Origin of the sequence: Streptomyces sp. NPDC053427 (assembly GCF_044544985.1) — a bacterium.
Taxonomy (GTDB): Bacteria; Actinomycetota; Actinomycetes; order Streptomycetales; family Streptomycetaceae; genus Streptomyces.
Genome location: NZ_JBITYA010000014.1, coordinates 1 through 57,671, shown reverse-complemented (window position 1 = coordinate 57,671; position 57,671 = coordinate 1). Strand labels below are relative to the sequence as shown.

General features: G+C 72.0%; 38 protein-coding genes, 1 tRNA gene and 1 other RNA gene (1 of these 40 running past the window's edge). 19 read left to right on the top strand and 21 right to left on the bottom strand.

Annotated elements, in window-relative coordinates; all coding sequences use genetic code 11:
* A protein-coding gene (locus tag ACIGWZ_RS33035) for an amidohydrolase family protein (protein ID WP_400070546.1) crosses the window boundary here: on the bottom strand, nucleotides 1-314 show its 5' end (the start). Its footprint begins 925 nt before the window's first position; the window shows 314 of its 1,239 coding nt (coding positions 1-314); its start codon is at nucleotides 312-314; its stop codon lies off the left edge, out of view.
* Between the two features lie 178 nt (nucleotides 315-492).
* On the opposite strand from ACIGWZ_RS33035, the gene ACIGWZ_RS33030 reads away from it, so the two are divergent.
* Nucleotides 493-942, top strand: a complete 450-nt coding sequence (locus tag ACIGWZ_RS33030; protein ID WP_400070544.1) for a DoxX family membrane protein — start codon at nucleotides 493-495, stop codon at nucleotides 940-942.
* 182 nt (nucleotides 943-1,124) lie between these two features.
* Nucleotides 1,125-1,637, top strand: coding sequence for a hypothetical protein (locus ACIGWZ_RS33025; RefSeq protein ID WP_400070542.1), 513 nt, complete (start codon nucleotides 1,125-1,127; stop codon nucleotides 1,635-1,637).
* A gap of 71 nt (nucleotides 1,638-1,708) precedes the next feature.
* Here ACIGWZ_RS33025 and ACIGWZ_RS33020 read toward each other — a convergent pair whose 3' ends face one another.
* Nucleotides 1,709-3,781: an APC family permease gene (locus tag ACIGWZ_RS33020; protein WP_400070540.1), complete on the bottom strand. Its 2,073-nt coding sequence runs from the start codon at nucleotides 3,779-3,781 to the stop codon at nucleotides 1,709-1,711.
* A 264-nt stretch (nucleotides 3,782-4,045) separates the two neighbouring features.
* On the opposite strand from ACIGWZ_RS33020, the gene ACIGWZ_RS33015 reads away from it, so the two are divergent.
* Both ACIGWZ_RS33015 and kdpB read left to right on the top strand, forming a co-directional pair.
* On the top strand, nucleotides 4,046-4,483 hold the full coding sequence (locus ACIGWZ_RS33015; protein WP_400070901.1) for a CBS domain-containing protein: 438 nt from the start codon (nucleotides 4,046-4,048) through the stop codon (nucleotides 4,481-4,483).
* A gap of 498 nt (nucleotides 4,484-4,981) precedes the next feature.
* Nucleotides 4,982-7,240, top strand: a complete 2,259-nt coding sequence (gene kdpB, locus ACIGWZ_RS33010) for a potassium-transporting ATPase subunit KdpB (RefSeq protein WP_400070538.1) — start codon at nucleotides 4,982-4,984, stop codon at nucleotides 7,238-7,240.
* A gap of 106 nt (nucleotides 7,241-7,346) precedes the next feature.
* On the opposite strand, the gene ACIGWZ_RS33005 is transcribed toward kdpB, so the two are convergent.
* Complete coding sequence (locus ACIGWZ_RS33005) at nucleotides 7,347-8,423, bottom strand: hypothetical protein (protein ID WP_400070536.1); 1,077 nt, start codon at nucleotides 8,421-8,423, stop codon at nucleotides 7,347-7,349.
* A gap of 291 nt (nucleotides 8,424-8,714) precedes the next feature.
* Nucleotides 8,715-9,548: a class I SAM-dependent methyltransferase gene (locus ACIGWZ_RS33000; RefSeq protein WP_400070534.1), complete on the bottom strand. Its 834-nt coding sequence runs from the start codon at nucleotides 9,546-9,548 to the stop codon at nucleotides 8,715-8,717.
* A gap of 68 nt (nucleotides 9,549-9,616) precedes the next feature.
* Here ACIGWZ_RS33000 and ACIGWZ_RS32995 point away from each other — a divergent pair, with 68 nt between their 5' ends.
* Nucleotides 9,617-11,596, top strand: a complete 1,980-nt coding sequence (locus tag ACIGWZ_RS32995) for a S9 family peptidase (protein WP_400070532.1) — start codon at nucleotides 9,617-9,619, stop codon at nucleotides 11,594-11,596.
* 735 nt (nucleotides 11,597-12,331) lie between these two features.
* On the opposite strand, the gene ACIGWZ_RS32990 is transcribed toward ACIGWZ_RS32995, so the two are convergent.
* Nucleotides 12,332-13,327 carry an SURF1 family protein gene (locus tag ACIGWZ_RS32990; RefSeq protein ID WP_400070530.1) on the bottom strand — a complete coding sequence of 332 codons (996 nt, stop codon included), beginning with the start codon at nucleotides 13,325-13,327 and terminating at the stop codon, nucleotides 12,332-12,334.
* A gap of 126 nt (nucleotides 13,328-13,453) precedes the next feature.
* On the bottom strand, nucleotides 13,454-14,314 hold the full coding sequence (locus tag ACIGWZ_RS32985; protein WP_400070529.1) for a hypothetical protein: 861 nt from the start codon (nucleotides 14,312-14,314) through the stop codon (nucleotides 13,454-13,456).
* On the opposite strand from ACIGWZ_RS32985, the gene ACIGWZ_RS32980 reads away from it, so the two are divergent.
* Nucleotides 14,306-14,782, top strand: coding sequence for a hypothetical protein (locus ACIGWZ_RS32980; protein WP_400070527.1), 477 nt, complete (start codon nucleotides 14,306-14,308; stop codon nucleotides 14,780-14,782). The genes ACIGWZ_RS32985 and ACIGWZ_RS32980 overlap by 9 nt on opposite strands.
* 236 nt (nucleotides 14,783-15,018) lie before the next feature.
* On the opposite strand, the gene ACIGWZ_RS32975 is transcribed toward ACIGWZ_RS32980, so the two are convergent.
* The 8 genes from ACIGWZ_RS32975 to ffs form a co-directional block, all read right to left on the bottom strand.
* Nucleotides 15,019-15,594 (bottom strand): SigE family RNA polymerase sigma factor, encoded by a 576-nt coding sequence (locus ACIGWZ_RS32975; RefSeq protein ID WP_400070899.1) that lies wholly within the window; start codon nucleotides 15,592-15,594, stop codon nucleotides 15,019-15,021.
* A 636-nt stretch (nucleotides 15,595-16,230) separates the two neighbouring features.
* Nucleotides 16,231-17,346, bottom strand: coding sequence for an aspartate-semialdehyde dehydrogenase (locus ACIGWZ_RS32970; RefSeq protein ID WP_400070526.1), 1,116 nt, complete (start codon nucleotides 17,344-17,346; stop codon nucleotides 16,231-16,233).
* 13 nt (nucleotides 17,347-17,359) lie between these two features.
* The gene (locus tag ACIGWZ_RS32965; RefSeq protein WP_400070524.1) at nucleotides 17,360-18,631 is read right to left on the bottom strand and encodes an aspartate kinase; all 1,272 of its coding nucleotides are present in this window, start codon (nucleotides 18,629-18,631) and stop codon (nucleotides 17,360-17,362) included.
* 295 nt (nucleotides 18,632-18,926) lie between these two features.
* Nucleotides 18,927-19,589 (bottom strand): DUF5063 domain-containing protein, encoded by a 663-nt coding sequence (locus ACIGWZ_RS32960; protein WP_400070522.1) that lies wholly within the window; start codon nucleotides 19,587-19,589, stop codon nucleotides 18,927-18,929.
* Complete coding sequence (gene recR, locus ACIGWZ_RS32955; protein WP_400070521.1) at nucleotides 19,582-20,181, bottom strand: recombination mediator RecR; 600 nt, start codon at nucleotides 20,179-20,181, stop codon at nucleotides 19,582-19,584. Before recR ends, ACIGWZ_RS32960 begins: the two co-directional genes overlap by 8 nt.
* A gap of 51 nt (nucleotides 20,182-20,232) precedes the next feature.
* The gene (locus tag ACIGWZ_RS32950) at nucleotides 20,233-20,586 is read right to left on the bottom strand and encodes a YbaB/EbfC family nucleoid-associated protein (protein WP_400070520.1); all 354 of its coding nucleotides are present in this window, start codon (nucleotides 20,584-20,586) and stop codon (nucleotides 20,233-20,235) included.
* A 267-nt stretch (nucleotides 20,587-20,853) separates the two neighbouring features.
* Nucleotides 20,854-23,301 carry a DNA polymerase III subunit gamma and tau gene (locus ACIGWZ_RS32945; RefSeq protein ID WP_400070519.1) on the bottom strand — a complete coding sequence of 816 codons (2,448 nt, stop codon included), beginning with the start codon at nucleotides 23,299-23,301 and terminating at the stop codon, nucleotides 20,854-20,856.
* Nucleotides 23,302-23,345: 44 nt separating this feature from the next.
* Nucleotides 23,346-23,444, bottom strand: an RNA gene (ffs, locus tag ACIGWZ_RS32940) — signal recognition particle sRNA small type.
* 132 nt (nucleotides 23,445-23,576) lie between these two features.
* On the opposite strand from ffs, the gene ACIGWZ_RS32935 reads away from it, so the two are divergent.
* The 12 genes from ACIGWZ_RS32935 (at nucleotide 23,577) to ACIGWZ_RS32880 (ending at nucleotide 43,991) form a co-directional block, all read left to right on the top strand.
* A tRNA-Ser gene (locus ACIGWZ_RS32935) sits at nucleotides 23,577-23,664 on the top strand.
* A 128-nt stretch (nucleotides 23,665-23,792) separates the two neighbouring features.
* Nucleotides 23,793-24,722, top strand: a complete 930-nt coding sequence (locus ACIGWZ_RS32930) for a phosphorothioated DNA-binding restriction endonuclease (protein ID WP_400070518.1) — start codon at nucleotides 23,793-23,795, stop codon at nucleotides 24,720-24,722.
* Nucleotides 24,723-25,263: 541 nt separating this feature from the next.
* Nucleotides 25,264-25,992, top strand: coding sequence for a Crp/Fnr family transcriptional regulator (locus tag ACIGWZ_RS32925; protein WP_400070516.1), 729 nt, complete (start codon nucleotides 25,264-25,266; stop codon nucleotides 25,990-25,992).
* Between the two features lie 98 nt (nucleotides 25,993-26,090).
* The gene (locus tag ACIGWZ_RS32920; protein WP_400070514.1) at nucleotides 26,091-26,927 is read left to right on the top strand and encodes a hypothetical protein; all 837 of its coding nucleotides are present in this window, start codon (nucleotides 26,091-26,093) and stop codon (nucleotides 26,925-26,927) included.
* Nucleotides 26,928-26,932: 5 nt separating this feature from the next.
* Nucleotides 26,933-29,449 (top strand): hypothetical protein, encoded by a 2,517-nt coding sequence (locus ACIGWZ_RS32915; RefSeq protein WP_400070512.1) that lies wholly within the window; start codon nucleotides 26,933-26,935, stop codon nucleotides 29,447-29,449.
* Entirely contained in the window at nucleotides 29,442-30,488 is a 1,047-nt protein-coding gene (locus ACIGWZ_RS32910; RefSeq protein WP_400070510.1) for a hypothetical protein, read from the top strand. The genes ACIGWZ_RS32915 and ACIGWZ_RS32910 overlap by 8 nt, the downstream gene beginning before the upstream one ends.
* Entirely contained in the window at nucleotides 30,488-31,039 is a 552-nt protein-coding gene (locus tag ACIGWZ_RS32905; protein WP_400070508.1) for a Pycsar system effector family protein, read from the top strand. Before ACIGWZ_RS32910 ends, ACIGWZ_RS32905 begins: the two co-directional genes overlap by 1 nt.
* A gap of 77 nt (nucleotides 31,040-31,116) precedes the next feature.
* Nucleotides 31,117-33,441, top strand: coding sequence for a VWA domain-containing protein (locus ACIGWZ_RS32900; protein WP_400070506.1), 2,325 nt, complete (start codon nucleotides 31,117-31,119; stop codon nucleotides 33,439-33,441).
* Nucleotides 33,442-33,569: 128 nt separating this feature from the next.
* Entirely contained in the window at nucleotides 33,570-37,196 is a 3,627-nt protein-coding gene (locus ACIGWZ_RS32895) for a tubulin-like doman-containing protein (protein ID WP_400070504.1), read from the top strand.
* Nucleotides 37,193-39,742 carry a hypothetical protein gene (locus ACIGWZ_RS32890; protein WP_400070502.1) on the top strand — a complete coding sequence of 850 codons (2,550 nt, stop codon included), beginning with the start codon at nucleotides 37,193-37,195 and terminating at the stop codon, nucleotides 39,740-39,742. Before ACIGWZ_RS32895 ends, ACIGWZ_RS32890 begins: the two co-directional genes overlap by 4 nt.
* Nucleotides 39,739-41,787: a hypothetical protein gene (locus ACIGWZ_RS32885; RefSeq protein ID WP_400070500.1), complete on the top strand. Its 2,049-nt coding sequence runs from the start codon at nucleotides 39,739-39,741 to the stop codon at nucleotides 41,785-41,787. Before ACIGWZ_RS32890 ends, ACIGWZ_RS32885 begins: the two co-directional genes overlap by 4 nt.
* Nucleotides 41,784-43,991: a hypothetical protein gene (locus ACIGWZ_RS32880; RefSeq protein ID WP_400070498.1), complete on the top strand. Its 2,208-nt coding sequence runs from the start codon at nucleotides 41,784-41,786 to the stop codon at nucleotides 43,989-43,991. The genes ACIGWZ_RS32885 and ACIGWZ_RS32880 overlap by 4 nt, the downstream gene beginning before the upstream one ends.
* A 409-nt stretch (nucleotides 43,992-44,400) precedes the next feature.
* Here ACIGWZ_RS32880 and ACIGWZ_RS32875 read toward each other — a convergent pair whose 3' ends face one another.
* From ACIGWZ_RS32875 to ACIGWZ_RS32845, 7 genes are all read right to left on the bottom strand, one after another.
* Nucleotides 44,401-45,144: a DUF998 domain-containing protein gene (locus ACIGWZ_RS32875; RefSeq protein ID WP_400070496.1), complete on the bottom strand. Its 744-nt coding sequence runs from the start codon at nucleotides 45,142-45,144 to the stop codon at nucleotides 44,401-44,403.
* A gap of 199 nt (nucleotides 45,145-45,343) precedes the next feature.
* Nucleotides 45,344-47,134 carry an ABC transporter ATP-binding protein gene (locus tag ACIGWZ_RS32870; protein ID WP_400070494.1) on the bottom strand — a complete coding sequence of 597 codons (1,791 nt, stop codon included), beginning with the start codon at nucleotides 47,132-47,134 and terminating at the stop codon, nucleotides 45,344-45,346.
* Nucleotides 47,135-48,471: 1,337 nt separating this feature from the next.
* On the bottom strand, nucleotides 48,472-49,437 hold the full coding sequence (locus tag ACIGWZ_RS32865; protein ID WP_400070492.1) for a hypothetical protein: 966 nt from the start codon (nucleotides 49,435-49,437) through the stop codon (nucleotides 48,472-48,474).
* Between the two features lie 143 nt (nucleotides 49,438-49,580).
* Complete coding sequence (locus ACIGWZ_RS32860; protein ID WP_400070490.1) at nucleotides 49,581-51,041, bottom strand: amino acid permease; 1,461 nt, start codon at nucleotides 51,039-51,041, stop codon at nucleotides 49,581-49,583.
* Between the two features lie 474 nt (nucleotides 51,042-51,515).
* Nucleotides 51,516-54,011 carry a SpoIIE family protein phosphatase gene (locus ACIGWZ_RS32855; RefSeq protein WP_400070488.1) on the bottom strand — a complete coding sequence of 832 codons (2,496 nt, stop codon included), beginning with the start codon at nucleotides 54,009-54,011 and terminating at the stop codon, nucleotides 51,516-51,518.
* Between the two features lie 147 nt (nucleotides 54,012-54,158).
* Nucleotides 54,159-55,796, bottom strand: coding sequence for a PucR family transcriptional regulator (locus tag ACIGWZ_RS32850; RefSeq protein WP_400070486.1), 1,638 nt, complete (start codon nucleotides 55,794-55,796; stop codon nucleotides 54,159-54,161).
* 100 nt (nucleotides 55,797-55,896) lie between these two features.
* Nucleotides 55,897-56,598, bottom strand: a complete 702-nt coding sequence (locus ACIGWZ_RS32845; RefSeq protein ID WP_400070484.1) for a hypothetical protein — start codon at nucleotides 56,596-56,598, stop codon at nucleotides 55,897-55,899.
* Between the two features lie 331 nt (nucleotides 56,599-56,929).
* Here ACIGWZ_RS32845 and ACIGWZ_RS32840 point away from each other — a divergent pair, with 331 nt between their 5' ends.
* Nucleotides 56,930-57,580: a hypothetical protein gene (locus ACIGWZ_RS32840; protein WP_400070482.1), complete on the top strand. Its 651-nt coding sequence runs from the start codon at nucleotides 56,930-56,932 to the stop codon at nucleotides 57,578-57,580.
* Nucleotides 57,581-57,671: the final 91 nt, after the last annotated feature.

Genomic DNA, 57,671 nt, shown 5'->3' with positions numbered 1-57,671 from the left:
ATCTGCTCCCGCGTGATGCCGTCCAGCGTCATCTCGTCACGGGAGAAGCCGACGGCCGCGATGATGCGCTTGTACGGGAAGAGCAGGCCCTCGTACTCCCACCAGTCGGTGGCCTGGCCGGCGGGATCCGTGGTGAACCGGTACTTCCCGCCGATGTACTGCAGCTCCCCGATGCCGGCCGTCAAGGGCTTCGGCCCGCGGTCCCGGTACTTCCTGGGAAGCCAGGTCTCGAAGAGGTGCGCGGGCTCGATCACATGATCGTCCACGCTGATGATCCTGGGAAGTTCGCCCGTAACGCTTTCGCTGCTGACCATGCCGTACCCCCAACTGCCTGCCGCTTCGACCCATCCATTTCTGACGGTCCATCAGTTTCAGACTATGGCGCAACCCCTGCGACCACAAGGCGATGCCGGGTACGGCACCCCTTGCGGTATCGGATGACGTCCGCTGAACTGACAGACCGTCAGGTAGATGGAGGTCGAAAGGGGCACCATGCAAACGATCTGGCTCAGTGGGGCCGAGTGGCTCGCCGTACTCCGCATCGGCCTCGGCCTGTGGTGGCTGGAGAGCTGGCGCCACAAGGACAAGAAGACCTGGTTCACCGGCGGGGGCATCCGCTGGGCAGCGGGCATAGCCGAGAAGCACCGCTGGACCTTCGTACGCTCGGGCTTCGACACCGTGGTCAAGCCCCGGCCCCGCATGATGGCGTACCTCGTCGCCTACGCGGAACTCGCACTCGGCCTCGGACTGGTCGTCGGCTTCCTGACACCGATCGCCCTCGCATGCGGCCTCGTACTCAACCTGATCTACCTCGTGCTGATGATTCACGACTGGGGCGAACAGGGGCAGAACCTCATGATGGCCCTGATCTCCGCCACCGGGCTGTTCGGCATGTGCTGGCAGGTGTGGTCACTGGACGCATCGATCGGGCTCTTCCTCTAGAGACATCGATCAGCGGCATCCATGACTTCCCGCACCGCACTGGCCTGTTGGCGCTCGCCATGTCACTCTGCGCACGCCCCAGGTACGCCACGCCCCTCCGCCCCCGGTCCCGCTCGGCCGCCGGGGATCGACAGGGGCACGCATTCCCCAGAGCACTGTCGTCCGCCGACGAGGAGATGGTGATGAGCGAGTCCAGCACCAGGGAGCAACAGGGCACTTCGACGGTCCAAGGCACCCCAGCGGCCGGCCCGGAAGCGGAATTCAGAAAGACGCACGCGGCACGCGCCCGGAGCGCTCTCGCCCGTGCCGAGGCCACCTGCCGCCACCTCGGCATCGAACGGCACGAGGCCACGCTCGTTCCCAAAAGCCCTGCGGGAAAGGCCGCCAACGCCATACGGCTGTCGGAGCGGACGCTCGCCTCCCTCGACGAGAGTGCTCCCGATCCCGCGGCGGACGCCCGCTGCGCAAGAAACGCTGCCGCCGCCGCGACCATCGCAGCCCAGGTGGCGCAGGCCCACGATGCCACCGAGCTCGCCGACGCCGCCCACCAGGCCGCTCTCGCGGCGTCGGTCGCGGCCCTGGAGGCCGCGAGCGCAAAGGCCTTGGGCAGGGACGCGCACCTGAACGCCGAGGCGAGCAACGCCGAGGCAGCCGCATGCGCCGCCGCCACGGCAGCGGGCTGGCTGGAGCCGTAGCGGCCCCTGCGGTCGGGCTTGGCGGTGCGGTCTGCGGTCTGCGGTCACGTGGGACAGCGGGGCGCGCCCGGTCAGTCCCCGGCCGCGCCTCCGCTCCCCGGGGCCGGCCCCGGGCGGCCGCGCTTCCTGGACCAGGGCGGCAGGGCCGGCTCGCCGCGTCGGACGGAGCCCGGGGCGCGGACGCTGGGGCGTGGGGGACGGCGTTCGGAGCTGCTGAGGTGCCAGGGGACGCTGGTGACCATGACGCCGGGGGCGAAGAGGAGCCGGCTTTTGAGCCAGAGGGCGGACTGGTTGTGGAGGAGGTTCTCCCACCAGTGGCCGACGACGTATTCGGGGATGAAGACGCTGATCACATCGCGGGGACTGGTGCGGCCGATGGAGCGCACGTACTCCACGACGGGGCGGGTGATCTCGCGGTAAGGGGAGGCAAGAGTTTTCAGCGGGGTGTCGAAACCCGTTGCATCCCATTGCGCGGTGAGGCTCTCGAGCTCGTCGCGGTCGACGGCGACGGTCAGCGCTTCCAGGAAGTCGGGCCGGGTGGCGCGGGCGTAGGCAAGGGCCCGTAGCGTCGGTTTGTGGAGCGTGGAGACCAGGACGACGGCGTGGACGCGGGAGGGCATGACGATCTCGGCCCGCGGGTCCACGACGGCGAGTTCGGCCGCGGTGTGGTCGTAGTGGCGCCGGATGCCGCGCATCATCACCCACAGCACGACGGCCGCCATCACCGCCAGATAGGCGCCCTGGGTGAACTTCGTGAGCAGCACGACGACCAGGACCAGGCCGGTCACCACGGCACCCACGGCGTTGATGGCGCGGACGGTGTGGTGGTGGCGTCGCCGGGCCGCGACCGGCTCGGTGCGCAGGGCGCGGTTCCAGTGCCGGACCATGCCGGTCTGGGAGAGCGTGAAGGAGGTGAAGACACCCAGGATGTAGAGGTGGATGAGGTTGGTGACGGAGGCGTGGAAGGCCCACAGGAGGGCTCCGGCCACCACGGCCAGCGCGACGATGCCGTTGGAGAAGGCCAGCCGGTCCCCGCGGGTGTGCAGTTGGCGCGGCAGATAGCGGTGCTGGGCCAGGATCGAGGCCAGCAGCGGAAAGCCGTTGAAGGCGGTGTTGGCGGCCAGCACCAGGACCAGGGCGGTGGCGGCCTGGATGTAGAAGAAGCCGACGCTGTGGGTGCCGCCAAAGATCGACGCGGCGAGCTGGGCGATGACGGTGCGCTGCGGGGTGGTCCGGCAGTCGCCGCCGAAGCCGGTGAGCCGGCAGGTGTCGTCGGCGATGTGGACGTTGGCGATCAGGGCGAGGGCGGTGATGCCGGAGAACATCACGATCGCGATCAGGCCCATGGCTCCCATCGTGGTCGCCGCGTTCTTCGACTTGGGCTTGCGGAACGCCGGGACGCCGTTGGAGATCGCCTCCACACCGGTCAGCGCCGTACAGCCGCTGGAGAACGCCCGCAGGCCGAGCATGACCAGCGCGAGACCGGCCAGGTGGGCGTCGCCGGGAGCGGGCTCGATGCCGTACGCGGCGGATTCGGCGACCGGGGCGTCGCCGACGAGCCAGCGGAACAGGCCGGTGGCGCACATGATGAGCACCCCGGCGATGAAGAGGTAGGTGGGGGCGGCGAATGCGCGGCCCGATTCGCGCACGCCGCGCAGGTTCACGGTCGCGAGCAGGGCGACGAAGACGACCGCCATCACCGTCCGGTACTCGTTGAGGGAGGGGACGGCGGAGATGATGTTGTCCACCCCGGAGGCGACCGACACGGCGACCGTCATCACGTAGTCGACCAGGAGGGACGCGGCCACCACCAGGCCCGCGGACGGCCCCAGGTTGGTGGAGACCACCTCGTAGGAGCCGCCGCCCGACGGATATGCGTAGACGACCTGACGGTAGGACAGCACCACCACCGCGAGCAGGCAGACCACGGCGACCGCGGCCCAGGTGGCGAAGTGCAGATAGGCCAGTCCGCCCAGGGTGAGGACCAGCAGGATTTCCTGGGTGGCGTAGGCGACCGATGACAGCGGGTCGGAGGCGAAGATCGGCAATGCCAGGCGTTTGGGCAGCAGCGTCTCCCGCAGGCCTTCGCTGGGCAGCGCCCGGCCGATCAGCAATCGCTTGACTGCGTCCACGATTTTCGCCACGCGGGCGAGCGTACGGGCACGTCAGCGCGGAGCGGGGCTTTGGCGTGACCGCCAGAAGGGCTAGGCGGACGGGGGCGGGAAGCCCGCCGTCGGGTCGCGAAAGAGTCTGGAATCGGGGACGGATCGGCTCCTACCCGGGCGGGGCACGGCACGGGCCGAGCGAGGGCCCCCGGCCGTAGCGGCCATACCTCAGGAAGCGACGCAGAGCCAATCGTGGTGTCATCGAAAGCGGGGGAAATCAACGCTCCGAAGGCGGGAGAAATCATGGCTATGACGCTACGAGCCCGAGACATCATGTCCGCCGGTGTGCAGTGTGTAGGCGCGCACCAGTCGCTGCTCGACGCGGCGAAAATGATGCGCGACATGAATGTCGGCTGCCTGCCCATATGCGGTGACAACAACAGGCTCATGGGCTTGATCACCGACCGTGACATCGTCATTCAGTGCTGCGCCGAAGGCATAGATCCGGCGACGGTGCAGGCCGGTTCCCTGGACGGGGCGCTGCACTGGATCGACGCCGACGCGGGCGCCAACGAGGTCCTGGAGACCATGGAGACGCATCAGATCAAGCGCCTTCCGGTGATCGACGTCAAGGGCGGCCACCAGCTGATCGGAATGATCACGGAGGCCAATCTCGCAAAGAATCTCAGCGACGAACAGATCGCCGAATTCGCCAGCCGGGTCTACGCGGGCGCGGGCTAGCCGTCGCGTCACGGAGGTCTGCGCCTCCGCACGGCCGCGGCCGGGAGCCGGCGCTCTCATCGGAAAGCCGTCAGTCGTCTGCCCCGGCCCGGCCCACCGGGCGGCCCACGGGTTTACCCACCGGCATGAATCCCATGAATTCTTCCCTTGACGCCTTTCTGACGCGGATTCAGGTTCTCTTGACGGATAGTTGACGTCACCTCAGATTTCCTTCGGCACTGCGGCGGCCCGCCCGTAAGAGAGCCGCAAAATCCTTACGGCGCAAGGCATTCGGGCATCATCCGCGGCCTAGATTTCCTTACGGCCGCCCGATATCCGCGGACGTCGGCGCACCAGCACGCGCCATTCCGTACCGCACCCCCTGGAGCACCCGCCCGGGCCGGCACCGGCAGGAGTCGGCGGCCACCGGCCCCCGTCCCCTATCGGCCGTCCGGCCGCCCGTGCGCGCATGCTGCCTGCGTACGTGCGCGTGGCCGGACGCGCAGAAGGTCTCCGCGCATGCTTCCCGCCGCCCCGCCGCAGACTCCGCCGGCTCCTCAGAATGTTTCGGTGCCCGGCGCCGCAAGCACAGCGAGCGCGCCGAGAGACCGCTCACGGCGACGGCGACGCGAGAGCGCGGGTTTCTTCGACCCCAAACAGCTGCTCAAATCCCTCCCCGACGCGCTGCGCAAGCTTCACCCCCGGGCGCTGGCCAAGAACCCCGTGCTCTTCGTCGTCGCGTCCGGATCCCTGCTCACCACGCTCTCCGCGGCATTCCACCCTTCCGTCTTCACCTGGATGATCAGTCTCTGGCTCTGGCTGACGGTGATCTTCGCCAACCTTGCGGAGGCGGTCGCCGAAGGCCGCGGCAAGGCCCAGGCCGCCTCCCTGCGCAAGGCCCGCACCGACACCGTCGCGCGCCGTCTGCGCAACTGGCGGGTCGGTATGCATCTCCAGCACGCGGACACCGAGGTCATCGCGGCGAGCGACGTGCGGCAGTTCGACTTCCTGCTCATCGAAGCGGGCGAACTCATTCCGGCCGATGGCGAGGCGGTCGACGGTATCGCCGCGGTCGACGAATCCGCCGTCACCGGCGAGTCCGCACCCGTTATCCGCGAGGCCGGCGGCGACCGCAGCGGCGTCACCGGCGGCACGACCGTGCTGTCCGACCGCCTCGTCGTACGGGTCACCGCGCGCCCCGGGCACTCCTTCCTCGACCGCATGATCACCCTGGTCGAGGGCGCCAGCAGGCAGAAGACCCCGAACGAGATCGCCCTCAACATCCTCCTCGCCGCGCTCACCATCGCCTTCATCCTGATCGTCGTCACCCTCCAGCCCATGGCCGGATACGCGGGCGCCACACCGTCCACCACCGTCCTCGTCGCCCTCCTCGTCACCTTGATCCCGACCACCATCGGCGCACTGCTCTCGGCGATCGGCATCGCCGGGATGGACCGGCTCGTCCAGCGCAATGTGGTGGCGATGTCGGGGCGCGCCGTCGAGGCGGCCGGCGACGTCAACACCCTGCTGCTGGACAAGACCGGCACCATCACTCTCGGTAACCGAGAGGCGACCGCTTTTGTTCCCCTGCCCGGCGTCGACGAATTCCAGCTCGCGGAAATCGCCCAGCTGTCCTCCCTGGCGGACGAGACCCCGGAGGGCCGGTCCGTCGTCGCACTCGCCGAGCGCCGCTACGCCCTCCCTGCCCCCGACAAGCACGAGCAGGAAGGGAGGGAAGAGCAGGAAAGGGAGGAAGGGAATGACGAGGAAGGCAAGGAGAGCGAGGGGGGCGACAACGGAACGGGGCGCGCCGTATACGTCGAGTTCAGCGCACAGAGCCGGATGAGCGGCGTCGATCTGCGCTGGGCCGACGGCAGCGACGGCGCGATCCGCAAGGGCGCGGCCGCCCAGGTGATCGAGTGGGTGGAGCGCTACGGGGGCCAAGTGCCGCCCGAGGCACGCTGGTTCAGCGATGCGATCGCGGCCTCCGGCGGCACCCCGCTCCTGGTGGCGGTGCATGATGCCCACGGGCGGCGCGTCCTTGGCGTCATCCACCTCAAGGACGTCATGAAGGAAGGCATCCGCCAACGCTTCGCCGAGCTGCGCCGGATGGGCATCAAGACCGTCATGATCACGGGTGACAACCCGCTGACGGCCAAGGCCATCGCCGAGGAGGCGGGGGTGGACGACTTCCTCGCGGAGGCCACGCCCGAGGACAAGATGGCGCTCATCAAGCGGGAGCAGGCCGGCGGCAAGCTGGTGGCGATGACCGGCGACGGTACGAACGACGCTCCGGCGCTGGCCCAGGCGGATGTCGGCGTGGCCATGAACACCGGTACCTCGGCCGCCAAGGAGGCCGGGAACATGGTGGACCTGGACTCCAACCCGACCAAGCTCATCGAGATCGTCGAGATCGGCAAGCAACTGCTGATCACCCGTGGTGCGCTGACGACCTTCTCCATCACCAACGACGTCGCGAAGTACTTCGCGATCATCCCCGCCATGTTCACCGGCGCATATCCCGGCCTGGCGGCGTTGAACGTCATGGGCCTGCACAGCCCGACCTCGGCGATCGCCTCCGCGATCATCTTCAACGCGCTGGTCATCGTCGCCCTGATCCCCCTCGCACTGCGCGGCGTGCGCTACACCCCGTCCTCGGCGGACGATCTGCTGCGGCGCAACCTCGCCCTTTACGGACTCGGAGGACTGGTCGCACCGTTCGCCGGCATCAAGATCATCGATCTGCTGATCTCGGGGGTACCGGGGCTGGGTGGATGAGAGGAACAGGAGGAGCGGGGACCAGGGGCCAGGAGGCGCGGGGGGACCGCAGGCATCAAGGGTGAGAGGGGTCGGCCTGCTCGCCGCTCCCCTACTTGCTGCTCCCCTACTTGCCGCCGCCCGGGGCCGCGCGCCAGGTGACCGACGGGTGGCCTTCCCCCTGGAAGACAAGGGCGACCGGCGGATCCCCCTTCGCCATCATGTGGATGGAGCACACCGTCACCGTGGCGCCCGGCTTGACCATCTTGTCGGGGACGGCATCGGGGCACTGGGGGACACCGGGGCCGCCGATGTCGATCAGGAGCAGCTTCTTGGCCTCCTGCCCGCCGGCGCTCCGCAGCAGCACCTTGTCATTCAGGCTCGGCAGCAGGTCGTACTTGCCGGTGTTCCGGTACTGCATCGTCACGTAGTACGGGACCAGCTTCTTCTGGTCCGCGTTCAGGTCGAACCGGCTCAGGTCGGCGCTGGACCCGGTGCGCACGCTCTTCGGCGTGATGCGCAGCGTGACCGGACGGCTGCTGCTGTCCCCCGTCCCGCCATCGGCGGGCTTGCCCTCGGGCAGCACACCGCCGGAAGCTCCGCCCTTGGGGCCGTCGACCTTCCACAGGAGCGTGTCGCTCCCGTCGTCCTTGTACGAGACCGTCGCCGGCTGCGCGCCCTTCGGCATCATGAAGATCTCGCACTCCGTCGCGCTGTCGCCGGGGGCGAGAGTGGTCTTGCCGGGCTCGCGGCACTCGCGTGGCATTCCGGAGCTGGTGGCCAGGGGGTTGCCCGAGAACAGCGAGACCTGCTGGGCCGCCTGGCCGTCCGCCCCGTTGACGGAGATGTTCCGTGCCGGGCTCGGGCGGTTCACCGTGCCCTTGCCGGTGTTGGTGTAGGAGAAGGTGAAGTAGTACGGCACCTTCCCCTTGAGGTCGTCGTCCAGCCGAACGCCCTTGAGGTCGGAGTCCGAGCCGCGGGCCAGCCGCGTGGGCGCGATCCGCAGCGGGTACGACGTGTCCTCGGAGTCGGTCCAGGTGGCTTTCTGTGGCGTGGTCTGCATCGGCAGCGGCTTGGCCGGGTGGACAGCGTCGGGCGCCTTCGGCGTCGCCTTGCCCGACATCGACGCGCCGCCGCATCCCACGGCCAGCAGCATGAACACACCGACACCCGCGGCGCCGGCCATACCTCTGCGTACCCGCACGACATTCCCCCGTTGTTCTGTGACGCTGCCCATGATCCGGCCGTCCGGCCGCACGACAGCAGTGGCGGCCGACAGGTTATCCGTCGGCGTGTCGACGGATTGCGGCAGGCCCGAACCTGAGCCTGAATCGGAACCTGAATCGGACCGGACCCTGAATCGGATCGGACCTGAATCGGACCGGACCCGAATCGAACGGAGCACGCGCCTCTCCGTACGGGGCACCGGGAGCCCGGAGATTGCTCCCCGCAAGGGACTCTCCTGGGGCTTACCGCGGAGGACTTTCGCAGGGACCTACCGCGGGCGGGTCGCCTTCAGCGAATACATGAGGGGAATGCGAGGGCGGTCGTCAGGAAACCGGTAGTAGCCGTCGTCGGTACGGCGCAGTGCCCTGAACCGCTCGAACATGGTCATGTCGTGTTCGTGCAGGAAGTCGATCCGCAGGCCGGCACCGGCCAGCGCGGTGATCACCTCGCCGATCGGGTGCTGCCACTCGACGCTGCGATTGTTGACCGTCGGCGCGCTGAAGTCCGTATACGTCCCTGAGCTTTCCTCCACCCACGCGTCGCGGCTGAAGTAGTCGTAGGTGATCCGCGATCCCGTTTCCTCGTCCAGGGAGTCGCACAGCGGGTGGAATTCGGCGAGGTAGAGGAAGCCGCCGGGGGCGACGAGGGAGGCGGCGGTGTCGGCCCAGCGGGTCAGGTCCGGGAGCCAGTTCAGGGCGCCGATGCCGGTGTAGACGATGTCGTACGACGAGTCGGGGACGGCTTCGGCGGCGTCGTAGACGTCGGCGGCGACGAAGGACGCACGCTCGGGGCCGTAGCCGAGTTCGCCGGCCATCTCGCGGGCGGTCTCGATGGCGGGTTCGGAGAAGTCCAGGCCGACGACGTGGGCCGCGCCGCGATGGGCCCAGGACAGGGTGTCCTGACCGAAATGGCACTGGAGATGGAGCAGAGTACGGCCGGTGACATCGCCCACCTCCGCGATCTCGAAGTCGCGGATCACGTCCCGGACCCTGCGGAACCGGTCCTGGTCGTAATAATCGCTCGCGGTGTGGATGGCCACGCGTTCGTCCCACTTCGCGCGGTTGGCCTCGCGCCAGTCATCGGGGCCGGTATGGGTGTGCATGCGGCGAAGTTATCCACAGGCTGACGGCCTCGCCAACGCATTTCCGGCGCCGGGCGCAGAATGGGCCCATGACGAACGAGACCACCGGCTCCGCCCAGGCCCCCGACCCGAACCGTCCGCCCCATCCCGCCCCTGGGACCCCTTCGACCAGCGCCGGCAGCTCCACCGCCTCGGCCGGCTCCACGGGCGCTGCGGGTGCCACGGGCTCGCCCCTCTCCACAGACCTCCCCGACTGGGAGAAGCGCTTCCGTGCACCCCGGGTCGGGCTGCCGGACTGGGCCGAGCACGCCCCGGACCGCTCCCTTTTCGTCTCGAACGCCACCGGCACCTTCGAGTTGTACGCATGGGACCGGGCGACGGGCGCCCAGCGGCAGGCGACGGACCGGCCGAACGGCACGACGGACGGGACGCTGTCGCCGGACGGCGAGTGGATCTGGTGGTTCTCGGACACCGACGGGGACGAGTTCGGCGTCTGGATGCGCCAGCCGTTCGCGGGGGGCCCGGATGAGCCGGCCACTCCGGGGCTGGACGCCTCGTATCCCGCGGGGCTGTCGATCGGCCGGGACGGCACCGCGGTCGTGGGGTGCTCCACCGACGAGGAGGGCTCGACGGTCCACGTCGTGCGGCCCGGAGAGCCACCGGTGGAGATCTACCGCCACCGCGAGTCGGCGGGCGTCGGCGATCTCTCGCACGACGGCTCGCTGATCGCGATCGAGCACACCGAACACGGCGATGCGATGCACTCCGCGATCCGTGTCGTACGGGCGGACGGCTCGACGGTCGCGGAGCTGGACGACACCAACCGCGGGACCGAGGAACTGGGCCTGTCGGTGATGGGCTTCGCCCCGGTGGACCGTGACGCCCGACTGCTGGTGGGCCATCAGCGGCGGGGCCGTTGGGAGCCGATGATCTGGGATCCGGTGACCGGGGTGGAGACGGCTCTGGAGATAGACCTGCCCGGCGATGTGGGTGCGGACTGGTACCCGGACGGGTCGGCGCTGCTGGTGGAGCACGAGTTCCAGGCGCGCAGCGAGCTGTGGCGCTACGACCTCGGCACGGTGGGCGGCGGTGACGGTACGGCCGACGGTGACGCAGCCGGCGCCCGGCATGTGCTGACGCGGGTGGAGACCCCGGCGGGTTCGGTCTCGGGCGCGACGGCCCGACCGGACGGGACGGTGGAGTTCCTGTGGTCCTCTGCGGCCCAGCCGTCGGAGGTGCGGTCGACGAGCGGGAAGGTCGTGCTCGACCCGCCCGGGCTGAAGGCGCCCGGGTCCGTGCCGGTGACCGACGCCTGGGTGGAGGGCCCCGGCGGCCGTATCCACGCACTGGTGCAGCAGCCCGCCGGTGAGGGTCCCTTCCCGACGATCTTCGACATTCACGGCGGCCCGACGTGGCACGACAGCGACTCGTTCGCCTCGTCACCGGCGGCCTGGGTGGACCACGGCTTCGCGGTCGTCCGCGTCAACTACCGGGGTTCGACCGGCTACGGCCGCGCTTGGACGGATGCGCTCAAGCATCGCGTCGGGCTGATCGAGCTGGAGGACATCGACGCGGTACGCAAGTGGGCGGTCTCCTCGGGGCTCGCCGACCCGAAGCGGCTGATACTGGCCGGCGGCTCGTGGGGCGGCTATCTGACGCTGCTCGGCCTCGGAACGCAGCCGGAGGTGTGGGCTGTGGGGCTGGCGGCGGTCCCGGTCGCCGACTACGTCACGGCGTACAACGACGAAATGGAAGCTCTCAAGGCGATGGACCGGACGCTGCTGGGCGGTACGCCCGAGGAGGTCCCGGAGCGCTTCGCGGCGTCGTCACCGCTGACGTATGTGGACAAGGTCCGGGCGCCGGTCTACATCTCCGCGGGCGTCAACGATCCGCGCTGCCCGATCCGTCAGGTGGAGAACTACGTCGAGCGACTGGAACAGCGCGAACATCCCCACGAGGTCTATCGCTATGACGCCGGGCACGGGTCCCTCGTGGTGGAGGAGCGCATCAAGCAGGTCCGTCTGGAGCTCGAATTCGCGCAGCGGTATGTGACGGGGGAGGGCGAGTGAGGGCAGGGCCGCCGGTGCCGACCGGGCGGGGGTGGCCGCGGGGACGGCTCACGTCGACCGGTCGGGGGTGACTGCGGGGCGGGTCACGTCGACCGGACGGGGTGGCCGCAGGACAGGTCACGTCAACCGGACGGGGGTGGCCGCGGGGCGGGGCACGTCGACGGGGGGTGACCGCGGGGACGGGTCACGCCGACCGGACGGGGTGACTGCTGGACGGGTCACGTCGACGGAGCGGTGGCGCGGAGGGCGGGCGGCTCGTGTTCGGGGAGCCGTGCCTGCGGTGCGATTCGGGTTCAGCCCGATGGTGGCCGCCGGGCACGACGCGCCTGTCCCTGGGCCTGCGTCGGCCCGGCGTCACGCCTCCGCTGACGGGCCTGTGTCCGTCCAGCAGGCTCAGGACGCCCTGGGCCTCCGCGCGAACGGGGCGGTCAGCCCGTGCATCGGTGCGAGTGGGGCGTCGGCCAGCCCAAGGCATCGGGGCGAGTGGGGCGTCGGCCCGCCCAGGACATCGGGGCGACTGGGGCGTCGGTCAACCCGGGGCATGGGCGGGACTGGGGCGTCGGCCAGCCCAAGGGCCGGTCGATGCGGGGGCAGGAGTCCGCGCTTGGGCGCGAGGCCGCTCAGGCTCAGCACGAGTCTGCTCAGGCTCACTCAGGTGATCACGAGGTCTGAGTGACGGCCGTGGGGGTGGGGTGGGGTGGGGGCGGGGGGGGAGCCCCCCCCAAGGCGCGAGGCTCAGGCGTGGGCCATCGACTTATCCCCGCCCCCACCCCCCAACGCCCCATCCTCATCTCCGTCCGAGCCCCCGTCCGAGCCCCCGTCCGCGCGCCGGTCCGAGCCCCCGCCCGAGCCGCCGTCCGGACCCTCGTCCGGCTTACCGCCCGGCCCCTCGTGCCCGTCCGTGCCGTCGCCCTCGCCGTCCCGCTTCGTCGCCGCCGTGGGGCCCTCCGGGAGGATGCCCAGTGCCGCGTCCTTCGCCGCTTCGGCCTCGCGGCGGAAGAGGCGGAACCACATGAACACGACGAAGCCCGCGAAGACGAACCACTCGCCGGTGTAACCGAGGTTCTGGAAGGCCTTCATGTCCAGGCCGCTGCCCTCGGCCGCGGCCGGTGGGACGGCGCGCAGCGGGGCCGGGGCTTCGCTGAGCGTGATCCAGGCGTCGTAGACCTTGTACGGCACGATGTTCACCAGCGACGCCGCGCTGATCATGCCGAGCTGCCCCTGCGGCAGCCCGCCGTCGGCCTGCACCCCGTCGGTGCCCTGGTTCTCGGACGCCTGCAGCGCCCCGGTGACCGTCACCTCGCCCTTCGGCGGCGCGGTCACCTTCGCCCGGTCGGCCTTGGCGTTCGCGTCGCCGGGCAGCCAGCCCCGTACGACCGGGAGGGCCTTGCCGCCGTTCGTACGCAGCAGGGTCAGCACATAGAAGCCCCGCCGCTCGCCCTTGTCGCTGAAGGTGCGGTCCGGTACGAGCAGTTGGTGGGCGGCGTCGTAGCGCCCGCGGGCGCTGGCCTGGCGGCCGGAGGTGACCTGGTCGACCGGCAGCAGGCTCGTCAGCGGACGGGCGGCCGCGGCCTTGGCCCGGGCGGAGCGGTCTTCTTGCTGGTGGTGCGTATCGACGCGGTCCTCGAAGCGGCCCAGCTGCCAGCTGCCCATGAAGATGCAGAAGGGAATCGCCAGCACGGCGAAGACGTTGATCCCCCACCACCGCGGGGTCAGCAGGAACCGGTACACCCCACCAACGGTACGGGGCCCGAACGGCGGGGCCGCACCGCCCCCTCCACGGCCGTCACCGGACCACCGGACCACCGGACACCACCACCGGACCACCGGCCCGCAGGCACCAGCCCCCCGTGCCCGCTACTGCGCCGCCAGCGCCTCGGTCCGGTACACCGTGCCGGCACATGCATCAACGATCTTGGCGTCGGCCGCGGCGGGCTCGCCGGCCTCCGGCGTATGGCTGAGGACAAGGCCACCAGAAGCCGCGCCTCCGCCCTCGCCACCGCCCGTACCGTCGGCGGTGCCCGCCTGGCTCCCGCTGCCGCCACCGTCACCCGTCGCCGCGGCCCCCGCCGCCGGGGACTCCCCGGTCCCGGGCGAGGGGTCCGGCGTCGGCGAAGGTCCCGGCTTGACGCATCCGGTCGAGCCGCCGCCCGCTTCCGGGATCCAGGCGAACTTGACCTCGTACGCCTCGCCCGGCTTGAGAACCAGCTGGTCAGGAGTGGTGGCCGGGTCGGGCAGGCCGGTGGCTTCATCTCCCGAGGTGTGGTCGACGACGTGGATACGGTCGGCTTTCGTGTCGCCCTGCGCGGTCACCCCGACGGCGCCGCCACCGTCGATCGAGCAGGCCGTACCGGACGTGTTGACCACCCGGAACGCCCCGTAGACGCGACCGGCCGAGTCCGCCGCGCCGACCGAACCGGTGCCTTGACCGAGCTGATCGCGACTGCAGGCGGGGGAGGTGACGTCCATCGTCTCGTCCGGGGCCGGGGCCCCCGCGCCGGCGCCATGGCCCGCGCCGTTCTCGTCGGTCGGCCGGCCGTCCTTGCCCTTGGGCCGGTCCGTGCCCGACCGCTTGCCGTCCTTGCCGGTCGGCTGCGGGAAGGCGTGCTCGGTGCCCTCGCCGTGTGCGCCCTCGGAAGTTTCCTGGGCGCTCCGGCTGCTGGCGGCGTTGGCGGGCCGGTCCTCGGCGGAGCCGCTGAGATTCGCCACGTGCACCATGGCGGGGATCGACGTACCGCCGAGCAGCAGCGCGGCGGCCGCGCCCACGACGACGTGCCGACGGCGCTGACGGCGGGCCGGCACCGCGCGGCGCAGCTGCTGCAGCGCGTCCGGCGCGGGCTCCAGGTCACCGACCCGGGCGTGCAGCAGTCGCCTCAGCTCGTCCTCGCCGCCGAAACCGCCGAGGCCTCCCCCACCGGTTTCGGTTCCGCGGCCACCGCCCCCGCCGCGGCCGTCACCGCTGCCACCGTGCGCGCGCCCACGGTCGGAGCCCATGTCCTCCGTGTCTCCGGGGCCCTGGCCGGACGCGACGTGCCCGCCGGACGCGGCCCCGTCGCCGAACCCGGCGCCCTCACGGGACCCGGACGCCTCACCGGCCTCGGGCTCACCCCGCGGCTCGACCCCCTCGGCGCCCTTGGAACCGTCCCCGGAAACACCGCCGCCGCCAGAGCTGCCAAGCCCCCCTGAGCCTTCCGCTCCCTGCTCCGCACGCACCATGTACAACCCACGCACCACTTCACCCGGCGCCCCGCGGCCACCACGTACGCCGCCGGCCGCCCCGTACGAACCCACCGCCCGCGACGACGGAACCGCTCGGCCAGGCCCTCGCTGCGCCCCCCACCGCTCGGAGCGCTCAAGTCGATCGAATCGGCCGGCCCGATCGAACCGGTCGGCCGGTTCGTACGGACCGAACACTTTCCCACTCATGCCGGAGCCTCCATCGCGACGCGAAGCGCCGCGATGCCCCGCGACCCGTATGCCTTGACCGAGCCGAGCGATATGCCCAGCGTCTCGGCGACCTGCACCTCGGTCATATCGGCGAAATAGCGCAGCACCAGCACCTCGCGCTGCCGCCGTTGCAGTCCGCGCATCGCCTGGATCAACTGGTCCCGCTCCAGCAGGTCGTACGCGCCCTCCTCGGCGCTCGCCATGTCCGGCATCGGCTTGGAGAGCAGCTTCAGCCCGAGGATGCGGCGGCGCAGCGCGGAGCGCGAGAGATTGACGACCGTCTGGCGGAGATAGGCGAGGGTCTTCTCGGGCTCGCGCACCCGCCCGCGCGCGGAGTGCACGCGGATGAAGGCCTCTTGGACGACGTCCTCGCAGGAGGCGGTGTCGTCCAGGAGCAGCGCGGCGAGACCGAGCAGCGAGCGGTAGTGCGCGCGATAGGTCTCGGTGAGGTGATCGACTGTTGTGCCCACTGCCATCGCGTCGTCAGTGTCCCCACGCTGCGAAGGAACCTGCGCGGGACGCGCGGTGGGCCAGGGGGCGATCACCGGCATGCCCCCGGACGCGCGGGAGCGCGGCGGGCGCACTGCCGCGCCTGCTGTGCCTCCTGGGGCGATGGTGAATCCGAGTACCTCTGCCACGCCTGTTGGACACGCTTCCCCCCACAAGGGTTGTACGCGCAAGACACCGCCCTTGACGATGCATCAAATGCCCTCATGCGTACCAGCTCTTCCCCAATGCCCCATATATCCGACGCATTCGCCCCGACGACCGAGGACCCCGAAGCGGCCCGCGGGCGCCCCCGAACCACCCGCGCGAGGTGGCCGGAAAGACGCTTCCCGCCCAACTGCCGGTTGCAGTGTGACGGGAACGAACAGGTGAACTAATCGTCAATCCGGACCAAGGGCCCCGGACCGATATTCACTCACAAGATCTTCACACGTCACACAAGGCATCCACAAAGTATCTCTGAGAGATCAAGCCCGCGACACCCGAACCCGCCAAGTCACAGGGACAAACTACGGCGGCACATCACAGCGGCGGACTGCGGAGACCGGCTACGGCGCCACCCTGCGAAGAAGCCGACGAGCAAACCGGCGAAACAAACCCGCGAAGCAACCCCCGAGGACCCCACCAGGACGCCCACGAGGACCCCAGGACCGAAACCCACGAGGACCCCAGCGAGCCCCCTACCCCCGCAGCTCCCCCGCCACCAACTCCCCCACCTGCGCCGTGTTCAGAGCCGCGCCCTTGCGCAGGTTGTCCCCGCACACGAACAGCTCCAGCGCCCGCGGATCATCCAGCGACCGCCGCACCCGCCCCACCCAGGCCGGGTCCGTCCCCACCACATCGGCGGGCGTGGGGAATTCCCCCTCCGCCGGATCGTCGCTCAGCACCACCCCCGGGGCCGCCGCCAGGATCTCGTGCGCTCCGGCGACCGTGACCTCGTTCTCGAAGCGCGCGTGCACGGTCATCGAGTGGGCCGTGATCACCGGCACCCGTACGCAGGTCGCGGTCACCCGCAGGTCGGGCAGCCCCAGGATCTTGCGGGATTCGTCACGGATCTTCAGCTCCTCCGAAGACCAGCCGCCCTCCTGGAGCGAGCCGGCCCACGGCACGACATTCAGCGCGATCGGCGCCGGGAACGGTCCCAGCGTGTCGCCGACGGCCCGCCGTACATCGCCGGGCGTCGTGCCCAGTTCCGTGCCGGACACCGCCGAGAGCTGCGCCCGCAGCGTGTCGATGCCGGCCTGTCCCACGCCCGAGGCGGCCTGGTACGCGGAGACGATCAGCTCGCTCAGCCCGTACTCGGCATGCAGCGCGCCCAGCGTGACGATCATCGAGAGGGTGGTGCAGTTGGGGATGGCGATGATCCCGCGCGGCCGCACCCGGGCCGCCCACGCATTGACCTCGGGCACGACAAGGGGCACGTCCGGATCCATCCGGAACGCGCCCGAGTTGTCCACCACCACCGCGCCCTTGGTCACTGCCACCGGTGCCCACTGCGCGGCGATCTCGTCCGGTACGTCGAACAGCGCGACGTCGATGCCGTCGAAGGCGTCCTCGCTCAGCGCGACGACCTCGACCTCTTCGCCCCGCACGGTCAGCTTGCGGCCGGCCGAACGGGGGGAGGCGATCAGCCGGATCTCGCCCCAGATGTCGGCGTGCTCGGACAGGATGCCGAGCAGCACCGAGCCGACGGCGCCGGTGGCACCGACGACGGCGAGATGCGGCTTGGGGGCCGTGCGGGCGTCCGCCCCCGCGAAGACCTCGTGGGACGGACGGCCCGCCTCGGCCGGAATCATGGCCCGGTGCCGCTCAGCGACCGGTGCCGCCGTAGACCACGGCCTCGTCGCTCTCGGTGTCGAGACCGAAGGCGCTGTGGACGGCCTGCACGGCTTCCTTGACGTCATCGGCGCGGGTGACGACCGAGATGCGGATCTCGGAGGTCGAGATGAGCTCGATGTTCACGCCCGCGTTCGACAGCGCCTCGAAGAACGTCGCCGTGACGCCCGGGTTGGTCTTCATGCCCGCGCCGACCAGCGAGATCTTGGCGATCTGGTCGTCGTAGCGCAGCGAGTCGAAGCCGACCGCGGCACGCGTGCGCTCCAGCGCCGCGACGGCCTTGCGGCCCTCGTCCTTGGGCAGCGTGAAGGAGATGTCGGTCAGACCGGTCGACGCCGCCGACACGTTCTGGACGACCATGTCGATGTTGACCTCGGAGTCCGCGATGGCACGGAAGATCCGCGCGGCCTCGCCCGGCTTGTCCGGGACTCCGACGACCGTGACCTTCGCCTCGGAGGTGTCGTGTGCGACGCCCGAGATGATTGCCTGCTCCATCGGCTGGTCCCCTTGCGGTTCGTTGCTGACCCACGTGCCCTTGAGCCCCGAGAAGGAGGAGCGGACGTGGATCGGGATGTTGTAACGGCGTGCGTACTCGACGCAGCGGTGCAGCAGCACCTTGGAGCCGGAGCTGGCCAGCTCCAGCATGTCCTCGAAGGAGATCCAGTCGATCTTCCGGGCCTTCTTCACGACCCGCGGGTCGGCGGTGAAGACACCGTCCACATCGGTGTAGATCTCGCAGACCTCGGCGTCCAGCGCGGCCGCCAGCGCGACGGCGGTGGTGTCCGAGCCGCCGCGGCCCAGCGTCGTGATGTCCTTCTTGTCCTGGGACACACCCTGGAAGCCGGCAACGATGGCGATATTGCCGTCGTCGACCGAGTCCTTGATACGGCCCGGCGTGACGTCGATGATCCGTGCCTTGTTGTGCACGGAGTCGGTGATGACGCCGGCCTGGCTGCCGGTGAAGGACTGCGCTTCATGGCCGAGGTTTTTGATCGCCATGGCCAGCAGGGCCATGGAGATCCGCTCTCCGGCGGTCAGCAGCATGTCGAACTCGCGCCCCGACGGGATCGGGGACACTTCCTGAGCGAGATCGATCAGCTCGTCCGTCGTGTCGCCCATCGCCGAAACCACGACGACCACCTGGTGGCCGTTCTTCTTGGCTTCGACGACTCGCTTGGCAACGCGCTTGATGCCCTCGGCATCCGCAACGGATGAGCCGCCGTACTTCTGCACGACAAGGCCCACGTGCGCTCCTCGCAACTGTCTCTTCGGGAGTTTCCTCCCGGACCCCCGGAAATGGGGGTACTGCGGTCGGCTCAGTCTAACGAGCAAGCGGAGTCCGCCTCGTGGATACCACATGGTGAGACACGAAACTCAGCAAGTGATCGCTTTCGGGATCACCGTGAGCACCGCGTCCGGCGGTGGATCCGCGGGGCGCATCCTCACGCCCGCTCGGCCAGCACATGCCCGCTACGGGCCGGGGCACACGGGAACGTAACCCAGGTCACACGCCCGGAGCCGTCCGCACACGCCCGGCCGCTCACATCCCCCGCAGCCCCAGCGGCCCGGCGATCTCCGCCGCCATGACCCTCCCGGCCTCCTCGGCGAGCCGGTCCTCGTCGCCGTCGGAGCCGCTGTCGGTGTCCAGGCCGTCCAGCTCGTCCAGCGGCTGGTCGAGGCGTACGTGGGCAACCAGCGACTGCAGCGCGCGCAGCGCGGCCGAGGCGGTCGGGCCCCAGTTCGTGAGGTAGGAGAACTGCCACCACCACAGGGCCTCGATGATCCGGCCCGCGCGGTAGTGCGCCAGGCCGTGCCGCAGGTCGGTGACGATGTCGGCCAGGTCGTCGGAGATCCGGCAGGGCACCGGCTCCGAGCGCGGCACATACGGATCGAAGACCTCGGAGTAGACGTCCACCGGGTCGAGCATCACCGCGAAGCGTTCCCGCAGGTCGTCCACGTCCGGCTCCGGGCCGCTGTCGGGCTCGTACCGCTCGTCGGGGACGATGTCCTCGTGGGCGCCCAGCCGGCCGCCGGTGAGCAGCAGCTGGGAGATCTCCAGCAGCAGGAAGGGCACCGCGCTGTCCGGCTCGTCGCCCTTGGCGACCTCCGTCACCGCGACGATGAAACTCTCGATCGAGTCGGAGATCGATACGGCGAAGTCGTCCGGGTCCTGTGTCGCGTTGTGCAGCGTGGCATCAGACATCAAGAAGTCTCCTCCCTTCGAAGGCCCGCCCGAGCGTGACCTCGTCTGCGTACTCCAGGTCGCCTCCGACCGGCAGCCCACTCGCCAGTCGCGTCACTCTCAGGCCCATGGGTTTGATCATGCGGGCCAGATACGTGGCCGTGGCCTCACCCTCCAGATTCGGGTCGGTGGCCAGGATCAGCTCGGTGACGGTGCCGTCCGCGAGCCTGGCCAGCAGTTCCCGTATCCGCAGATCGTCGGGGCCGACGCCCTCGATCGGGCTGATCGCCCCACCGAGGACGTGGTAGCGACCGCGGAATTCCCTCGTCCGCTCGATCGCCACGACGTCCTTGGGCTCCTCCACGACGCAGATGACCGCCGGGTCGCGCCGCGGGTCGAGGCAGACCCGGCACTGCTCCTCCTGCGCCACATTGCCGCAGGTGCTGCAGAACCGGACCTTTGCCTTGACCTCCATCAGCGCATGCGCCAGCCGGCGGACATCGGTCGGCTCGGCCTGAAGGATGTGGAAGGCGATCCGCTGCGCGCTCTTGGGACCGACGCCGGGCAGCCTGCCCAGCTCGTCGATCAGATCCTGAACCACGCCTTCATACACGGAACGTCTTCTCTCTCTTCTGCCGTGCTGCGTACGCTAGTTGGCTACTCCTCAGAAGGGGAGACCAGGGATGCCACTGCCGCCGCCCAGGCCCTGGGCGAGCGGACCGAGCTTCTGCTGCTGCAGCTGCTGGGCGCTGGCATTGGCGTCCCGGACCGCCGCCAGGACGAGGTCGGCGATGGTCTCGGCCGTCTCCTCCGCGGAGTCGGTGTCGACCGCCTTGGGGTCGATGACCAGGCCCTTGAGCTCACCGGAGCCGGTCACCGTCGCCTTGACCAGACCGCCGCCCGCGGAACCCTCGACGGGGGTCTCCGCCAGCTCCTGCTGGGCGGCCGCGAGGTCCTGCTGCATCTTCTGGGCCTGCTGAAGCAGCTGCTGCATATTGGGCTGACCACCGGGGATCACGACGTGACTCCTGCCATACGACAACGATTGGTGCGGTAGCCCGAGCCTACGTGTTTCCCGCGCGCCGCGCCCTACGCCGTACGGAGGAGCCCGGATATGCCCTACAGGCCCCGGGCCACACGGGCATTCGCCGCTATTTCCCGGCAATCGGGGCGTATGGGCGCCCGCCCGTACCGGCCGTCCGACCGCCCCTCATGACGGACCGCGACCTCGTGCGACAGTGCGTCACCCATGGCCCTCGCGCCTCCCCCTCACACGGCCGCTCGCTCACTCGTTGTTGTTGAACTCTTCCACCACTGTTGCGCCCAGCTCCCGGACGATCAGGTCGTGGCCGCTGAGCGCGGAGTCGACGAGATCCGGGTCGTCCTCGGCCGGCATGTCGTACTCGATCGACATCGGCGGGGGCTCCGGCGGCGTGTACGAGGGCTCCGCCGCGGGCGCGCTCCGGCCGCTTCCGGCGGACGCCGCCGGGGCCACCGCCTCCCGCGCCAGCCGCGCGCCCTGGCCGCCGCCGGACCCGCCGCCCTGCCCCTCCTGCCCGTACGACCCACCGGCGCCCTCGGGCGCGCCCGGGGCGCTCTGCCGGGGCGGCTGCGGCACGGACTGCTGCGGCGCGGCCGGCGCCCCGCCGAAGCCACCGCCCGCTCCGCCGCCACCGCTGCGGGGCGCACCACCGGCCGGCGGGTTGGCACCGCCCGAGGGGTCGACGATCGCCTCGACCCGCCACTGCACATGGAACCGCTCGGCCAGCACGTCCTTCAGGACGTCCTCGCTGCCGCCGTTGGCGAAGCTGTCGCGGGCTCCGGCGTTGGGGAAGCCGATCTGCAGGGTCGTGCCGTCGAACCCGGACACCTGCGCGTTCTGGCTCAGCAGGATCCAGGTGAACCGCCGGCGGCCCTTGACCGCGTCCAGGATCTCCGGCCACATCTGCCGCACCTGGGCCGCCCCCTGGGCCGTCCCGGCCTGCGGCTGCTGCTGTACGGGCGCGGGCGCGCCGGCCGCCGGCCCGGCCGCGGGCGGCGTGGCTGCGGGCGGCCCCGCGGGGGCACTTCCCTGCGCCGCCTGGCCGCCCTGCCCCGGTGCCACGGCCGACGGCCAGCCACCGGGCTGCCGCTCGCCACCGCCGGCACCACCGCCCGCGTGGCTGCCACCGGCGCCGCCGCCGGTGCTGCCGGGCCATGCCCCGGGCCGCGCGGGCGCATTCGCCTGTCCGCCGCCGGGCGCCGCCGCGCCACCCGTATCGGCCCGCTGATGCTCGCCACCGGAACCGCCGGGCACCTCCGCAGGGGCCGGAGCCGGAGCCATCTGCCCTGCCGGGCCGCCCGGCCCCGCACCGGCACCGCTGCCGCCGTCACCGCCACTGCCGCCCGCCGTGGCCCCCCGCACCGCGGCCCGCGCGGCCGCCGGCCCGGACGGTCCCCCGGGCGCCGCCACCGGATGGGCCTCCGGCCCCGGCACATACCCGGCGGCCGGACCGCCCCCGGAGGAAACAACCGGCGCCCCGGCTCCGGGGCCACCGGCGGGCATCGCGCTCATACCGCCCGGCGCCGAAGCACCCGCGCCACGCTCCAGCCGGTCCAGCCGCGCCTGCACCGACCGCTCGTCGTCGTACGCCGCGGGCAGCAGCACCCGCGCACAGATCAGCTCCAGCTGGAGCCGCGGCGAGGTCGCCCCGCGCATCTCGGTCAGCCCCGTATTGACCAGATCGGCGGCCCGGCTCAGCTCCGCCGCACCGAACACGGACGCCTGCGCCGTCATCCGCTCCACCACATCGGCGGGAGCGTCGATCAGCCCCTTCTCCCCCGCGTCCGGCACCGCCGCCAAGATCACCAGATCCCGCAGCCGCTCCAGCAGATCGGCCACGAACCGCCGGGGATCGTTACCGCCCTCGATGACCCGGTCCACCACCTCGAAGGCCGCCGCCCCGTCCCCCGCGGCAAACGCCTCGACGATGGAGTCCAGCAGCGACCCGTCGGTGTACCCCAGCAGGGCCGTCGCCATGGCGTATGTCACACCGTCGGCGGCCGCCCCGGCGAGCAGCTGGTCCATCACCGACATCGAGTCACGTACGGAACCGGCACCCGCCCGGACGACCAACGGCAGCACGCCGTCCTCGACCGGGATGTCCTCCTGCCCGCACACCTGGCCCAGGTACTCGCGCAGCGTCCCCGGCGGCACCAGCCGGAACGGGTAGTGGTGGGTCCGCGAACGGATCGTCCCGATGACCTTCTCGGGCTCGGTCGTCGCAAAAATGAACTTCAGATGCTCCGGCGGCTCCTCGACCACCTTCAGCAGCGCGTTGAAGCCCGCCGAGGTCACCATGTGGGCCTCGTCGATGATGTAGATCTTGTACCGGCTGCTCGCGGGCCCGAAGAACGCCTTTTCCCGCAGCTCACGGGCGTCATCGACGCCTCCGTGGGACGCCGCGTCGATCTCGATCACATCGATCGAGCCCCGCCCGTTCCTGGCCAGGTCCACACACGACTGGCACGTCCCGCAGGGCGTGGGAGTGGGACCTTCCTCACAGTTCAAACACCGCGCCAGGATCCGCGCGCTGGTCGTCTTGCCGCAGCCGCGCGGCCCGCTGAACAGATACGCATGGTTGACGCGGTTGTTCCGCAACGCCTGCTGGAGCGGATCGGTCACGTGCTCTTGCCCGATGACCTCGGCGAAGGTCTCGGGTCGGTAGCGGCGGTACAGCGCGAGGGACGACACGCATACGACGATATCGGGCCCCACTGACAACCGGCCCTTCCCCAAACGCAAGCGCCCCCCACGCACCCGCCAGAGCCGACCTACCCTTGCTGCCTTCCGGCCCTGGGGGAGTTCAGTCAGATAGCGCCACGTGAGGGGCTGCGCTCCACACTAGCGGATCCCCCGCCCAACAATCGAACCCGGCCCCCGCCCCCACCCTCGCCTCCGACCCCCTTCGGCCCCCTCCTCCGGATCATGTTCGCGAGCACTCCCCAACGTCTTGTATTGTTTGCGGCGGAGGATTCGCCTAGTGGCCTAGGGCGCACGCTTGGAAAGCGTGTTGGGGGCAACCCCTCACGAGTTCGAATCTCGTATCCTCCGCCATTGCTCTCACCGGGCAATACGACGAAGGCCCCGACCGGGAAACCGGCCGGGGCCTTCGTCGCGTACCGGCCCCTGTGGTGGTCCCGCTGCCCGGCTGCCCCGCGACCGGTCTCCTAGGATCGCCGGTCATGGACTGGCTCCAGCGCACCGCGACGCTCAGGCAGTGGACCGGAAACGGGATACGCGCTCCGCACAAGCCCCTGCTGCTCCTGTACGCCCTCGGCCGGTTCCAGGAGGATGCCGACGGCGAGTTGCGGTACAGCGCGGTGGAGGGAGACCTCAAGCGGTTGCTGACCGACTACGGTCCGGGCAACCGAACGACGCCTGCCTATCCGTTCCACCATCTCGTCAGCGACGGGCTGTGGGAGGTACGTACCGACCGTGGCGGCGGCAGCCCCGGCAGCGGGGTGCTGGAGCTGCGGGCGTCGGGCGCGACCGGGCGGCTGGTGCCGGAGCTGCGGGAAGCCTTGCGGCGCGATCCTTCGCTGCTCGGACGGATGGCGCGGGTGCTGCTCGATCTGCACTTTCCGCCGTCGCTGCACGGCGAGTTGTGCGAGTCCGTAGGGCTCGAGCCGGAACTGGCGGAGACCGGGCCGTTGCCGCCCGGGCGGCGCCGGCGCGACCGGCGGATGCGGGAGCTGGTGCTGACCGCCTACGAGTACCGGTGTGCCTTCTGCGGCTACGACGGCGCGGTCGGCGCGGTGCCGGTCGGGCTGGAAGCCGCGCATGTGCGCTGGTGGGCGTTCGACGGACCGGACACGGTGGACAACGGACTGTGCCTGTGCGCGCTTCACCACAAGCTGTTCGACAAGGGCGTCCTGGGCGTCGGATGGGGGTCCCCCCGCTCGAGCGAAGCCGGGAGTGGGGGAGGCCACCGCATCGTGGTCTCGCAGCGCTTCGTCGGGCGGAGCCCGACGGCCCGCGAGCAGGTGACAGCCCTTGCCGGCCGCCCGCTGTTCGGCCCGCAGCCGGGCACACCCCCGATCGCGCACGCCCATCGCTCCTGGCACACCCGGCAGGTCTTCCACGGTTCCCCCCGCCCCGCGTCCGTGGAGTGACGGCCGAACCGACTGTGCTTCAGGGGTGAGGGGAGGGGCGGCACGCCCCGGGCCCACTTCGGAGGCGTTCGGCGGCCTTCGTCGACATGCGGTGGCGTCCAGATGCCTCCGGACGTATCCGGAGGCACCTTTCCCCGACCCGGCGTGGGCGGAACGGGACCGTTGCGGAAGGGCCAACTCCCTTTGATGCGACGGGAGTCAGTGCGTCGAGGACGGAAACCCGAGTTTTCGCCAAGTCCGTCTCCCGTGTCCGGATCCCTGCGCCGTTGCGCCCGGTCCGCCGGGGGGCGGAGTCGATCTCAGGGTCGCTGGTGGGGGCGGGGCGGCGCGGGCGCGCCCGGGGTCCGCGGCGAGTGCGGGTGGGGAAGGTGACGGAAGGGCGCGGGAGGTTCGGGCCGTCTAGCTGGCAGTTCGACAAATACCAGCCAGTACTCCCAACATGGCGCGATTTGCTCCACCCAGAACGTCGCTCTGCGACCATCATCGCCTACGAGATCGCCTACGAAATTCAGCCGTACGCACTGCCGTGGGGGGAGTGGCCATGGGGCTGCTCGGCAATGAGCTGGCGTTCGCACGGGCCCTGACGGCCCGGGAGAACGAGAGCGTGATGGCGCTCGGGAACCGGAAGCGCTATGCGGCCGGTGCCCCTCTCCTGACGGAGGGCGACCGATCCCATCACGTCATGATCATTCTTCGGGGGTGGGTGACCGTTTCGGTGTCGACGGACCGTGGTGCCACTCGGCTGATACTCGGCCTGCGCGGTCCCGGTGAACTGGTCGGTGAGATGGCCGCGCTGGACAGTCACCCGCGCAGCGCCACCGTGCGTGCGCTGGGCCCCGTCGAGGCCCAGGTCATAGCCGGGGACTCGTTCCGTCGCTTTCTCGCCCTGCATCCCCGGGTCAGCGGCCTGGTGATACGCCAGCTCACCTTCCGGCTCCGCAGCGCCGACCAGGAGCGGTCCGCGCTCGCCTCGCTCACGGTCCTGCAGCGCCTGGCCAGTCGGCTTACCGAACTGTCGCAGGCCGAACCTTCCGGCCCCTACGCCCGCTCCGGCCCCTACGCCCCTTCCGCACCGGGCCCCTCGCACACGGGCGCCGTCGTCCATCTGGCCCAGGACGAACTGGCCGCCACCGTCGGCGCCACCCGGGAGGCCGTCGCGAAGGCCCTGCGGCTGCTGCGGGCCCAGCACATCGTGCGCACCGGCAACCGGATGGTGGAGATCCTCGATCCCCCGCTGCTCGCCCTCCTCGCGGACGGCCATGAGGAGTAGAGCTCCCGGCCGGCCGTGTGTAAACGGCTACAGACGGCCTTCGCCGCGGGCCCGAGGCTGAGGGGAGACGACAAGGGAATCAGGACAGGGGGCATGGGGTGGACCACGCGAGGGATGTCGCCGAAGCGCGCTACGAGTTGGTGATCAGTGTCGACGCCCGGCGTTCCGGGGAGTACGACGACGTCGACAAGCCGCGTATGCGCGCCCGGATCTACCGGATCCTGGAAGCGGCGTTCACCTGCGCCAACGTGGCGCGGGACGCCGTGCACACGGAGGACCGCGGCGACGGTGTGCTGCTGTCGGTGGCCGGCCGGATCGCGGTGACCCGGCTGCTCGGCCTGTGGCTGGTCGAGGTGCACGAGAATCTGCGGGACGAGAACCGAGCCCTGCGCGTACCTCTGGGGCTGCGGGTGGGCATGCACGTCGGACCGGTGCGGCACGACGACCGGGGCATCAGCGGGCGAGCGGTCGACCTCGCCTGCCGGCTCGCCGACTCCCCCGTCGCCCGGCAGCTGCTGGACGCCGAGCGGGCCGACCTCGTGCTGGTGACCTCGCAGTCGCTGTACGAGGACGTGGTCAGCAGCGGCGGCAAGTTCATCGAGCCCGCGCGCTACTCCTCGGCCCGGCTGGCGCTCAAGGAGGGCGAAGTCACCGCCTGGTTCCACCTTCCCGGGCGGCCGGCTCCGGTGATGCCGGCCGGGGATCGGCCGACCGGGGATCCACCGCCCGCCGCCGGTGCGCAGGCGCCCGCGCCGGGCGACGCCGGGGCCGAGAGCGCCGACGCGGACACGGAGGCCGACGCCGACGACCGGTCGGGGACCGGCGGCGCGCGCTACACCGTGCACGGCGACATGTCCCAGCACAGCGGCAACGTCTACCAGCAGCCCGTGCACATCGGGCGGATCACCGGCGGCGCCGGGCCGCGGAAGGACTGAGCCACGTGGCGGACGATCAGCAGGCGGGCGGCGTCGCCGAGCGCGCACCCGAGAAGCCGGCCGAGGCCGGGGGCCCTGGGGCCCCCGGGGCCCCCAGGGCCGACGAGAAGGCCAGGGCCGACGGGCCTCACGGGGACGAGGGCAAGGCCGACGGCAACGCGGGCTCCGCCGAGAGCGAGGCCGCGGAGAGCGAACGGGAGCGGGCGGCGGGGCGCTTCAAGGAGCACACCCGCGACCCGCTCGCCGAGGAGCAGAGCGACGACGGGGCCGGGCCCACCGATCTCGCCGCGGCCTCGCGGGCCCGGCGCTCCACCCGGATGCTGTTCGACACCGGCCGGGACCTGAACAGCTTCGACCGTTCGTACATCCAGAGCGCCCATATCGGCGACATCCATCTGCGGATGGGCGCCCACCCGTCCGGTGCGGGGCTCCGCAGCGGGCCCGTGCCCGAGGAGGAGCTGGGCAGGCTCCGCCGGGTCCATGTCGAACCGCAGGGGTACCTCCTGCTGCGCACCGCGCTCACCGCCCGCCGGCTGCTGGTGCTCGGTGCCGCGCCCGGCACCGGACGGACCAGCACCGCGCTCTCCCTCCTGGACGAGGTCACCACCCTGGCGGTGGACGGCGACGACGCACGGCGCGAGGCCGGCTCCCGGGTGCGGCGGGTCGATCCGGACGGCGGGGTGCGGCGGCTGGCCGACTCGCTGGGCGGCGAGGCCGGGGAGCAGCAGCCCGGCACCGGGTATCTGCTGGAGCTCCCCCTCACCGAGCCCGGTGCGGTGCCGCCGGATGCAATGGACCTGGACGGGCTGGCCGCGGCCCTGGACGCGGGCAAGTCCTTCGCGGTGATCGTCGTGACGGTCGGGTCGGCGGCGAACCCGCTGCTGGCCGGGCGGTACGGCATGCTCTGCCCGCCCGCGCCCACCGAGGAACTCCTCACCACCCGGCTGCGGGAGCGGCTGGAGAACCATGCCGCCGCGGCCTCCGAGGGCGACCCCGGGCCCGCGGACCTGCAGGCCCGCGCGGAGGAACTGGCGGGCCGGCAGGAGGTCCGGGACGCGATCGGGCTGACGGATCTGCGCCCCGCCGAGGCCGAGTTGCTCGCGTCGCTGCTGGCCGGGCATCTGCTGGAGGGCGTCTCCTACGAGGAGCTGCTCGCCGGGTGCCGGAGCCTGGCCGCCGGGCAGGCCCAGGAGTGGTTCGCCGGCGTGGACCGGGCGCTGGCCGCGGTCCCGGCCGAGGGCGAGGGGAGCGCGGCGCGGCCCGGTACGGCGGCGCTGTTCCACCCGGTGGCGTTCCGGATCGCGCTCGCCGTGCTGGGCGGGGCCTCGCACAGCGCCGTGGCCGCCGCCGCCCACCTGCTGACGTGGGAGCTGTCCGTACAGAGCGATCCGGACACCACCCCGGCCCGCCCGCTGTTCTGCGACGACCCGGAATCCGATCTGGCGCTCTCGCGCGCCGAATTGACGGATGGTCAGGTCGAGGTGGCCGGTGCCGAGGTGCCCGGCCGGATGATCTGGTACCGGGGCTCCGCCCTGCCCGCCGCGGTGCTGACCGAGATCTGGGAGCGGCATTTCCCGGTCCGGGCGCCGGTCGTGCGCTGGCTGCGGCTGCTGGCGGACGATCCGCGTCCCCAGGTGTGGATGCGCGCCGCGGTGGCCGCCGGGGAGCTGAGCGTGCGGGACTTCGACCACGGTTACGCGGAGCTGATCCGGCCGCTCGCCGAGGCGGCCACCCCCCGCCGGAGGGTCTTCGCGGCGACCACGATGGACCAGGCGGCCGGCCACGCCTCGCACCGCAAGGCGGTGGGCAAGCTGGTCGACGACTGGAGCAGGTACGGCACGAAAGCGCTGCGCTGGACCGCGGCGATGGCGCTGGGCTACGGCAACGCCGCAGCCACCACGGACGGCACCCTGGACGCCCTGGCCCGGATCGGGGTCCGCGACGACGGGGAGCAGCTGGCGGTCGCCTCGTTCAACGTCGTACGGCTGCTGGCGCTCCCGGACAGTGCGAAGGTGCTGCGGCGGATGGCCGACTGGACCCACCACAAGCGCGAGGCGTACCAGGACCTCGGCCTGGTGACCGCCGTCCGGCTCGCCGTGACCGATGTGGACGAGGTGCTGGACGACGAGCCCGGCTCCCCGCTGGGCGACCGCGGCGACTGGCCGCTGCCGCTCGCCCTGGCCGTCACCCGCCCCGAACTCGTGCGCCCGATGGCCGACTTGATGTGGACCGCGCTGAACACCCCGCGGTCCAAGGAGGTGGCCCTGGACGCGCTGGAGTCCTTACTGCGCTCGGCCGTGCGCAAGGACGGCACCGAGTGGACCCGGCCGGGGCTGGCGGCGCTGCTGCCCGCGCTGACGGCCGAGGAGCACGACCGGCGGCGGCTGGACTGGCTGCTGCGCCGCATGATGAACGATCCGGAGAATCCGCTCCCCGACGCGCAGGCGCGCTCCTTGTGGTGGCTCGCCGTCGCGTCGCGGGACCGGACGCACGAGAGGGACCAGGAGGAGAGGCATGGCTGAGGACGAGGACCTGGCCGCCGGCTCGGGGCCGGCGGGCCCGTTCCTGCGGGAGTACACCCCGGCGGGACCGTTCCGGCAGACGAGCGCCCGCACGGCCTCGGTGCTCTTCTACCGGAACGGCGGCTACAGCGTGGCCACCGTCTCCGGTACCCAGCACCACGGCAAGCGGGCGCTGGCCCGGCCGCACACCATCTGCGAGATCGCGCTCGGCACCTTCGAGGCGACGCTCCAGATGGAACTTCCGGCCGCGGGCGGCACCACGTTCTTCAAGGCCGAGGTGGACATCCACTGGACGGTGACCGATCCCCATCTGGCCGCCACCGAGGTCGTGACCGATGTCGCCAAACGGCTCACCGCCCCCACGCTGGAGCGGCTGCGCGAGATCTCCTCGGAGTTCCCGGTGGCCCAGGCCGAACAGGCCGACCGCGCCATCACCCGGCACTGCGCCAGCGGGCGCTGGGACGACCTGGGCGCCGAACTCGGCCTGCGGGTACGGCTGTACGTCCGCCTGCGGGTGGACGACCGGACGATCGACCACATGGACGGCATCCGGGACGCGCACGCCTCGGCCGAGGTGACCCGGGTGCATCAGGGCACGTTCCGGGCCATGCTCCAGGGCGGGGAACTGGACCAGCTCAGCTACATGCTGGCGGCCGAACCCGAGGCGGCCAAGCAATTCCTGGAGAAGATCCGCCAGGAGGGCAGGCAGGACGAGAAGGAACGCGTCGACCGGCTCTTCGACATGGTCGCCAGCGGCCAGATCCAGTCCAACGACGTGGAAGCACAGGCGCTGCAGCTCCTCAACCAGGGCCGCCACCGCGTCCAGGGCCCCATCGGCTCGCTGCCCGCCCGCCGCGACACCCCGCAGCTGGAGTCGTCCGCGGCCGAGCCCTTCACCCCGGACTGGGTGGCGGACGAAGCGCCTTCCCGGGCGGAGCAACAGCCCTTTCCACGGGCGGAAGAGGACTCCGCACCGCAGCCGCCGCGCCGCCGGAACCGCAATCGGGACAACGGATGGTCCTGGGCGGAGGAGGACTGATGACTGCCGACGGCGGGGCACCCACTTCCCCCGACCGGTCCGGACCGGTGCCGGACGGGGGTCGGCACGGCTTCGACCGGTCGGGGGAACGCATCGCCGAACGGCTGCTGAGCACGGTCAGGGAGGACCTCGGCCGGGCCGACTCGAAGGCGGCCGTGCTGCTCTCCGGGGCGCTGGCGCTGCCCGCGTTCCTGCTCGGGGGGCATGACGCACCCGACTGGCGCGGGCCCGCCGGCGTCCTGCTGATCGTCGCCGCGGTGCTCTGGGCGGTCGCGGTGACCGCGCTCGTCCGGGCGCTCCTGCCGCGTACCGGCACGATCCGCAGCCGGGACGGGGTGACGTTCTTCGGGGACCTGCTGCCGCCCCACGACTTCGCGCGGCTGTCCGCCGAGGTCGCCGAGGCCGGGCGCGATCCGGCCGGGTGGCTGCTCGTCCAGGCCGTGGACGTCAGCTCGATCCTGGCCGCCAAGTACCGGGCCATCCGCTGGGGGGTGGGCGCGCTGGCCCCTTCGGCGGCGCTGGCCATGGCCTGGAGTCTGACCGCGCGCTGACCCGCGCGGCCGGCCCGCACCGTCGACGACGGCCCGCCACTACGCACACGACGCAGAAACGAAATAAGGGGACGGCTGTGGCAACAGTCAGGGCAGAACGGCAGACAAGAAGGGGCTGGGCGCGCCGCGGTGTGGTCTCCGCGCTGAGCGGCGCCGCGGTGCTGGTGTCCCTGCTGGCACCCGCCGGCCACGACCCGGTGCCGGTGGCGGAGTCCGCACCGGCCTTCGCGTCGGTCAACTACGCGGTCGCGGTGGACGAGTCCGCCAGCCTCGCGCCCGAGGACATGAAGGCCGAGAAGGCCGCCGCCGCACGGATCGCGCTGGGTGACGTCTCCTCGTCCTCCCATGTCACGGTCTTCGGTTTCGCCGCCGCCGAGTCCGGTGACCAGCGCGCGGTGGACCCGGTGTGCCCGCGGACCACGCTGGACGCGGCCGGGCGCGAGTCGATCGGCGGGTGCGTGGGCAAGCTGCGCAGCCGGAAGAAGAGCGAGGGCACCGGCACCGACTTCCCGAGCGCGATACGTCAGGGCGTGCACGAGCTCAGCACCGACACCGACCCGTCGGTGCCCCGCGTGCTGTTCCTGCTCACCGACGGGGAGATGGACGTCACCGGCAGCCCCAAGTACGGCGACACCGCGCACCGCAAGGCCGAGGGCGAACGGCAGTTGGCGCAGGAGCTCAAGGCCGCCGCCGCCAAGGGCGTCCAGATCTGGCCGCTGGGCTTCGGGCCCGCCCCGGACAAGGCGCAGCTCGACCGGATGGCGGCCGGCGGGTACCAGAAGGGCTGCGTCGAACTGCCCTCCGCCCGCCCGAAGGCCGGCAAGGTCTCCGGGGCGAAGGACGTCGGCCCGATGCTGGAGAAGGTCTTCGCCGCCGCCCACTGCCTGCGCTACCAGCAGGGCACCAGCAAGCGGCCGCCCGCCACCCTGGAGATCGGCATCTCGCCGCTGGCGACGGTGGGCAGCATCGTGGTCGACAAGAGCGACCCCGCGGTGACGGTCACCTACGTCGACCCGAGCGGCCACAAGGTCCCCACCTCGGGGACCTACCGGAAATCGCGGTTCGAGCTGGCGGGCGCCGGTCACGCCGTCGAGGCGCTGAAGATCACCGACCCGGTGCCCGGCGTCTGGAAGGTGAAGGCCGAAGCCCCCGAAGGGCACCGTTCGCTGCCCGTCGGCGTCAGCGTGCTGTGGCAGGGCGAACTGCGCGGCGCCATCACCATGGATCCGCCGTCGCCGCAGGCCGGACAGAAGACCACGGTGACCATGCGGCTGCAGACCCGCGAGGGCTACGAGATCGAGGACCCGCGCGACTACGCGGGGCTGCGGGTCAGCCCCCAGCTGACCGGGGACGGGTTCGCGCCGGTGCCGCTGCACCTCACCGACGACGGAAAGGGGTCCGATCCCAAGGCGAGCGACGGCTCGTTCACCGGTTCCGTGACGATCCCCAAGAGCGCCGAGGGGACGCTGAAGGTGTGCGGCACGCTGACGGCCTCGGGGCTGCACGCCGACACCCGCTGCGAGGGCGGCGAGGTCGCGCCCGACGCGCCGCCCGTCACCACCGCGCTCACCCTGCCCGCCGCCGACGCCCACCCCGGCGACACGGTCACCGGCACCCTGGCCGTCCACAACACCAGCGACACCCCGCACACCCTGCGGCTGTCCGTCGCCGACCTGCGGCCCGGACTGCTCTCCGTCAGCCCGGCCGAGATCAAGCTGAAGCCCGGCGAGTCCGGGACCCGGAACGTGACCCTCGAGGTCGGCCCCGAAGGCGTCTTCGGCAGCCGCCTCGACGACGGCGAACTGCGGCTGGGCGGCACCGCCACGGTCGTCGACACCACCGACCACGACCGGACGCTGGTGCGCTCCCCGCTCTCGGTACGGGTGACACCGGAGCCCGGGATCTGGGACAGGTACTGGTGGGCGTTCGTCTCCGCCGCCGCACTGATCGCGCTGGTCACCGCGGCGGTCCTCGCCTGGCTGCGGGAGCGCCGCGGCCGCCGGGACCCGAACGGCCTGGTGCTCCAACTCGTCTCCGAGGAGGGCGACATCCTCGGCGACCACACGGCCGGACACGGGCACAAGCAGTGGTACGCATTCGCCGTCGTCGAACCCCACCGCAGCCCGCGCATCGAGCGCCACAACCACGGCCCGTACGCCGTCCAGCGCAGCCCCGAGGGCGGCGCGGTCCTGCGCAAGCGCGGCGGCGGCCGGACCCGGCTGCCCACTAGCGGCAGCGTGCCGTTGACCGAGACCCTGAGCCTGACCCTGGGCGAGGAGACCCGGTCCCCGAGGAACCGCCGTCCGCGGCCTTCCTGGTTCCGGTCCCGGACCACCCCGCCCCCCACCGCGCCCACGGCCCGTGAGGGCGGCAGCGCGAGCGCCTACGAGTCGTACGAGTGACGCGCGGGCGGGCCGGGCGCGTCACCGGCCCGCCCCCGCACACGCATCGCGGCCGCCGCGCCGCGAGGAATCCACAGCCGTATCGAGGACGAACCGGCCGCCGGTACGGCCGCAACGGGAGGAACCCCATGAAAATCTTCCAGCCGATGCTCTTCGTCGGCCTCGGCGGCACCGGCGGCCTGGTCGGCGCCGAACTGGAGCGCAAGCTGCGGGCCGAACTGTGCGGTCCGGACGGCACCGCGCTCAGCCACCTCGGCGGCCACGCCCCCTACCAGCTGCCCGACTGCCTCCAGTTCGTGTACGCGGACTACAGCGAGAACGACCTCCGGCGGCTGCCGCAGTTCAATGTGGACCCGTCGCTGCGGGCCGCGTACGCCCGTACCTCCCGGGCCACCCACAACCTGCTGCCGAACTTCGACGCTTCACCGGAAGTGACCAAGATGCTCCGGGCGAGCCTGCGCGACGAGGTCGCCGGCTGGCTGCCGCCGCGCGTCGACGAGCCGAAGGTCACCCCGCTCCACAACGGCGCCGGCCAACTGCCCACCGTCGGGCGCGCCGCCCTGTTCGCCACGCTCCGGAACAGTCTCGCCCCGGTCCTGGAGCCGCTGCTCCAGGCGATCGACGCGATCGCCAAGGCGGGCGGTGAGCTGAGCGAGCTCGGTGGCGGCAAGGTCAACGGCTGCGATGTGTTCGTCTCGTTCTCCGTGGCCGGCGGCACCGGGGCCGGAATCTTCCTGGACTATCTGCACCTGATCAACCACGCCTTCCAGATGCGCCGCTTCGACGGCGTGAAGATCTACCCGCTGGTCGTCATGCCGTCCTCGTTCCCCACGACCGCGGGCGGCGGGCGGGAGGCCGAACTCAACGCAGCCCGCGCGCTGGTCGACCTGTTCCGGCTGGTCGACGACCAGAACGCACCGTCGGAGGACCAGGACGTCGGCGACGCCCCCGGGGCCGGCATCCGCTACCCCGGTATGACGCCGATCCGGCTGCGCCCCGGCGTTCTGCCCACGGCGTTCCTGTTCAGCCCGACCGCGGGCATCCGCCGGGACGACCTGCGCCGGTCCATGGTGTCCCTGGTGATGTCGCTGATCGGCACGGAGCTGGGGGACGGCCGCTCCCGGGGCAGGACCACCACCGCCGACGACGACTCCCAGACCTTCGCCTCCAGCTTCATCAACGGTGGGGTGCAGCGCGGCTCCGCGTCCCCCACCGGCATCGGCCGGCAGGGTGTCTCCACCAGTCTGGTGGCCTCCATGACGGCCCCGATGGACCAGCTGGCGGACCTGGTGGCCGGCCGGCTGCTGCGGGAGGCGGTCACCGAACTCGTGGAGCGGCCCCGTAATCTCCTGCGGGATTCCACGGTGCCGTTGATCCGGCAGCTGTTCACCGACGCGAACCTCGAAGAGCTGTGGGAACGGCGGCAGTTGACCGTCTCCGATCCCGAGCCGCTGCCCCGCGGCAGCAGGGCCATCGAGATGGCGCTGGGCGAGCGGATCGCCGACATGCAGCGCTCGCTGTCCGATCTCCAGTCCGTCGCCGCCCGGCAGACCGCCTCGATGGCCGACCGGTTCGCCCCGCACCCCGCCATCGACAAGCTGCTGCAGAACGTGGACCCCTTCCTCGCCGAACGGGTCGTCAGGGGCGTTCCGAGCAGCGACGAACCGATCGCGCGGCTCGGCTTCCTGGGCCTGCTCGGCAGCCGGGCCGCCACTCCCCCGCGCCCGCAGGGGGTGACCGAACAGCCGCCCAAGATCCCGCGGATCAAGGGCCGGATGGCGGGCATGTCCCCCGCTCGCTGGGGCGACATCGACGTACAGGCCGCCCTGCAGGAGCAGAACGACTGGTACCAGTGGCGCAGCCGGTGCGTATGGCACGAGGCCTGGCGGGAACAGCAGCAGCGCTGGCAGTCCCATGCCAACGCCGCCGGAACCGATCTCGGGCGCCTGGTGAACGCCTTCCTCAAGCACTCCGACCGGGAGCGCAAGGACTCGGAGCAGAAGGCGCTCGACCTCTTCGAGGACCGCACGGGCGTCTCCTATCTGCTGCCGCCCCAGCGGTCGATCAACCAGTTCTACGAGGACCTGGTCGACCGGCTGATCCGCCGGGAGGGGCTGCGCGAGCACGACGACGAGGCGACGCTCCTCCTCAAGATGGTCAACGGCGACCTCTGGCGCCAGGTGCACGCGAAGAGCCGACGCAACCCGGACGCCGCGGTGACGAGCGTCAAGGCGCAGCTTGAGGGCCGCATCACCCGGCTGTTCGCCGAGCACGGCGCGCAGCTCGAGGAGCGGCCCCTGCTGCCCACCATGAGCACCCTGCTGGCCGCGGCGGCAGGCGACGCGGAGGCCACCGACCAGGTCAGCAAGGACGCCCTCGATCTCTTCACCCGCAAACTCACCGGGCTGCTGCCGGTGGGCTTCACCCCGGAGGGCACCGGACCCCTGCGGGCCCTGGTCACCTATCCGCGCGTCCAGGCGGTGGACGAGGTGAAGGAGTACCTCGGCAAGGCGCTGCGGCTGCCCACCGACGCCAAGAACTCCGTGGAGTACCGCGGGGTGGACAGCGACTCGATCACCGTCGTCCTGTTCCGCAGCCAGATGAGCCTCACCCAGGTGCCCGAGGCCTGCAAGGTGCTGCGCCAGTGGGCCAGGGCCAAGGAGTCCGAGCAGCCCCAGGACGTGCTGCGGTGGCGGCAGCGGACCGGGTACCAGGACAGCTGGCTGGTGAGCACCGAGGAGGACCGGCGCACCATCCTGCACCGGCTGCTGTGCTGCATGTGGAACGGCCAAGTGGACGTGGTGGAAGGGGACTCCGCGTCGCCGGGCCGGGTACGGCTGCGGCTGTTCCCCGAGAAGGGCAGCCATGTGCCCGGCGTCCGGCTGCGGCTCGGGGACTTCCCCGGCGGCGTGTCGAGCTGGGCCGAGCTGCTGCGCTCGTACGAACGCTGGAACGTCCTCGACGACGAGCGGACCGTCGAGGTCTACTGCCGCGGGCTGATGGACACCCGGCCGCTGGGGCTCAACGAGAACGGCAGCGAACCCCATCCGCTCTTCGTCGAGCTGGTCGAGAAGATCGCCCCGCGTCAGCTGGAGCTGCTCGCCGACCGCCGGGAGCGCGGCGGCGCGCGGGTCGAGGGATGGGTGCGGCCGCTGTGGGAGTTCTGGGCGGAGACGCTGCCGGCCGCGCTGGACATGGAGTTCGGTGGCGAGCGCGCCGTCCAGCCGACCCTGCGCACGCTGCTGGAGCACGTACGCGGCGGAACTCCGGCGCCACGCGTCCGCAAGGAGCTGTCGGAGCCCCGGCGCCCCGCGGCCGATGAAGAAAAATGGGGCACCGAACTGGGCGCCGCCCTCGACGCGTACCGGAACCGCGACACCGACGAGTCCGCGCGGCGCGAGCCCGTGGACGACTACGACGACGGGTACCGCGGGCACGGCGGGTACGGCGAGGGCCGCGGTGACCGCCGTGGCGGAGGCGAGACGGAAGGCTGGGGCGACAGCAGGGAGGGCAGGGACCGCCGGGACGGCGACAGCGGCGAACGGAAGCCGCGTACCTCCGGCCGCTACGACGACGGTGACGACGAGGCGTACGGCGACGACACCCGACGCTCCTCCAGGGACCGCCTCAACGGGCACTCCGACAGCGCCGACCGGCCCTCGGCGCCGTGGGACGAACCCGGGGACTCCCGCCGGTACGGCGACGACGACGGCGACCGCTCCCGCCGCAACCCCTGGGACGGTGATGCGGAGTGACCACGCCCGAAGAGATCGACACCGTCATCCATCTGGACCTGCGCGCCGGGGCGGCGGCCCTCGACAACGCCCCGGCCCTGCGAGCCAAGGTCGCCCGGCAGCTGGGCCGGGCCGGACTGCCGGAACCCGACAACCCGCTGTTCCTGGTGGTCGACACCCCGGCCGGGCTGACCGACCATCAGCGGCAGTACGAACTGCTCACCTCCTACCGGGCGGTGGGCGAGGTCCGGACCCTGGTCCTGCTGGTGGGCAGCGCGCCCGGTTCGTACGCCGGTGAGCACGAGGCGTTCCAGCCGGACCGGCGACTGCTGCGGCCCGCGGTGCTGCGGGCCGCCCGCACCGCCCTGCTGTGGGCGGGCGATCTGCGCTCCGCCCGCACGGCGCTGGAGCAGCCCGCGCCCGACGACCCGGAAGCGCTGGCGGTCCTGGTGGACCTGCTGTCGGTCCCGGACATCTACCTCAGGGTGCTCGACGACCTCGGGTCGCTGCCCGAGGCCGTCGCCGCGCCCGGGGTGCGGCTGCTGGAGCAGGATTTGCCGCCGGAGGTGCGCGACCGGGCCTGGCGCGACGCGCTCACCCGGTTCGCGGGCGAGGACACCGAACACGCCCCGGATGTGCCGGTGACCGCCTGGACCGGCGCCGATCTGCCGGAGCCGCTGCGGGGACTGGTGGCGGGCCGGGGCGGCCGCGACCAGCGGCACCGGGAGGCGGGCGGAACGGCGGACGTCGCGTACCGGGCGTGCGCGGACGTCCTCGAGGACGCCGAGGACGCGCTGGCCGGGCTGCGGACCCTCCCCGGGCTGCTGAGCTCCTCCCGCAGGGTGGCGTTCGAGGCGGACCTCGACCAGGCGGGCCATGCGCTCGACGACTACCGCGACCTCGTCGGCACGGCCCTGCACAGCGGCGGTTCCGGCTCGGCACCGTCCGCCGCCGAGGAAGCGGCCCGGCTCGCGGCCCTGGGGCTGCGGGTGCCCTCGGCCGAGGGTGTGGGCGAGCGGATCGGCGAAGGCCTGCGGGAGTTCGCCGGGAAGCTGCTGGGACAGGGGCTGGCGCTGCGCGCGGTGGCCCACCGTTTCACCGCGCTGGCCGGGCGGGTGGAGCCGGTGCCGGGCTCGGCGCTGCGGCCCAGGCTCGCCGAGCACTCCGCCGAGGCGGTGGCCCGGCGGTCCGGGGCGGAGGCCGGCCCGGCGCCGGGCTTCCCGGCCGGTGCGACGGCGGCGGCGGCCACGGCGGGGCTGCTCGCCGGGCTGTGGCAGGGGCCGTTCATGGCGCTGGCGATCGTCGTCCCGCTGATCCTTTTCGCCGTGGCGGCGCTCGGCGCGTCCCGGCTGCGGGGTGCGGGGCGCCCGGACGGCTGGGCCACGGGCCCCCGGGTCGCGGCACTCGCCGGCGCCGCGGCCGGGGTGCTGCTGGCGTACGCGACCGAGCCCCCGCCCTGGCTGAGCACCCTTGCCCTGGCGGCGGGCCTCGGCCTCGCGGTGGAGACCGCGCGCCGACTCTGGCGGGCCGCGGCCGACTTCTGGGCCGCGCGGCACGGGACCACCGTGCTGCGCCGGGCCCTGGAAGGACTCGACGGCCTGCTGGCCGAGGCCGTCCGAGAACACTGGGCCGCCGAGGAGCGGCTGTACTGCGCCGACGCGGCCCGGTCCGTCGCCGGCATGCTGCGGGCGACGGCGGCCGCCGCGGACGCGGAGGCGGTGCCCGAACCCGTGGCGGAACGGCTCACGGTCACCGAGGCGCCCGGCACCGAGCCACCCGCCACGGACATCTGGCTCTCCAGCTCCTCGGCCCTGGAGACGGACTTCCTCGCGTCCGACGACGGCGACAGCGACTGGGCGAGCGCGTACTCCGGGGAGGACGAGTTCGCCGAGGAGAAAAGTTCCAACCCGACCGCCGAGCCGCGGGACGACCGCACGGCCGGGGTTCCGCGCTGGCTGGAGCGCGAGAGCGGCGAGGGCGGGCCGAAGCTGGTCGCCACCCTGGCGGGCGATCTGACGGACGCCGCCATGGACGCGATGGCGCCCTACTGGGGTGCCATCGAACGGGGCCAGGCCGGCGCCCTCGCCGTCCGGCGCACCGAGGAACGGGTCCGCGCTCTGCTGTCGACGGCCCGCCGTCACCTCCAGCGCAACGGGGTGCTCGCCCCGCCCCCGTTCGCCGCCCCGCACCGCACCCGCACCACCTCGGCGAACCTGCTCGGCACCGACCCGCACCGGCTGGCCGAACTCGTCGGCGCGGAGACCGAACGGCAGGCCGTGGTGCAGCTGTCCTCACCCGAGCAGGGCGCACTGCTCAGCCGCGACCCGGCGACCGTGGTGTGGATCCGATTCGCCCCGGAGGCCGTGCGCGGCGAGGTCGAGACGGCCTGGCGGACGGGCGGTTCGGTCCAGTCGGAGGAAGCGCTGTGGACGTCGTCGGGTCGGTACGCCGGCCTGATCCGGCTCACCCCGCTGCGGATGGGCGTGGTGGACACCGTCCGGCCCCGCCACAGCCCCGACTCCGACCGGGCGGACACCGACGAACGACAGGACGGCGACCACTGGTGACCACACTCACCTTCACCACTCCCTCGGGGCGGCGCCGCACCACCCCGGCCCGTTTCGGCCCCGAATCCCGCCGCGATCCACTCCTGCCCCAGCGGATCCGCAACGGCCTGCTCGACGACGAGGGACAGCAGTGCGTCCAGGTGCGCCTGGCCGCCGCCGACGCGGCGAACCCGGCGGCGCGCGCACTCCTGGACACGGAGACGCGCACCGCCCTGCATCTGCACCGGGTCCTCGACGACACGGCGTACGCGCCGCTCTTCCCGCAGATCATCGGCTACGAGCTGGACGCGGCCGAGCCGTACCTGCTGTACGCCGCGCCGCGCGGCACCGCCGCGGCGCGCACCCATGTGATGGGCGCATTCGATCAACGGGTGTTCGCCCGCGATCTGATGCTCGCCCTGTGCCTGCTGGACGGCCAGGGCCTGGTGCTGCGCGGCATCTCGCCCGCCACCGTGCTCTGGGACGGCACCTCGGTCCAGCTCTGGGGGCTGGAGGGGGTGGCCCGCGCCGGGCAGCCGCGGACCCGGTGGGGCCGAGCGCCCTTCTGCCCGCCCGAACAGCGCCGGGCCGAGGGGCTCGTCGACTCCCGGGACATGGTGTGGAGCGCGGCCCAGGTGCTCTACCAGCTGGTGACCGGCCGGCCCGGTCCCGCCGAGCGGGCGCCCGCCGATCTCGCCGAGCACCGGGTGCTCGCCGAGACGCTGCGGGGCGCCTTCGCCCCGCTGGCGGCCGACCGCCCGACGCCCGCCCGGCTGCTCGACCTCCTGGCCCCGGGTGCCGCCCGGCGCAGCGCGCTCACCGTGCCCGCCGACGCCACGCACACCCACCGCGAGGCGTTCGCGCAGGCGCTGCACCTCAAGCGGCAGGCACCCCCCGAGCCGTCTCCGGCGGCGGGCCGGAGCAACGGTGAGGTGCTCTGCCCGTACTGCCTGGAGACCATCCAGCTCGACCTCACCGCGCTGTTCGTCACCGACAGCAAGATGCAGTACCAGCCGCTGGACGTCTCGGGCATCCGTAACCCGCTGCGGCGCGAGGACATCATGCGCAGCGCCGTCCAGAAGTGCACGGCGGACCCGGAGTTCCCCGAGCACTTCATCCCGGTGCCCTACCTCACCCACGGCCGGCCGCTGACCGTCGTGATGGTCGGCCAGTCCTCCACCGGCAAGAGCCACCTGCTGACCCAGATGATCGCGGAGATCACCGACGGCGGCCTGGAGCCGTTCGGCCTCAAGTGGCAGTCCGTCAACCCCGAGCAGCACGCGCGGTTCGTACGGGAAAGGGTGCAGCCGCTGCGCAACGGCAAGGTCCTCGACCACACCGGCGCCCTCGGCCTGGACGGCTTCGCCCGCTTCGTGGAATCCCTCCTGATCACCGACGCCAAGGGCCAGGTACGCCCGGTCGCCTTCTTCGACCTCGGCGGCGAGGACCTCGTACGGACCGATGCGGCGCTGCGCTTCCTGCTCGGCGTCGACGCCATGCTCTTCGTCGTCGACCCGGCGCTGGCGCTCCCGCTGCCGCAGCTGGACCACGCCAGGGAACGCTGGGGACTCGCGGTGAACCGCGACGGCGATCTCGCCTTCGGCACCGTCCTGGACCGGCTGCCCAAGAACGGCCCGTATCTGGACGTGGCGGCCGCGATGGTTCTCGCCAAGGCCGACCTCCTGCGGTTCCAGCCACCCGTCGACCGGTGGCTGGACCAGCCATCGCCCACCTCCCTCGACCCCGCGCTGGTGCGCGCGGAGAGCCGGGACGTCTACGGGCTGCTGCGCCGGCACTCCGGCCAGGCGTGGCTGCGCCCCTTCGACGCGATCCGCCGGTGCACCCTGCACATCGCGTCGGCCACCGGCGGCCAGGAGGACCAGGGCCGCTATCCGGCGGGGGCGCGGCCCCGGCGGGTGCTGGAACCGCTGCTGTCGCTGCTGGCGATGCACGGGCTGATCGACGTGCCGGGCGGCGCCGAGGCGTTCGCCGTGGGGACGGCGCCCGCGAAGGAAGCGGTGCCGCCGAGGCAAGCCAGGAGATCTGTGGGAGAGGAAGCGATGTGAGCGACTTCCAGGACTCGGTGCACCAGGTGGTCTTCCGGTGGGACGGCAACCAGGGCCGCCAGGGCACCGGCATGAAGGCCGTGGCCCACTCCTGCTCGGCCGAGCGCGCCGAGGAACTGGGCCGGGAACTGGGCCCGTTGCTGTGGGTGTCCGGTACGGCGGCCCCCCGGCAGAGCGTCGTCCGCACCCTGTCCAGCGACGGTGACGTCATGCTCGTCCAGCGCTGGCCCACCACCGACCGGGGCGGCCGGCCCAGCACGGTCAGCCATGTGCTGATCGGCGAGCAGCACACCCTCAAGACCCGTCAGTGCCTGGGGCTTTCGCACGGCGGCTGGGGCAGCCGGGAGTCCGCGGAGAAGGCCGTCGGACACCAGCGCAAGGTGGCGTGCGCGGAGCTCGACGCGGTGGCGCGCGACCGGCTGCCGGACATGCGGGAGCTGCTGCCGTCGGTCCGGGACGCGCTGATCCTGGTCACCGCGGAGTGGCTGCGCGATCCGGCGCAGCGGGTGTCGCTGCTCACGGCCGACGAGGACCCGGCCGGCCGGCTGGACCGGGACGCGGCGCCGCTGGTGTATCTCGGGCTTTTTCTGCTCTTCGGCTCCTGGCTGGGCCCCGATTGGACGTTCGCCACGTACGACACGGTCGATACCCATCCGCTGCGTCTGACGTGCGTCCCGCGCTGGGAGCCGGACGCGGGCGCTTCCGGTCCGCTGGCCCGGATCTCCGGCCGGCGGCCGGCCGAGGCCCAGTTCGAGCACTGGGCGGCGGCCCGGCTGGTGGACCACGTCCTGGCGCACCCTGACGACCGGCCCGGTGTGCCGCAGCTGATCGACGGGCTCCGGGGTGGTGCGGCGCTGGAGTGGCCACGGCGGCGCCCCCTGCTGAAGGAGATCCTGACCACCGACCGCTGGACCGCCGACCGCACCGCCACCCCTCCGCCCCGCCCCCCGGCCCCGGAGCGGGAACCCGCCCGGGAACCCGACCAGGATCCGGCCCCGGCCCCGGCCCCCGCACGGGAACCCGCCCGCGAACCGGCCCCGGAATGCGACCGGCCCCCGGCCCGGAAGCCGGTCCGGGAACCCGCCCCCGAACCTGCCCGGGAAGCCGTCCGGGAGACCACCCCGGAGTTCGACCGGCCCCCGCCCCGGAAACCGATCCGGGAACCCGCCCCCGAACCTGCCCGGGAAGCCGTCCGGGAGACCACCCCGGAGTTCGACCGGCCCCCGCCCCGGAAACCGATCCGGGAACCCGCCCCCGAACCTGCTCGGGAACCGGCTCGGGAACCGGCCCGCGAGCCTTCCCGGGAACCGGCCCCGGCCCCCGTCGTCCCGCCGCCGGCCCCGGTCGTCCCGCCCACGGCCGCCCCTCCCCCACCCACGCCCACGCCCGCCCCCTCTTCTCTCCCCACGCCACCTTCGGACCCCCTCCAGACGCCCGCCCCCCGGTCGGCGGCGCCGTCCGCCGGCCATCCGGCGGACTCCTACGAGGCGCATGCGCTCCACGAGGACCTGCGGGTTCATCAGCGCCGGAACTCCCTACAGCGCGGCCGGCTGGCGGAGCGGCTGCGCGCGCAGCCCGACGGTCTGCTCCTGGACGCGCTGCGTTCCGGCCGGCTGCCGCCGGAATCCGTGGAACTGCTGCTGGACGAGCTGGGAGAGGACCACCGCGTCCGGGTGCGCGAAACGGCGATGAAGCACGAGCTGTGCGCGGAGGTGCTCCGCAACGGCCTGTACTTCGCGCCGAACGGCCAGGGCGTGGAACCCTTTTCGAGGCCGGCCATGGCCAGGCGGGCGGCCGACCTCTTCACCTGGGCCGTCGCCCCGCTGGCCCGGGACGCACGCCATCTGACCGATGTGCGGGAGCTGCTGCACCGCATGAGCCGGGACCGCCACCCCGGCACGGGCAACTGGCTGTGGCAGGCGATCATCGCGCCCGCGAACGGCGAGGCCCCCGACCTGCCGCCCGAACTGTGGCAGCAGCTCCTGCGCGACGTGGTCAGCCGGGGTCCCGCGCCGTCCGCCTCTCCCCAGGTGCCCCATGCGGCCCCGGCGGCCGCCGCCCCGCCGGAGTCGCCCGTCGATGCGCCGCCCTCGCGCTCCTTCACGGCCCGGCTCCCCGACCTCGCGGACCGGCCGGGCTGCGTGGTGGGGGCCCTCATCGGCGTGATCGCCGTACTCCTCGCGATCGTGGTGGCCTTCTGGTGACGGGCGGCCGGGCCGCCCGGCCTCGCGCTACGGCGTACCGGCCCGCAGCGCGTACTGCCGCAGGCAGGCCGTCGGGAACGCCGCCTGCACCTACCGCAGTTGGGCCACCGTCTGCGGAGGCGCCGCGGGCGGCAGATGCGGGAGCGCCGGGCGCACGGCGGCCGGCACGGTGACGCCGTGGATCAGCGGGACCGGGTACGCCTCGGGGTGGGCCGGGTAGACGTCGGCGGACCGGTCGTCGGCCGAGGAGTTCCGCCCCTCGCTACGAGGCGTTCGTCGCCCGGCGCACCGAGCCCCCGCTGCGCGCCCGGGACGCGGACTGTCACCGGACGAGCGCGCGGGGTTCTTGGCGGGGCTCAGGGCCCGGGTGCGAGAAGTACCGGGCCGGTGACCGGGACGCCGCATCCGGTCACCACGGGTGAACCCCGGTGCGCTGCGGCTCCGGAAGGGCGCGGTCAGGGGCATCCGCTGCGTCGCCGGCCGGGCGCGCGGTGCCACGGAGCACGGTGAACGCCGCGGCCAGCACCCAGGCATCGGTGCCGAAGGCGGCGATCCGTTCCAGTGTGCCCATCCCGATTCCGGGGTCGTACTGCCCGAAGAACATCGCCGCGGCGGTCAGCGCGAGGACGGCGAGGGCGAACGTGACCGGGCGCAGCCGGCCGAACCGGGAGCCGCGACGGAGAAAACCGGTGACGAGGAGCCCGATGTTCCCCATGCCCATGATGATCATTGCGCCCAGCACATGGAGGTTCTCGTCGACATCGGCGGGGGTGAGGCCCACGAGAACCCATGCCGCCGCATTGATCACGAACAGGATCCGGGCGGTCACCGAGGCGCCGCCGCGGCCCCAGCAGGCGCCGGTCAGCAGGGCGCCGGCCAGCAGCAGTACGCCGTGGACGACGAAGGACGCGTTCATCAGGTCGTGCAGCGGCGAGCACACATACCGCGGGCGGGAGTCGTCCCAGATCCGGCAGTGGACGTTGCCCAGATCGCTGATGTTGTGGCGGACCCAGCTGTAGGGCGTGCGCCAAACGGCTCCGACGGCCAGTTGAACGGCAAGGAACTGTACGGCGGCCAGGATCCACAGCGCGGCACCGATTCTGGTGCCCGATGTGATGCGGCTTTCTGGGTGCGGTGCCGGCTTCGGCCTCACGATCCCCCTCCTCGGTGCGACGCGGATGGGCGGCGCCGCCCGGGGAGTTGACGATGCGGGACGCTTCGTCCGGCGAGCGGCACGGGCACATGGTCACAGTCGGCCGGGTGCCCGCACATCGCTGTCCTGGGGGAACCGGGGTCCCTCGCCATCGGGAGGGTGGCCTGGCTCTTTCGGGGGAGGGGAGGAGCCGACGGGCCTACCGCAGGGGACCGCCGGAGGGCGCGGCGGGGTCCACTCGGCGGTGCACCGTGCCGTTCCGGGAGGCCGGATGGGCCTCGATGAGGGTGGCGTACAGGCCGCTCTGGTGCAGGAGTTCGGCGTGGGTGCCCGACTGGACCAGCCGGCCCTCGTCCAGAACGAGGACGCGGTCGGCACCGGCGGCGAGGGCCAGGTCGTGGGTGATCACGATGGTGGTGCGGCCTTCGGCCAGGCGGTGCAGCGGCCCGAGGATGCGCTGGGCGGCCAGGTGGTCCAGCCCGGTGGTGGGCTCGTCGAGGAGGAGTACGGGGGCGTTGCGCAGCATGGCGCGGGCGATGGCGACGCGCTGGAGCTGGCCGCCGGAGAGCCGGGCGGTGCCGGGGGCGATGACCGTCCCGTAGCCGTCCGGGAGGGCGGAGATGAAGCCGTGGGCGTCGGCCGCCCGGGCGGCGTCCACCACGTCGTGATGGGTGGCGTTGAGCCGTCCGGAGGCGATGTTCTCCTCCACCGTGTCGTGCAGGACGAGCGTCTCCTGCGGCAGCAGCGTGATGTTCCGGCGGAGCTGGGCGAGCGGCAGCCGGTTCACGGGGATGCCGTCCAGCAGGACGGTGCCGGCGTCCGGGTCGTAGAACCGCAGCAGCAGATTGGCCAGGGTCGACTTGCCCGCGCCGCTGGGACCGGTGATGACCAGCAGTTCCCCGGGGACGGCCGAGAACGAGAAGTCCTGGAGAACGTCGGTCCGGGTACCGGGGTAGCGGAAGGTGACCCCGCGCGCCTCCACCTCGCCCACGGCGCGCTCCGGGGCCCGGACGATCTTCGAGGCGGGCGGATCGGTCACGGCGGGGCGGGCGTCGAGGATCTCCAGCAGACGGTCGGCGCCGGCGGTGGCGGCGGTGATCGTCAGACCGAGCTGGCCGAGGTTACGGATCGGCGGGTAGAGGTATCCGATGAAGGCGGCGAAGGCCAGCAGCTGCCCCAGGGTCATCCGGCCCGCGGAGATCTCCCATGCGCCCAGGCCGATGATCGCCAGGACGCAGAGCGTTTCGAGGACCTCCAGCAGCTGCGCGTAGAACTCGTTGAGGCGGGCGCTGGTCACCGATGCGCGGAACCACGTACCCGACTCGCGGCGGAGCCGTTCCTCCTCGTCGTGCTGCCGGTTGTACGCCTGGGTCAGGACGACGTTCACCAGCGTCTCCTCGACCACCGAGGTGATGGCGCCGTCCGCCCGGCGTTCACGGCGCGCGACCTCGCGCAGACGGTCGGTGAACCGGCGGGTGACGATCCAGAACAAGGGCCCCGCCACGAAGGTGAGGAGCGCCATGTCCCAGCGCAGCAGCAGGGCGGCGCAGGCGTAGAACAGGATGCTGAACACAGCCGTTGCGGCCTGGACCAGTCCGGAGACCACCAGCTGTTCGATGGCGTCCACGTCGCCCGTCAGCCGCTCCACCAGGTCGCCGCGCCGGTTGCGCTGGAAGAAGTGCGGCGGCATTTTCTGGAGGTGGGCGAAGACGCGGGCACGCAGCCGCACCACGAAGCGTTCGGCGGTCCAGGCGCCGAGCGAGTTGCCCAGATATCCCACGATCGCGCCGATCACGGCCACCGCGAGCCATTTGGCGGCCGGGTCCCAGAAGGCGCTGACGGAGCCCTTCTGCAGGGCGTCATCGGTGAGTTGGGCGAAGAGCAGAATGGCCACGGTCTCGGCGAGGGCGGCCACGACGGCACACAGGCCGACACCAAGAAGCCAGCGCCGGTCACCCTTGGTCAGGGGCCAGAAACGCTGGAACGCCACCTTGGCACGGAACTGCTGGGGATAGGGAAGCTGGCGGTCCGTCGCCAGCCCCTGCGGGTCCTGCCGCTGCGAAAGCGAGCCCTGCGCGGCGCCGCCCGTCGATGGTGTGGGCCCGAACGCTTCCCGTTGGCGCCCCGAGCTGGAGCCCTGGGGCCCTGCGGCCGGGTCTTCCGGCGCTCCGCCCCCGTTTGCGTTCGCGGCGGACAGCGGCGCTGCCGCGGCATCCGCCGGGTCGGCTTCCCGCCCAGGGGGCTCTCCGTCCTCGCCTTTTCGGAAGGAGGGAGGGGAGGAGCGCGCTGGGCGCTGACGTGAGCGATGGAAGTGCATGGTTGCTACGTCGACCCGTCGTCCGGGGATGTTCGGACCGGTGTCCCGGAACGCGATACCGGGACTCATGTGACGAGGCAAACCCGCGCGGTGCGCGAGCCTGCCTCGTTCTCAGGACATCTCGTCAGGACAGCTGATCAGGAATCTGACTCAGCGGTACCCGAAGAACCGACGCCTGCGGAACCGACGGCCCCGACGTCCGAACCGGCCTCGTCCGTAGCCTCCATAGCCACGTCCATAGCCGCCCCAGCCGTCCCAACCGTCTCCGCCGTGCCGGCGCCTGCGGGGGAAGACCTTCCGGAAGCTCATAATCGCCTCCTGTATTCCGTTCGGTCACGTCGCGTCTTGTCTGACTGCGACACTTTCGAGGCTACGACGCCTCGTTACGGGCAACAAGGACCTATGCGTGAAATTTCACGCAAAACGGAAATATGACGCATAGTGCCCAACCGGGCGCAGGGGGCGACCTTACGGTGACGGACGGTGCCGCGACGGGCTCACCGCGTGATTCCGGCCCGTACGGAACGCACCGGCAGCCGGGAACCGCAGCGGTCGCGGGGGTGCGCCGCCGCGCATCGGGGGACGCGTCGATGACGGATGGCGAAGGCCGGCGACTCCTGGCCGCCGCGCCTCAACAAGGGTCTGCCGGGCGCCTGTTGGCGGTCGACGCCCCCACGGCCGAACATCCGCCGTGGCCCTTCCGCGCCCACCCCGGCATCCGCCGGATCTTGCCCGAACCGACGGCCTACGCTCCGGGCGCCGCCCCCTGATCATGGGCGGACGCCGCGCCCGCCGCAAGGACGGAAGCCGAGCGCACATCGCCATGACGCCCACTCAACTCCCCTACCGCAATGGGGAGTTGGATGAACGGGACGAGTCGATACGAGTCCGGGGCAGGACAAGAGGGACAGGGCTTCAACGGCACGTCATGAAGCCGCCGCAACAAGGGCAGTTGGCCACCCGCGCGGCGAACGGCCCCTGCGGGCCGCCACCGCGAGCGGGCCGCGTGGTCAGCGCGTCGCGTCCGGGCCGCAGTGCCGCCCGTAGTAATGGGCGAACCTCTCCAGCGGGTCGCCGTCCGCGCTCCACGGCCAGGGGGTGGCCACGCCACCCGTGGCGCGCAAGGCGGTCGCGGCGTCGGCGAGGCGGGTGGATTTGAGCAACGCGTAGGCCAGCAGGTTGAGATCGGCCACCGCGGCCGCGTGCGTGAGGAACCCCTGGCCGGGCCAGTCCTGGGCCGCCTGGTCGAGGGCCTTGGCGGCGTCGGGGCGGCGCCAGATCTCCGCGGCGCCGAGGGCCATCAGACCGCCGACGGCGACGGCGCGCTGGTGGTTGCGGACGATGGCGGTGAGCTCCAGCGCGGCGGCGGGAGCGTCCGGCGGCATTTCGGCGCGCATGCCGTCGAGCAGGTCCAGGACCAGGACGCTGGAGCCGCACTCCTCCGGCGACAGATAGCCCAGGGCCTGGAGGTGGGCTTCCCGGTTCCACGGGTCGCGGATCTTGATCTCGCGCCAGATCGGCGACAGTTCCCGGGTGGGGCGCCGCTCCAGGCGGAGCGTGGCCAGGTGGAGCGTCCACGGGATGGGGTCGGCGGGGACCAGCTCGGCGGCGAGCCGGCAGGTCTCGCGTACGCCGCTCAGATCGCCGACGGAGCCCTGCTGCCGGGCCTGGAACAGGTCCGACCAGGCATGGAGCAGCAACGCCGCCTGGTTGCGGGGCTTGTGCTCGCGCCAGATGCCGGGCAGTGCCCGCCCGGCGGATCCGGCCAGCACCTCCAGGCGGTGGGCCTTGCGGTCCCAGTCCTGGCCGGTGTCGTCGATCACCTGCTGGAGCAGGGCCATGACGGCGGTGTCCAGCGAACCGCGGTCCCAGCAGGTCTCGACGCGCCGCCGGACCTTGCCCAGCACGAGGTCGTCCAGCTCGGGGGCCAGACGGGGAGCGTTGCCCTTGCGGCGGCGGCGTATGAAGGCGGGCATGGCTGGCTTCGGCGGCCTTCCGGAGATGGGGCGGTACGTGAAAGTGCGGAGGTGACGACGGAGGGCGGAACGACGCTGGTGAATGCGAACGCCGTAGGGCGGCAGCGTGCCATGCGCGCCGCCGCCCGTACAGTAACCCGCGGTTACCTGGAGCCGACGGCTTCCTTCTCGGCGGTGCGGCCGAGCCGGTCGCGGACGAGCGAGATGCCGACGACGATCACGGCCAGGAGCACCGACAGCAGCACCTGGATCCGACCGCCGCCGTCACTGTCGTCGGTGAGCATGTAGACCAGCACGAACGAGATCATCGCGATGGTCGCCCAGGTCAGGTACGGGAACAGCCACATCCGGACGACCAGTTTGTCCGGGTTCTCGCGCAGGATGATCCCGCGCATCCGCAGCTGCGAGAAGCAGATGACCAGCCAGACGAACAGCGCGACCGCGCCCGAGGAGTTCAGCAGGAACTGGAAGACGGTGTCGGGCCACAGGTAGTTGAAGCCGACCGCGATGAAGCCGAAGAGGACGGAGGCGACGATCGCGGCCTGCGGGACGCCGCGGGAGTTCGTCCGGGCGAAGGCCTTCGGCGCATCGCCGCGCTGGCCCAGGGAGAAGGCCATCCGGGAGGCGGTGTAGAGCCCGGAGTTGAGGCAGGAGAGCACCGCGGTCAGCACGATGACGTTCATGATCTGGCCGGCGTGCGGGATGCCGATCGAGTCGAGGGCCGCGACGTAGGAGCCCTTCTTGGCGATCGAGGGGTCGTTCCACGGCAGGAGGGAGACGACGACCAGGATCGAGCCGAGGTAGAAGATGCCGACCCGCCAGATCACGCTCTTGGTGGCCTTGGTGACCGCGCGCTCCGGGTCCTCGGACTCGCCGGCGGCGAGGGTGACGATCTCGCTGCCCATGAAGGAGAAGACGACCATCAGCACGCCGGTGAGAATCGCGCTGGGCCCGTTCGGGAGGAAGCCGCCGTGTGCGGTGAGGTTGCTGAAGCCGGTGGCCGCGTTGTCGGAGCCGGGCAGCACACCGAAGATCGCCAGGCCGCCGAGGACGATGAAGGCCGCGATGGCGACGACCTTGATGCCCGCGAACCAGAACTCGAACTCACCGAACGAGGCGACCGAGGCGAGGTTGGTGGCGGTGAGGACGATCATCACGATCAGGGCCCAGGCCCACTGCGGGACGGCCGGGACCCAGCTGGTGAGGATGGCGGCGCCGGCCGTGGCCTCCACGGCGAGGACGACGACCCAGAAGAACCAGTACAGCCAGCCGATGGAGAAGCCCGCCCAGCGGCCGAGCGCCCGGTCCGCGTAGGCGGAGAAGGAGCCGGACGTCGGGTTGGCCGCGGCCATCTCGCCGAGCATCCGCATCACGAAGACGACGAGCGCGCCGACCAGGGCGTACGAGAGCAGGATGCCGGGGCCGGCCGCCTTGATCCCGGAGGCGGAGCCCACGAAGAGCCCGGCGCCGATGACCCCGCCCACGGCGATCATGGACAGATGGCGGTTCTTGAGGCCCGACTGGAGGCCGGACTGCCCGGGAGCCGCCTCGTTACCGGGGGGTGCGGGCGGCGCGGCCACGGGGCCGGGGGGAGGTGTAGTCATCGTGACATCCATGGAGAGTTGAGGGGTCATGCACGGGGTGACTGCTGGGATCGCCTCGGTAGCTGGCTGCTCGACAGTGTTCTCGGTGGCTGCTCGGATATCTGGACGCGCGAAAGGGCCGGGGTTGGCAGGTGGCGATCGTGGCCCTGACGCATAACGGCCGCGGCAACAAGGGCCGCGGTCTTTCGATGCCTGCGTGGGTGGGGGAGCGCCTACCGCGCGACCACGCTGTGGCCCGTACTCCTCGTGAGAGGTGAGCCGCATCACGTCCGGATGGGATTTGCGCAAGCGTATGCGGCAATACCCGGCGGCGTATTTGTGGAGCCCGACAAATTCGTCCCCAATGGCTGTGCGACCGGCCAATGCCGGTCCCGGACGGTACGGGCCGGCGCCCCGGTCCACAGCACAGCAGCGGCGTGCGACAACGGCGGGGCGAGAAGCCGAATGCCGGGTGAATACGGCCGGGATCCGGGGTCACGGCATGGCGCCGCCGGGGGAACCTCCCGCCTGCCCGTCCACCATCTGCTCGGTCCAGATGGTCTTTCCGTCGGGCGTGTACCGCGTCCCCCACCGCCGCGTGAGCTGCGCCACGATGAACAGCCCGCGCCCGCCCTCGTCCGTGGTCCGGGCATGGCGCAGCCGCGGCGAGGTGCTGGAGGCGTCGAAGACCTCGCAGATCAGGACGTCCTGCCGGATCAGGCGCAGGGTGAGCGGGCCGGTGGCGTGGCGGATGGCGTTGGTGACCAGTTCGCTGACGATCAGTTCCGTGGTGAACACGAGGTCGTCCATGCCCCATTCCGTCAGCTGCCGGTCGGCGAGCGTACGGGCGCCGGCGACCACGGCCGGGTCGGCGGCCAGGTCCCAGGAGGCGACCTGGTGGGCGCCCAGCGCGCGCGTACGGGCGAGGAGGAGGGCCGCGTCGTCGGACGGCGGGCCGGCCAGCAGGGCCTCGACGACTCTCCCGCCGGTCTCCTTGAGCGTCCGGCCGGGCGCCGCGAGGGCGTTGCCCAGCCGGGAGAGTCCGACGCCGATGTCCTGGTCGCAGGCCTCGATGAGGCCGTTGGTGAAGAGCGTGATCAGGCTGCCCTCGGCCAGCTCCAGCTCCACGGATTCGAAGGGCATCGCCCCCAGGCCGAGCGGCGGTCCGGCGGGCAGCTCCGGGAAGTCGACGGCGCCGTCGGGGCCGACGACCGCGGGCGGGAGGTGGCCGGCGCGGGCCATGGTGCACTTCCTGCTGACCGGGTCGTACACGGCGTACAGGCAGGTGGCGCCGGTGAAGGTGGCGGCCACGCTCGCGTTCTCCGCCTCCACCGCCGCGTCCGCGCTGCGCGTCTCCACCAGGCCGATGACCAGGTCGTCCAGCCGGGCCAGGAGTTCGTCGGGCGGCAGATCCAGGTTGGCGAGGGTACGGACGGCGGTGCGCAGCCGGCCCATGGTGGCCGCGGCGTGAATGCCGTGCCCGACGACGTCGCCGACGACCAGGGCGACCCGGGCCCCGGAGAGCGGGATGACATCGAACCAGTCGCCGCCCACCCCGCTGGGGGCGTCCGCCGGGAAGTACCAGGACGCCACTTCCAGGGCGGAGCCGCCGGTCAGCTCGTGGGGCAGCAGATTGCGCTGCATGACCCGGGCCGCGATGCGCTCGCGGGTGTAGCGGCGCGCGTTGTCGACGCAGACCGCGGCGCGGGCGACGAGCTCCTCGGCGAGCCGTACGTCGTCGGCCACGAACGGGCCCAGGCGCCGCGAGCGGACGAAGGTGGCCGCGCCGAGCGTGATGCCGCGGGCCCGGATGGGCGCCACCGTCACCGAGCGGTAGCCGAACGCCCGGATGATGGCGGCCCGCTCCGGGATCTCGGTGACCCAGCCGCTCCTGTCGAAGTCCAGGGCCGCCTCGACCAGGGACTCGCCCGTGAGCAGACAGCGGGCTATCAGGGATGAGGGGGCGCGCTGGACGGCCTCCCCGACGGCGAGCGCCGCCTCCGGGCAGCCTTCGTGGACGGACTGCTGCCCGGAGCGGCGCAGGGTGGGCGTGCCGCCGACCGGCCCGGGGACCGGCTCCTCGCCCCGGATGACGGAGTCGAGCAGGTCCACCGCGGCGAAGTCGGCGAGCGCCGGCACGGCGACCTCGGCGAGTTCCTGCGCGGTCCGGGTGATGTCGAGCGTGCTGCCGATGCGGACGCTGGCGTCGTTGAGCAGGGCCAGGCGTTCCTGGGCGCGCCAGCGTTCGGTGACGTCGATGACCATGTACCAGATGCCGACGCGGTGGCCCTGGGGGTCCGCCAGGACGAAGAAGGAGGCGGAGTAGGCGCGCTCCTGGGCGGGGTCGGCGTAGGTGGGGCTGCGGAACTCGTAGTCCATCACCGGGGAGCCGGTCCGCAGGACCCCCCGCATCCGCTCCTGGAACGCCTCGGCCTCCGGCTCCGGCAGGACCTCGTACACGGTGCGCCCCAGCCGCCGCTCCAGGGGGATCAGCCGCTCCAGTACGTCGTTGACCCAGACGAAGCGCAGGTCGGTGTCGAGTACGGCCAGCCCGACGGGCGCATGCGCCAGAAACGGCTCCAGCATCAGCTGGTTGACCCCGCTGCCGGGCAGCCGCCACTCCTCCAGGGCGAGCACCGACCACCGCTCGCGGTCCGCCCCCTCGGCGGCTCCGTCGACGACGGGCGTGACCTGCACCGCCAGCTGGAGCTCCCGGCCGTCCCGGTGGCGCGCCGCGACCGAGCCGCCCCAGCCGTCGCCGGCCCTGCACCACCGGGCGACGGCGGCCACCCGCGCCGTGTCCCCGGGCACCGCCAGCAGCTCCGCCGCCGGGTGGTCCAAGATCTCCGCGGCCGGGTAGCCGAGCAGTCGCTCCGCCGCCCGGGTCCAGGCCACCACCCGCCCCCGCGCGTCCAGTTCGGCCGTAGCGGCCCTCGCTATGTCGACTGCCTGGCCGGCCCCACCCGGCGGGGCGTTCCCTGAGGTCATCATCGCCAGCCCGTCACCCACCCGTCAGCCCACGAGCCCCCGAGGAGGCATCCGTCCGGCAATCGGGACGGCCGCCCGAGGAGACTTCCACCCCGTGGGACTTATTACCCATTTTAGGAGAGTTGTATGGGTAAGGGCGGCCGGTCCGGCTCAGCCCGCGGGCGGCAACCGCAGCTGCAGCATCGCCAGCAGCCGCTGATCCGGGCGGCTCAGATCCAGCCCGGTCAGCTCCTCGGCCCGACGGATCCGGTAGCGCAGCGTATTGGGGTGCACATGCAGCCCGGCGGCGGCCGCCCGGACGTCCCCGAAGGCGTTCAGATACGCCAGGACGGACTCGGCCAGCCGGCCCTGGCCGCGGCTGTCGTGCGTCACCAGGGCGGTCAGCCGGGGGTCGCGCAGGTCGGGGTGCGCCGTCAGCAGCGCCAGCAGTTCACTGACCAGCACCTCCGCCTGGATGTCCGGCAGCGCGGCGACGGTGGTGGCGACGCCGACCCGCATCATGGCGTCCAGGATCCGGTCCGCCTCCCGGCGCGACTCGGGAACGTCCCCCAGGCCCGGCACGATGCAGCCGACCGAACCGCGCAGCGTCAGCCCCAGATGGCGGCGCGCGGCCTCGCTGATCTCCTGGCCCCAGCCGCGCAGCGTCCCGAGGTCGATGCTGCGCGCCAGCTGCGGCAGCAGGACGTAGATGCGCCCCTCGACCTGGGTGACCAGGGCGCTGCGGTGCCGGGCGGCGGTGTGCACCGAGATCAGATTGCTGACCTCGGCCCGGGTCAGCTCGGAGGCGGACGCGATGGCCTCGGCGGCCCCGTACGCGAAGCCGAGAACGGCCGCCGGGCGGGCCGCGTCCAGCCCCAGATGGTTCGCCAGCGGCTGCGGACCCGTACTGCCTTCCAGGAGGCCGGCCGCCAGCGTCCGGGTCAGCATCAGGTCGGCGGAGAGCTCCCGGCGACGGCGTACGAGATGGAGCGCGGCGACCCGGGCGGCGCCCAGCAGCGCCTGGTCCGCGTGCTCGGACAGCGCCGCCGAGCCCTCCTGCACCCAGATGGTGCCCAGCTGCCGCTCCCCGGACCGGATGGCCACCGCGAGCCGGCGGCGGATGCCCAGGTCGGGGTCGCTGTCGATACGGATCACCTCGTCGGAGGCGCGCAACCGCTGGAAGACGCCCCACTTCCGCAGCTGCGCCAGATACGGCTCCGGGCCCTGCCAGCCCAGGATGGACAGCCGCCGCAGATCGTCGACCTCGTCGGAGTCGGTGGAGCGGGAGTAGGCCAGGACGCGGTTGGCGGTGTCCTCGATGCTGACGATGCCCCCGGTGAGGACGGCGGTGGTCTGCGCCAGGGCGAAGAGGTCCCCCTCCTCACGCCCCTCCCCGTTGCGCCCCGGCGGCACGTCCTCGAGCGCCGCGCGGGCCAGCGCGTCCACCTGCTCCCAGCGCGCCTCGCCCCGTACGGAGAGCAGCGCCACGCCCGCCTCGACGGCGGTCTCGCTGAGGGCGGCGGCCTGTCCGGGAGCGGCGAGCTTCACGGCGACGGCGGCGGCACCGTCCCGCCCGCCGGCCCGCAGCGCGGGGAACGCGGCGCGGCCCCGGGCACCGATGGCCAGGACCAGCGCACCGGGACGGGCGGCCGGCGGATCCTCGGGGTCGAGCAGCGCGACGCTGCGGATCTCCACGTCCAGCCCGGCGGGCGCGGCCTGCAGCTCCACCAAGGGCTCGCCCAGCGACATCAGCAGCTGGCGCAGGCTGATGCCGGTGCGCGGTGGCGGTGCCGCGGCGACTGAATCCATGATCGGCGCCTTTGGTCGGGTCGGTGACCTGCTTCTGATGCTATCCGCCGGGAAATCCGTCACCGCGGTCGCGCGGTCGCGCGGTCCCTCGGTCCCACGGTCAGCCGAAAACGTTCCGCACCGTCTCCGTGGCGTCGTGCCCCGCCGCGGGATCGTCCTCCTCGTCGGCCGCCTGCGGATCGGTCAGCGACAGCGTGCGGGCGGTGCCGAGCAGCACCTCGCGGGAGTCGTCGGCGAGGTCCACCGCCCCGGTCACCAACTGCACGGTGATCACCGACGACGAGACGCTGTCCGGCACGGCCACCAGCCCCTGCCAGAGGGTGTCCGCCACGGGCTCGTCCGCACCGTCGGCGTCCCGGTCCGGCGGCACCGTTCGGCGCTCCGACTCGGCCAGGAAGCCGGTGCCGATGGGCAGTTCCACCGACCGCAGGCCCTCGTCCGGGCCGTTCCCGGTGGGATCGGCGAGCATCTTGGTGAGCACGACCTCGGGGTTCACCCCGGGCATCGGGAGCCTGGAGACCGTGATGACGGACAGTGCGCCCGCACCGTCGCCCTCCGGGCGCACCCCGAACGCGGCGCCCAGCACCTCGTGCTTGCGCAACTTCACCTGGACGACGGCGCAGAGCCGCGCCACCTGATCGGCGCGGTCGCCCCATTCTCCGGGCAGTTCCCGTATCTGCCGCGCGACCGCTTCGAGCCCCTCGGGCGAGGAGTCGAGGTCCATCCGTCGATATCCGTCCGGAAACGCGTACCAGAAAAGCGGCTCGGGCTCGGCCGCCGCAGCATTGAATGGGTCGTTCACAGCCGAATACCCCTCCCTCTTTCGCAGACACCGGCCACACTTACCGCGGCCGCACCCTCAATTGCCGCCGCCGCGCGAGAACCTTGGCACGGGCCTTCGCGCGCGTCTTCGCGAAATTCCCCGCGGGCTCATCTCCGCATGCGCCGGGCACCGATGCGACGAACCCGCCCAACTGATCCGCATCGGTAGCGGAATGACCCCCCGTGAAAATGCCCCTCCGTAACGGCAAATGAAGCAAATACATGCACATGCGGGACAGAACAGGCATTATTTCGCGGTGCCGATCGGCGGCAGTTTAATGTATGGGTAAAGGCTGGGATGAGGAGGACCGGTGGACGACGCCCGGATTCAGGCCGCTCGGGAGAGGGCCCGGCGGGCGGCGGACCGCAGGGCCAGGGCGCAGCAACTCGCCCCGGGCGAGGCCGCTTTCGACCGGCCGGAGACCCGTGCCGCCTGGACGAGGACCCGGCGCCGGGTGCGGTGGAGCCTGACGCTGTGGACCGCTCTGTGGATGGCGCTGTTCGTCGGGGTCAGCCTGCTCGGCGACCTCGACCTCTCCCCCAAGGCCGAGCACAACCTCGTCGGCGGCCTCGGCGCCCTGCTGTTCCTCTCCTACCTCTTCATCCTCTACGCCCGCCTCAGCTCGCTCAGCTGCCTGCGCCGCATCCGCGGCGTCCTGCGCACCGACGCCTGGCGCCCGATCCCCGCGGCGCGCCGGAGGTTCGACGTCACGGACTCGAGTGGGGTGCCCGTCGAGCTGCACCTCGTCGCCCGCGACGCGCGGAACGAGGAGGCCGACGGCGCACCGGTCCGGAAGTCGGGGCGCCCGGCCAAGGCCCACTCCGCCCGCAATCCGGTGCACCGGCGCCGCTGGCACGAGGCCATGGAACGGGGCGCGCTGTACGCCGGCGACGAAGCCCTCGGCGTCCTCGCCCTCCCGGACGGCACCCGGCTGATGGAGGTCACGCGGCGGGACCGCTAGGTGGTGTCCGCAAAGTCCCGTCGTCCGCCCGGAGGGCGGGGCTCGCGGCGTCTGGTGCGTGCGATCGCAAGGCGGAGGGTCGTCCTCGTAG

Coding starts and splice junctions, on each gene's coding strand:
- ACIGWZ_RS33030 (WP_400070544.1), top strand. CDS start 493: ATGCAAACGATCTGGCTCAGTGGGGCCGAGTGGCTCGCCGTACTCCGC.
- ACIGWZ_RS33025 (WP_400070542.1), top strand. CDS start 1,125: ATGAGCGAGTCCAGCACCAGGGAGCAACAGGGCACTTCGACGGTCCAA.
- ACIGWZ_RS33015 (WP_400070901.1), top strand. CDS start 4,046: ATGGCTATGACGCTACGAGCCCGAGACATCATGTCCGCCGGTGTGCAG.
- kdpB (WP_400070538.1), top strand. CDS start 4,982: ATGCTTCCCGCCGCCCCGCCGCAGACTCCGCCGGCTCCTCAGAATGTT.
- ACIGWZ_RS33000 (WP_400070534.1), bottom strand. CDS start 9,548: ATGCACACCCATACCGGCCCCGATGACTGGCGCGAGGCCAACCGCGCG.
- ACIGWZ_RS32995 (WP_400070532.1), top strand. CDS start 9,617: ATGACGAACGAGACCACCGGCTCCGCCCAGGCCCCCGACCCGAACCGT.
- ACIGWZ_RS32985 (WP_400070529.1), bottom strand. CDS start 14,314: ATGGTGCACGTGGCGAATCTCAGCGGCTCCGCCGAGGACCGGCCCGCC.
- ACIGWZ_RS32975 (WP_400070899.1), bottom strand. CDS start 15,594: ATGCCGGTGATCGCCCCCTGGCCCACCGCGCGTCCCGCGCAGGTTCCT.
- ACIGWZ_RS32970 (WP_400070526.1), bottom strand. CDS start 17,346: ATGATTCCGGCCGAGGCGGGCCGTCCGTCCCACGAGGTCTTCGCGGGG.
- ACIGWZ_RS32960 (WP_400070522.1), bottom strand. CDS start 19,589: ATGTCTGATGCCACGCTGCACAACGCGACACAGGACCCGGACGACTTC.
- ACIGWZ_RS32930 (WP_400070518.1), top strand. CDS start 23,793: ATGGACTGGCTCCAGCGCACCGCGACGCTCAGGCAGTGGACCGGAAAC.
- ACIGWZ_RS32925 (WP_400070516.1), top strand. CDS start 25,264: ATGGGGCTGCTCGGCAATGAGCTGGCGTTCGCACGGGCCCTGACGGCC.
- ACIGWZ_RS32910 (WP_400070510.1), top strand. CDS start 29,442: ATGGCTGAGGACGAGGACCTGGCCGCCGGCTCGGGGCCGGCGGGCCCG.
- ACIGWZ_RS32905 (WP_400070508.1), top strand. CDS start 30,488: ATGACTGCCGACGGCGGGGCACCCACTTCCCCCGACCGGTCCGGACCG.
- ACIGWZ_RS32895 (WP_400070504.1), top strand. CDS start 33,570: ATGAAAATCTTCCAGCCGATGCTCTTCGTCGGCCTCGGCGGCACCGGC.
- ACIGWZ_RS32865 (WP_400070492.1), bottom strand. CDS start 49,437: ATGCCCGCCTTCATACGCCGCCGCCGCAAGGGCAACGCTCCCCGTCTG.
- ACIGWZ_RS32860 (WP_400070490.1), bottom strand. CDS start 51,041: ATGACTACACCTCCCCCCGGCCCCGTGGCCGCGCCGCCCGCACCCCCC.
- ACIGWZ_RS32855 (WP_400070488.1), bottom strand. CDS start 54,011: ATGATGACCTCAGGGAACGCCCCGCCGGGTGGGGCCGGCCAGGCAGTC.
- ACIGWZ_RS32850 (WP_400070486.1), bottom strand. CDS start 55,796: ATGGATTCAGTCGCCGCGGCACCGCCACCGCGCACCGGCATCAGCCTG.